Origin of the sequence: Nonomuraea fuscirosea, from assembly GCF_035917475.1 — a bacterium.
Lineage (GTDB): Bacteria > Actinomycetota > Actinomycetes > Streptosporangiales > Streptosporangiaceae > Nonomuraea > Nonomuraea fuscirosea.
In genome coordinates this window covers 3,703,887-3,761,557 of record NZ_CP109074.1, presented here as the reverse complement: position 1 = coordinate 3,761,557, position 57,671 = coordinate 3,703,887, and the positions used below count along the sequence as shown (strand labels likewise).

The 57,671-nt window shown below is 71.6% G+C and carries 48 protein-coding genes (2 of these 48 cut by a window edge); 16 read left to right on the top strand and 32 right to left on the bottom strand.

The window, feature by feature from the left end; genetic code table 11:
* Together OIE67_RS17005 and OIE67_RS17000 are read left to right on the top strand one after the other, a co-directional pair.
* A protein-coding gene (locus OIE67_RS17005; RefSeq protein WP_326641388.1) for an Orn/Lys/Arg family decarboxylase crosses the window boundary here: on the top strand, positions 1–52 show its final stretch. Its footprint begins 2,186 nt before the window's first position; only the last 52 of its 2,238 coding nucleotides appear in the window; the start codon falls outside the window, past its left edge; its stop codon occupies positions 50–52.
* Between the two features lie 92 nt (positions 53–144).
* Complete coding sequence (locus OIE67_RS17000; protein WP_326641386.1) at positions 145–1,698, top strand: PucR family transcriptional regulator; 1,554 nt, start codon at positions 145–147, stop codon at positions 1,696–1,698.
* A 64-nt stretch (positions 1,699–1,762) separates the two neighbouring features.
* On the opposite strand, the gene OIE67_RS16995 is transcribed toward OIE67_RS17000, so the two are convergent.
* The 3 genes from OIE67_RS16995 to OIE67_RS16985 are packed head-to-tail and all read right to left on the bottom strand — an operon-like array spanning position 1,763 to position 4,440.
* A complete protein-coding gene (locus tag OIE67_RS16995) occupies positions 1,763–2,629 on the bottom strand; it encodes a polysaccharide deacetylase family protein (RefSeq protein WP_326641384.1) in 867 nt (288 codons plus the stop codon).
* 21 nt (positions 2,630–2,650) lie between these two features.
* Complete coding sequence (locus tag OIE67_RS16990) at positions 2,651–3,781, bottom strand: NADH:flavin oxidoreductase (protein WP_326641382.1); 1,131 nt, start codon at positions 3,779–3,781, stop codon at positions 2,651–2,653.
* A gap of 35 nt (positions 3,782–3,816) precedes the next feature.
* Positions 3,817–4,440 (bottom strand): urea carboxylase-associated family protein, encoded by a 624-nt coding sequence (locus tag OIE67_RS16985; RefSeq protein WP_326641380.1) that lies wholly within the window; start codon positions 4,438–4,440, stop codon positions 3,817–3,819.
* A gap of 132 nt (positions 4,441–4,572) precedes the next feature.
* Between OIE67_RS16985 and OIE67_RS16980 the strand changes: the two genes are divergently transcribed.
* Positions 4,573–4,947: a hypothetical protein gene (locus tag OIE67_RS16980; protein WP_326641378.1), complete on the top strand. Its 375-nt coding sequence runs from the start codon at positions 4,573–4,575 to the stop codon at positions 4,945–4,947.
* Here the strand turns inward: OIE67_RS16980 and OIE67_RS16975 are convergent.
* From OIE67_RS16975 to OIE67_RS16950, 6 genes are read right to left on the bottom strand one after another with little or no spacing between them, the layout of a single operon-like run.
* On the bottom strand, positions 4,862–5,731 hold the full coding sequence (locus OIE67_RS16975) for a DUF4184 family protein (protein WP_326641375.1): 870 nt from the start codon (positions 5,729–5,731) through the stop codon (positions 4,862–4,864). The genes OIE67_RS16980 and OIE67_RS16975 overlap by 86 nt on opposite strands.
* A 9-nt stretch (positions 5,732–5,740) precedes the next feature.
* Positions 5,741–9,787 carry a sugar-binding domain-containing protein gene (locus tag OIE67_RS16970; protein ID WP_326641373.1) on the bottom strand — a complete coding sequence of 1,349 codons (4,047 nt, stop codon included), beginning with the start codon at positions 9,785–9,787 and terminating at the stop codon, positions 5,741–5,743.
* Positions 9,784–11,601, bottom strand: coding sequence for a glycoside hydrolase family 2 protein (locus OIE67_RS16965; RefSeq protein ID WP_326641371.1), 1,818 nt, complete (start codon positions 11,599–11,601; stop codon positions 9,784–9,786). Before OIE67_RS16965 ends, OIE67_RS16970 begins: the two co-directional genes overlap by 4 nt.
* Positions 11,602–11,649: 48 nt before the next feature.
* Positions 11,650–12,495 carry a carbohydrate ABC transporter permease gene (locus OIE67_RS16960; protein WP_219912129.1) on the bottom strand — a complete coding sequence of 282 codons (846 nt, stop codon included), beginning with the start codon at positions 12,493–12,495 and terminating at the stop codon, positions 11,650–11,652.
* Positions 12,492–13,433 (bottom strand): carbohydrate ABC transporter permease, encoded by a 942-nt coding sequence (locus OIE67_RS16955; protein WP_326641367.1) that lies wholly within the window; start codon positions 13,431–13,433, stop codon positions 12,492–12,494. Before OIE67_RS16955 ends, OIE67_RS16960 begins: the two co-directional genes overlap by 4 nt.
* On the bottom strand, positions 13,430–14,434 hold the full coding sequence (locus tag OIE67_RS16950; RefSeq protein WP_245956188.1) for a LacI family DNA-binding transcriptional regulator: 1,005 nt from the start codon (positions 14,432–14,434) through the stop codon (positions 13,430–13,432). Before OIE67_RS16950 ends, OIE67_RS16955 begins: the two co-directional genes overlap by 4 nt.
* Before the next feature lie 142 nt (positions 14,435–14,576).
* On the opposite strand from OIE67_RS16950, the gene OIE67_RS16945 reads away from it, so the two are divergent.
* Both OIE67_RS16945 and OIE67_RS16940 read left to right on the top strand, forming a co-directional pair.
* On the top strand, positions 14,577–16,031 hold the full coding sequence (locus tag OIE67_RS16945; protein WP_326641365.1) for an extracellular solute-binding protein: 1,455 nt from the start codon (positions 14,577–14,579) through the stop codon (positions 16,029–16,031).
* A 15-nt stretch (positions 16,032–16,046) separates the two neighbouring features.
* Positions 16,047–17,537, top strand: coding sequence for a sulfatase-like hydrolase/transferase (locus OIE67_RS16940; RefSeq protein ID WP_326641363.1), 1,491 nt, complete (start codon positions 16,047–16,049; stop codon positions 17,535–17,537).
* Positions 17,538–17,552: 15 nt separating this feature from the next.
* Here OIE67_RS16940 and OIE67_RS16935 read toward each other — a convergent pair whose 3' ends face one another.
* The 3 genes from OIE67_RS16935 to OIE67_RS16925 form a co-directional block, all read right to left on the bottom strand.
* Positions 17,553–17,843, bottom strand: coding sequence for a hypothetical protein (locus OIE67_RS16935; protein ID WP_326641361.1), 291 nt, complete (start codon positions 17,841–17,843; stop codon positions 17,553–17,555).
* A 186-nt stretch (positions 17,844–18,029) separates the two neighbouring features.
* Positions 18,030–18,539: a cupin domain-containing protein gene (locus OIE67_RS16930; RefSeq protein WP_326641359.1), complete on the bottom strand. Its 510-nt coding sequence runs from the start codon at positions 18,537–18,539 to the stop codon at positions 18,030–18,032.
* Between the two features lie 242 nt (positions 18,540–18,781).
* A complete protein-coding gene (locus tag OIE67_RS16925) occupies positions 18,782–19,609 on the bottom strand; it encodes an NADP-dependent oxidoreductase (RefSeq protein ID WP_326641357.1) in 828 nt (275 codons plus the stop codon).
* A 455-nt stretch (positions 19,610–20,064) separates the two neighbouring features.
* On the opposite strand from OIE67_RS16925, the gene OIE67_RS16920 reads away from it, so the two are divergent.
* Complete coding sequence (locus tag OIE67_RS16920; RefSeq protein ID WP_326641355.1) at positions 20,065–20,484, top strand: RICIN domain-containing protein; 420 nt, start codon at positions 20,065–20,067, stop codon at positions 20,482–20,484.
* A 68-nt stretch (positions 20,485–20,552) separates the two neighbouring features.
* On the opposite strand, the gene OIE67_RS16915 is transcribed toward OIE67_RS16920, so the two are convergent.
* Positions 20,553–22,610 (bottom strand): beta-galactosidase, encoded by a 2,058-nt coding sequence (locus OIE67_RS16915; protein WP_326641353.1) that lies wholly within the window; start codon positions 22,608–22,610, stop codon positions 20,553–20,555.
* Between the two features lie 626 nt (positions 22,611–23,236).
* Here OIE67_RS16915 and OIE67_RS16910 point away from each other — a divergent pair.
* Both OIE67_RS16910 and OIE67_RS16905 read left to right on the top strand, forming a co-directional pair.
* Positions 23,237–25,444 carry a tetratricopeptide repeat protein gene (locus OIE67_RS16910; protein WP_326641351.1) on the top strand — a complete coding sequence of 736 codons (2,208 nt, stop codon included), beginning with the start codon at positions 23,237–23,239 and terminating at the stop codon, positions 25,442–25,444.
* A gap of 129 nt (positions 25,445–25,573) precedes the next feature.
* Positions 25,574–25,843 carry a hypothetical protein gene (locus OIE67_RS16905; RefSeq protein WP_326641349.1) on the top strand — a complete coding sequence of 90 codons (270 nt, stop codon included), beginning with the start codon at positions 25,574–25,576 and terminating at the stop codon, positions 25,841–25,843.
* 99 nt (positions 25,844–25,942) lie between these two features.
* Here OIE67_RS16905 and OIE67_RS16900 read toward each other — a convergent pair whose 3' ends face one another.
* Positions 25,943–26,527 carry a putative glycolipid-binding domain-containing protein gene (locus OIE67_RS16900; protein WP_326641347.1) on the bottom strand — a complete coding sequence of 195 codons (585 nt, stop codon included), beginning with the start codon at positions 26,525–26,527 and terminating at the stop codon, positions 25,943–25,945.
* A 233-nt stretch (positions 26,528–26,760) separates the two neighbouring features.
* On the opposite strand from OIE67_RS16900, the gene OIE67_RS16895 reads away from it, so the two are divergent.
* On the top strand, positions 26,761–27,186 hold the full coding sequence (locus tag OIE67_RS16895; RefSeq protein WP_326641345.1) for a hypothetical protein: 426 nt from the start codon (positions 26,761–26,763) through the stop codon (positions 27,184–27,186).
* Between the two features lie 23 nt (positions 27,187–27,209).
* Here the strand turns inward: OIE67_RS16895 and OIE67_RS16890 are convergent, their stop codons facing one another.
* Positions 27,210–28,277, bottom strand: a complete 1,068-nt coding sequence (locus OIE67_RS16890; RefSeq protein ID WP_326641343.1) for a hypothetical protein — start codon at positions 28,275–28,277, stop codon at positions 27,210–27,212.
* On the bottom strand, positions 28,274–28,822 hold the full coding sequence (locus tag OIE67_RS16885) for an RNA polymerase sigma factor (protein ID WP_326641341.1): 549 nt from the start codon (positions 28,820–28,822) through the stop codon (positions 28,274–28,276). The genes OIE67_RS16890 and OIE67_RS16885 overlap by 4 nt, the downstream gene beginning before the upstream one ends.
* A gap of 237 nt (positions 28,823–29,059) precedes the next feature.
* Here OIE67_RS16885 and OIE67_RS16880 point away from each other — a divergent pair, with 237 nt between their 5' ends.
* Complete coding sequence (locus OIE67_RS16880) at positions 29,060–30,271, top strand: endo-1,4-beta-xylanase (RefSeq protein ID WP_326641339.1); 1,212 nt, start codon at positions 29,060–29,062, stop codon at positions 30,269–30,271.
* 53 nt (positions 30,272–30,324) lie between these two features.
* Here the strand turns inward: OIE67_RS16880 and OIE67_RS16875 are convergent, their stop codons facing one another.
* Positions 30,325–31,473 carry an amidohydrolase family protein gene (locus OIE67_RS16875; RefSeq protein WP_326641337.1) on the bottom strand — a complete coding sequence of 383 codons (1,149 nt, stop codon included), beginning with the start codon at positions 31,471–31,473 and terminating at the stop codon, positions 30,325–30,327.
* A gap of 96 nt (positions 31,474–31,569) precedes the next feature.
* Here OIE67_RS16875 and OIE67_RS16870 point away from each other — a divergent pair, with 96 nt between their 5' ends.
* A complete protein-coding gene (locus OIE67_RS16870) occupies positions 31,570–31,926 on the top strand; it encodes a Rieske (2Fe-2S) protein (RefSeq protein ID WP_326641335.1) in 357 nt (118 codons plus the stop codon).
* 21 nt (positions 31,927–31,947) lie between these two features.
* Here OIE67_RS16870 and OIE67_RS16865 read toward each other — a convergent pair whose 3' ends face one another.
* From OIE67_RS16865 to OIE67_RS16850, 4 genes are read right to left on the bottom strand one after another with little or no spacing between them, the layout of a single operon-like run.
* Positions 31,948–33,168 carry a hypothetical protein gene (locus tag OIE67_RS16865; RefSeq protein ID WP_326641333.1) on the bottom strand — a complete coding sequence of 407 codons (1,221 nt, stop codon included), beginning with the start codon at positions 33,166–33,168 and terminating at the stop codon, positions 31,948–31,950.
* Position 33,169: 1 nt separating this feature from the next.
* Entirely contained in the window at positions 33,170–34,075 is a 906-nt protein-coding gene (locus tag OIE67_RS16860) for a carbohydrate ABC transporter permease (RefSeq protein WP_326641331.1), read from the bottom strand.
* Positions 34,072–34,968 carry a carbohydrate ABC transporter permease gene (locus OIE67_RS16855; protein ID WP_326641329.1) on the bottom strand — a complete coding sequence of 299 codons (897 nt, stop codon included), beginning with the start codon at positions 34,966–34,968 and terminating at the stop codon, positions 34,072–34,074. The genes OIE67_RS16860 and OIE67_RS16855 overlap by 4 nt, the downstream gene beginning before the upstream one ends.
* A gap of 47 nt (positions 34,969–35,015) precedes the next feature.
* Positions 35,016–36,335, bottom strand: a complete 1,320-nt coding sequence (locus OIE67_RS16850) for an ABC transporter substrate-binding protein (RefSeq protein WP_326641327.1) — start codon at positions 36,333–36,335, stop codon at positions 35,016–35,018.
* A gap of 299 nt (positions 36,336–36,634) precedes the next feature.
* Between OIE67_RS16850 and OIE67_RS16845 the strand changes: the two genes are divergently transcribed.
* Entirely contained in the window at positions 36,635–37,618 is a 984-nt protein-coding gene (locus tag OIE67_RS16845) for a LacI family DNA-binding transcriptional regulator (protein WP_326641325.1), read from the top strand.
* Between the two features lie 11 nt (positions 37,619–37,629).
* Here the strand turns inward: OIE67_RS16845 and OIE67_RS16840 are convergent, their stop codons facing one another.
* From OIE67_RS16840 to OIE67_RS16815, 6 genes are all read right to left on the bottom strand, one after another.
* Positions 37,630–38,583, bottom strand: a complete 954-nt coding sequence (locus OIE67_RS16840; protein WP_326641323.1) for a zinc-binding dehydrogenase — start codon at positions 38,581–38,583, stop codon at positions 37,630–37,632.
* The gene (locus OIE67_RS16835; protein WP_326641321.1) at positions 38,580–40,649 is read right to left on the bottom strand and encodes a hypothetical protein; all 2,070 of its coding nucleotides are present in this window, start codon (positions 40,647–40,649) and stop codon (positions 38,580–38,582) included. The genes OIE67_RS16840 and OIE67_RS16835 overlap by 4 nt, the downstream gene beginning before the upstream one ends.
* A gap of 141 nt (positions 40,650–40,790) precedes the next feature.
* On the bottom strand, positions 40,791–41,708 hold the full coding sequence (locus tag OIE67_RS16830) for a sugar phosphate isomerase/epimerase family protein (RefSeq protein WP_326641319.1): 918 nt from the start codon (positions 41,706–41,708) through the stop codon (positions 40,791–40,793).
* Positions 41,705–42,463: a phytanoyl-CoA dioxygenase family protein gene (locus tag OIE67_RS16825; protein WP_326641317.1), complete on the bottom strand. Its 759-nt coding sequence runs from the start codon at positions 42,461–42,463 to the stop codon at positions 41,705–41,707. The genes OIE67_RS16830 and OIE67_RS16825 overlap by 4 nt, the downstream gene beginning before the upstream one ends.
* A 28-nt stretch (positions 42,464–42,491) precedes the next feature.
* The gene (locus OIE67_RS16820) at positions 42,492–43,565 is read right to left on the bottom strand and encodes a Gfo/Idh/MocA family protein (RefSeq protein ID WP_326641314.1); all 1,074 of its coding nucleotides are present in this window, start codon (positions 43,563–43,565) and stop codon (positions 42,492–42,494) included.
* Between the two features lie 267 nt (positions 43,566–43,832).
* Positions 43,833–44,459 (bottom strand): protein kinase family protein, encoded by a 627-nt coding sequence (locus tag OIE67_RS16815; protein ID WP_326641311.1) that lies wholly within the window; start codon positions 44,457–44,459, stop codon positions 43,833–43,835.
* Positions 44,460–44,771: 312 nt separating this feature from the next.
* On the opposite strand from OIE67_RS16815, the gene OIE67_RS16810 reads away from it, so the two are divergent.
* Positions 44,772–45,554, top strand: a complete 783-nt coding sequence (locus tag OIE67_RS16810) for an NAD(P)H-binding protein (protein WP_326641309.1) — start codon at positions 44,772–44,774, stop codon at positions 45,552–45,554.
* On the opposite strand, the gene OIE67_RS16805 is transcribed toward OIE67_RS16810, so the two are convergent.
* The gene (locus tag OIE67_RS16805; RefSeq protein WP_326641307.1) at positions 45,521–46,114 is read right to left on the bottom strand and encodes an MBL fold metallo-hydrolase; all 594 of its coding nucleotides are present in this window, start codon (positions 46,112–46,114) and stop codon (positions 45,521–45,523) included. The genes OIE67_RS16810 and OIE67_RS16805 overlap by 34 nt on opposite strands.
* 283 nt (positions 46,115–46,397) lie before the next feature.
* Between OIE67_RS16805 and OIE67_RS16800 the strand changes: the two genes are divergently transcribed.
* From OIE67_RS16800 to OIE67_RS16790, 3 genes are all read left to right on the top strand, one after another.
* Positions 46,398–47,297, top strand: a complete 900-nt coding sequence (locus OIE67_RS16800; protein WP_326641305.1) for an NACHT domain-containing protein — start codon at positions 46,398–46,400, stop codon at positions 47,295–47,297.
* A gap of 90 nt (positions 47,298–47,387) precedes the next feature.
* On the top strand, positions 47,388–48,521 hold the full coding sequence (locus tag OIE67_RS16795; RefSeq protein WP_326641303.1) for a hypothetical protein: 1,134 nt from the start codon (positions 47,388–47,390) through the stop codon (positions 48,519–48,521).
* Between the two features lie 153 nt (positions 48,522–48,674).
* A complete protein-coding gene (locus tag OIE67_RS16790; protein WP_326641301.1) occupies positions 48,675–51,788 on the top strand; it encodes an AfsR/SARP family transcriptional regulator in 3,114 nt (1,037 codons plus the stop codon).
* Here the strand turns inward: OIE67_RS16790 and OIE67_RS16785 are convergent.
* From OIE67_RS16785 to OIE67_RS16770, 4 genes are all read right to left on the bottom strand, one after another.
* Complete coding sequence (locus tag OIE67_RS16785) at positions 51,766–54,438, bottom strand: lantibiotic dehydratase (protein ID WP_326641299.1); 2,673 nt, start codon at positions 54,436–54,438, stop codon at positions 51,766–51,768. The genes OIE67_RS16790 and OIE67_RS16785 overlap by 23 nt on opposite strands.
* Before the next feature lie 108 nt (positions 54,439–54,546).
* Positions 54,547–54,744: a thiomuracin/GE37468 family thiazolyl RiPP peptide gene (locus OIE67_RS16780; RefSeq protein ID WP_326641297.1), complete on the bottom strand. Its 198-nt coding sequence runs from the start codon at positions 54,742–54,744 to the stop codon at positions 54,547–54,549.
* 81 nt (positions 54,745–54,825) lie between these two features.
* A complete protein-coding gene (locus tag OIE67_RS16775) occupies positions 54,826–56,598 on the bottom strand; it encodes an ABC transporter ATP-binding protein (protein ID WP_326641295.1) in 1,773 nt (590 codons plus the stop codon).
* A 76-nt stretch (positions 56,599–56,674) separates the two neighbouring features.
* A protein-coding gene (locus OIE67_RS16770) for a TOMM precursor leader peptide-binding protein (RefSeq protein ID WP_326641293.1) crosses the window boundary here: on the bottom strand, positions 56,675–57,671 show its 3' portion. It continues 941 nt past the right edge of the window; 997 of the gene's 1,938 nt are visible here — the last part of the coding sequence; its start codon lies beyond the right edge, outside the window — the gene reads right to left on this strand; the stop codon is at positions 56,675–56,677.

Sequence of the window (57,671 nt, the reverse complement as noted above, 5' to 3'; positions counted from 1 at the left end):
CGCGCACCGCGACGGCGAGGGCCGCTATCACGTCGAGGTCGAGGTCCGTTGAACGGCGGCGCCGCTGGGTAAACCTTCGCCTGGCCGCCGTACGGAGTGGAGAAATCTCTAGTCATCGGGCCGTGAGGTGTCTATATTCACACCATGTTCACCCTCGATGCCCTGGTGAGTGACGCGGCGCTCGAACTCACCGTGCTCGTGCCGGGACCGGCGGGCGCGCTGGAGGCGCCGGTGGCGTGGGTGCACAACACCGAGCTGCCCGACCCCTCGGCGTACCTCCAGGAGAAGGAGCTGGTGCTCACCAACGGGCTGTGGCTGGGGCATGTGCCGGCCGGCGAGTTCGTCGCGAACGTCAAGCGCGCCAGGGCGGCCGGGATCGTGTTCGGCCTGCGGGATGAGATGCCGCGCACGCCGGAGGAGCTGATCCTGGCGTGCGCGGAGGCGGGGCTGCCGCTGCTGGAGATCTCCCAGGCGGTGCCGTTCACCGCGATCTCGCACGCGGCCGCCGCGATCTACACCGACCAGCGCCAGCGCGGCCTCATCGGCATGGTGCGCCGCGGCGACGCGCTGGCCACGGCGATCTCGCGCGGGGCGGGCGCGTCCGGCGTGCTGCGGGTGCTGACGAAGGACCACGATCTGCCGCTGGCGGTGGTCGACCGGATGGGCCGGCTGCTCGCGACGACCGGCGCGCAGCTCGACGAGGAGCAGCTGCGCATCGTGGCCGCGGGGCTGTCGCGGCGTCCGCCGGCGCTGGAGCTCGACCTGGGCACCGGCCTCGCGGCGCTGTATCCCGTGGGCGCGGTGGGCGACATCGACGCGGCGCTCGTCTGCCTGCGCCCGCTGTTCGGCCTGACCCCGGCCGAGCACGAGGCGCTGGAGCAGGCGGCCAGGTTCCTCAGCCTGGAGGTGGCCAAGCAGCAGGCCGTCCAGGCCATCGAGATGCGGTTCGCCGGCGAGCTGCTGGAGATGGTGCTGTCCGGCGGGCGCACGACGGAGGTGGCCGAGCGGCTGCGGGCGTTCGGGGTGAACCCGGCGGGGCCGCTGACGGTCTGCGCGGTCGCGCTGGCCGGCGAGGAGGCGGGAACGCCGCACGGGCTCGCGCAGGTCGTCGGCGACTTCCTGGGCGGCGAGGGGGTGCCGGCGGTGGTCGCGGGCGGCACCCAGGACGTCGTCACGGTGCTGGCCTGGAACCGGCCGGAGCCGGAGCTGTCCCTGCTGGCCGAGCGGCTGGTCAAGGCCGTGGACCAGCGGTTTCCCGGCCGGCGTGCCGTCGCCGGGCTGGGCGGCCTGGCGCCGCACTCGGCCGGGCTGCGCCGTCCGTTGATGCGGTCGAGGGAGGCGTGCCGGGTGCTGCGCCGCGCCCCCGGCGGGCCGGCCGTGCGCGGCTTCGCCGAGCTCGGCACGCACCGGCTGCTGCTCGGGCTGGTCGACCAGGACACGCTGCGGGCCTTCTCGCACGATCTGCTGGCGTCGCTGCGCCGGCACGACGCCCGGCGCGGCGGCGATCTCGAACGGACGGTACGCGCCTTCCTCGACCACGACGGGCAGTGGGCGACGACCGCCGCCGCCCTGCACATCCACGTCAACACGCTGCGCAACCGGCTGGCCAAGGCGGCCGAGCTGACCGGCAGGGACGTCAACCGCACCGAGGACCGGGTGGACCTGTTCCTCGCGCTCGCCATCGACGCCATGGAGTGAGCGGTCGTCAGGCACTTTCCCGGGACGCGGCCGTCAGCCGGGAGACCGATGGGACGGCGGGCCGTCAGCCGGGGTAGACGTCCGGGCCGGCGTCCGGCGGGCGGGGCCGGCGGGTGGGCAGGTCCTGGTCCACCGCCGCCGCCTCGGCCACCTCCCGGCAGCGGGCGAAGCGCACGTCCCCGCAGGCGAGCGCGTACTCGATGAACCGGCGCAGCGCCTCGGCCCGGCCGGGTCGCCCCGACAGGAAGGGGTGGGCGCACAGGTTGAACAGGCACCGGTATCGCCGCATCCCGTCCAGCTCGGCCCGCCACAGCTCCAGCACCTTCGCCGGCGACTCGATGACCGAGCCGACGTGCGGCTCCGGCAGGAAGGCGTACTGCTCCCAGTCGTCGAGCGACCAGTGGACGGGCAACTCGACGATGTCGCCGGGACCCGCCGCGATCCGGTAGGGGCGGTCGTCGCCCATCAGCGAGGAGTCGTAGCGCAGGCCGTGCTCGGCGACCAGGTCAGTGGTCCGCCACGACGCCTCCCACATGGCCGCCCGGTGGCCGGCGATCTCGATGCCCTGATCGGCGAAGACCGCCAGCGCGCGCTCGAAGTCGGCGCGTTCCTCGGCCGGGGTCATCGAGGTGGCCGCCCGGTGGCTGTAGGAGTGGTGCGCCACCTCGTGCCCGCGCTCGGCGATGGAGGCGGCCAGTCCTGGCCGGTGCTCGGCCACCCAGCCGGGCACGAAGAACGTCGCGGGGACGCCCAGGTCGTCCAGGATGCCCAGGATGCGGGGCAGGCCAACGTCGGGACCGTACGCCTGGTGCGACATCGTGCTCGCGTGCCCGGCGTAGCGGCGTCCCTGGGCGAGGACCGGGGTCTCGGCGTCCACGTCGAACGTGAGCGTCACGACCGCCGCGGCGTCCTGATGCCAGTGGGTGGTCACACCGACCGCCTGCCTTTCCGCTCAGATCCTCGCCGCCTGCCGCCACAGGCGGGCGTTGCCCAGGGTGGCCATGGGCTGCAGCATCATATGGTCGAACTCGGCCGGCGCCCGCCCCTCACCCAGGCGGCGCGGCAGGTCGGGGTTGGCCAGCGCGCCCCGTCCCACGGACACCAGGTCGGCGTGGCCGTCGGAGAGCACCTGGGCCGCCCTGGCGAGGTCGTGCATGCCGCCGTTGGCGATGACGGGCAGGCCGGTCACCTGGCGGGCCAGGCCGGTGATGGTGGCGCCGCCGTCCAGGCGGGCGGTCTCGATCCAGTCGCGGCCCTCGCTGGCGATGTGCAGGTAGCTCGCGCCGGCCTCGGCCAGCGCGGCGAAGACGATCTTCGCGTCGTGGCTGCCGCCCGGCCAGCGGTGCGTGAAGTCGTTCACCTTGGTCTGCGAGAGCCGGATGCCGACGCAGAAGTCCGCGCCCACCTCGGCCCGGATCGCGGCCACGATCTCCACGGCGAGGCGGACCCGGCCGGAGACCGGGCCTCCGTAGGAGTCGTCGCGCAGGTTGGTGTAGTCGGTGAGGAACTGGTCCACCAGGTAGCCGTTGGCGCCGTGCACCTCGACGCCGTCGAACCCCGCCTGCCTGGCGCGCACCGCCGACCGCACGAAGCCGTCCACCGCCGTCTCGATGTCGGCCGGGGTCATCGCCTTGGGCGCCGGCCAGGTTCCGCTGCCACCGTACTCGGGCATCTTCTCGCCGCGCGGGAGCACGGCCGACGGGCCGGCCGTGTCGTCGCGGTAGCGGTTGCCCTGGGACAGCGCGCCGGCGTGCATCAGCTGCATGACGAACCGCGATCCGGCGGCGTGCACCCGCTCGGTGATCTGCCGCCAGGCTTCTGTGTGCTCGCCGGAGACGATGCCGGGCTGGTTGAGGTAGCCCTGGCTGTAGACGGTGTCGGTGTAGGTGCCCTCGCTGATCAGCAGGCCGAAACCGCCCTCGGCGTACGCGGCGTAGTAGCCGGCCATCTCGGGCGTCGGCGTGCCGTCGGGAGCCGCCGAGACCCGGGTCATGGGTGCGACGGCGAGGCGGTTGGCCAGCGTGAGCCGGCCGATCCGCTCAGGGCGCAGGGCCGGATGGGAGCCGGTGCGGATGTCGTTCATGGAAGCTCGCTCCTTCTGAGGATGGATGCCGGAGGTCAGGACCGCAGGTCGACGGCCAGCGCGGTCGGCCCGCCGCCGTTGATCTCCACGAGGTCCTGCGGGCAGGCGGACACCACGACCACGCAGTCCGTGACCGCCTGGAAGGTGATCGCGTCTCCCGGGCGGCTCGCGGACGGCAGCCAGCGCAGCCGCCCGTCGTGCTCCACGGGGATCCGCATGAACACGTTCACGGGCTGCGGCGTGTACGGGACGGACAGCCCCGTGCCGGCCAGGGCCCGCCGCAGGTTGTCCGCGCACGACGCGTGCCCGCCCGCCGCTCCGAGAGCGGCGTAGCGGGCCGGGTCGCAGGCCGGGATCAGCATGTCGTGAAAGCCCGGAGACGTGTCGGAGACCAGGGTGAGGACGGGGCGGCGGCGGTCGGTGACGAACCGCTGCCCTGCCTCGGGAAAGAGCCGGTTCGTGACAGCGCGGGTGTGCGCGGCGCTCAGGTGCTCGGGCGGCGCCGCGGCCTCGCCGGTCCCCTCTGGTACGGGGACGAAGGCGAAGACGTCGCCGACCTGGCCGCCCTCCAGATCGACGACGCTGAGGCGCTGCCCGGCCGCGACCCGCACGGCGCGGCCTTCGCGGGCGGGCACGATCGTGCGTCCTTCGGTGGTCATGGATCTCATGACCCCCAGAAAACCACCCCCGCCCTCGCCTGGCCATGGAGGTTCGTCCAGCAAATATAGCTTCCGATGGAGCTATCTCCAGCATAGAAGTCGGGCCCCGGCGCACAGCGGAGTGGTGACCGCGTGCCAGGAGTACGCGAACCGACCTCAGCCGGGCCGGACCCGTACCTCGCCCTGTGGATGTTGTCGCGGCCGATCGATCCGGCGACGCTGCCGCGGCGGCGGATCGTGGTCCGGTTCGACCTCACCGACGGGTCCCGGCCGGACCGTTACGGCCAGCCTCCCGGGTTCGACGACGACGGCATCGTCATCGTGGACACCGCCTGGCTGGTGCGCTGGTACTCGGGGACCGTCAGCCTGGCGGCGGCGCAGCGGGCCGGGGGCAACACGGTGGCCGCGCCGCCGTGGCTGGTCAGGGAGCCGGCCGGTTGGGGCCGGCTGAGCCCGTTCGCCGACGTCCTTCCTGCTCGCCGCGCCACCGCGACGGCCGGCGGCTGAACGCCGTCCAGGCGTGCCAGGCGAGCACGTAGCAGGCGAGGGCCGCCGCGGCCCCGTCGGCGCCGCCCAGGATCGTGCTGCGGACGAGGTCGTAGTCGCTGACCGCGGCACGGTCCGAGGCCAGCCCCATGGCGGCGCCGGCGGCCGTGGCCAGCGCGGCCGCCGCCAGCACCAAGCCGCGCACCCGCCCCGCGAGGCCCGGCGCCACGGCGCCGCGCCCCGCGAAAACCGGCGGCACCTCGCCGTGCCTGGGGCCCGCCAGGTCCGGCGGCGGCACGGGGCGGGCAGGCGTCCGCCGGTACCACCGTACGAGCCAGCCGGCCAGGATCAGCAGCCCGCCCGCGGAGCTGACGTACATCAGCACGTTGAACACCCGGTGCGCGCCCGCGACCGGCTGCCGCAGCGCCTCCCAGTGCATCACCGCCGGGCCGCCGACCTGCGTGAAGGCGTCCCAGAGCAGATGCGTGGCCATCCCGGCGAGCAGTCCGGCCACCACCGCCACCGGCGCCGGCCGGACGGCCTCCGGCAGCCGGGCACGCAGCCCCGCCGGAGCCAGCCCGGTCAGCGGCGCCCGCAGCACCTGGTGGAACAGCACCAGCAGCAGCACGCCCGCGGGCAGGCCCAGCAGCGGCGCCCCCCACCAGGCGTGCGTGCTCGCCGAGGAGAACGGCAGCGGCAGGTAGTACGGGACGTCGGGCACCACGGCCCCGACGGCCAGCGCGGACGGCGGTAACCACCGCCGCGCCGGCAGGATCGCGACGACGTGGCTCAGGGTGAAGGGCACCCGCCATTATCAGCCGGGGTCGTGGCGGCCCTCCAATCGGGTGATCGCCTGGGTTCCGGCGTTGCCGCGCAGGCCGGCGGCGTAGTGCCAGCCGTCCAGCGCGCCCGGCCCGGTGAAGTCGATCCGGCCCTGGGTCGAGCTCGACATGATCCGGGCCCAGCCCAGTCCGCGGTCGATCCAGATGCCGATCGCGTTGCCGTCCAGGACGAACGCCCACCGATCACCGGGTTCGAGCGGCGCGGAGGAGCAGCAGGCGTTGGTGAGCCTGCCGTCGATCCTGATGTCGATGCCGTGCTGACCCTTGATCCCGGTCCAGGCCAGGACGTAGTTGCGCTCGTCCTTGATCAGCCCGTTGAACAGGGCGTCCTGCCCCTTCCCCGTGCCGGCCCACTGGCCGTGATCGACGATCACCGCCGCGCGGGGGCTCGGCGGCCCCGACTCGTGGGCGACGATGCCGTAATAGGCGCCCGGCCCCTCCGCCCGCAGGCTCCCGCCGCCGAAGGTGAGCCGGGGCGGCGCCTCGGCCGCCGACGGCTGGAACACCTGGTACGCGGCGCTGGAGTCGGTGTCGAAGGTGTCGTCCACCCCGGCCTCGGCGTAGGCGTCGGGGGCGAAGGTCACCGTGGACGTGCTGATCACCTGGACGGCGTGGCCGCTCCAGCTCGCCGTGGCGGTGAAGTCCGCGGTCTGGCCGGTGCGCACGCCCGACCCGGCCCGTACGGCGAACGCGACGTGCCTGGCCTCCCCTGGCTTCAGCGACCCGATCACGTCCGGCTCGGCCGCGGTCGCGGTCCAGCCCCCGGGCGCCGCCAGTGCCACCTTGACCTTCCTCGCGGTTCTGGCGGTGTCGTTGACGACCGAGACGATCACCGTGCCGGCGCCGGTCTCGGGAGAGATCGCGGCCGGCGCCTGGTAGACCGACAGCCGGGAGTCGACGGCGCGGAACCGTGGCCGCTCGTCGGGCACGGTGATCCGCCCGCCGGCCAGCGTGGGCGGTGTGCCGTGCCGGCCCGAGCGGACGCCGAAGATCGACAGCCCGCCCCCGTCGGAGGCGAACCGCAAGGTGACGGTACGGGCGTCGCCGACGCGCCGCGCCGGGATCGGGACGGCCACGCGGTACCCGTAGCGGTTGCCGAAGTCGCCCGTGAGCGAACCGCGTGATCGGCCGGCCAGCGCCGTCGGGCCGTGGGGATCGTCGGGCAGCTCGATCGCCGGCAGCGGGCTGCCGTCGACGGACACGGTGAGGCGGGTGGGGTTGCGGCGGGCGGTGGTCACGTTGTTGGGGTCGTACCAGCCGCGGGACTGGGCGGAGGCGACCTCCGCGATCAGGGTCGCCCCCGATCGGGCGGCGGTCTTGGGCACCTCGACCTCGTACTCGAAGTAGCCGCGGCCGTGGCCGGTGACCCAGTCCGCCCCGCCGGTGGTCTGGGCCTGCGCCCCGCCGGTCCACTCCTGGGCGCTCACGGCGCCGGGAGAGAAGCCGCCTCCGGGGGCCGGGGTGTCGAAGGTGAGGGTGTTCTCGGCGGCGGTCCGGCCACCGGCGTCGAGCCAGATCCACACGTACCCGGTCAGCAGTTCGCCGGGCACGGTGACCGTCACGACGCCGGCGTCGGTGACGGTGTAGCGGGCCGGGGCGACCGGCCGGGAACCGCCGCCGGCGGCGGCGATCCAGCGGCCCTGAGCGTCGTATCCGCCGATCTTCCACCGGAGCGTGGCCCGGGACAGGTCGGTGTCGCTGAAGTGGCTGATCTTGACCGGGACCTCGATCTCACCGCCGCGGTCGACGGTCCGTGCCGATCTGCCCATCAGCGAGATCGCGTCGTCGCCCTGGAACATCTCGATGCCCCGGCGCCGGCCTCGATGGTCGACGAACTCCGGCTCGTTCGGCTGCCGGTCGAAGGTGACCGGGCTCTGCACCTCCTGCTCGGTCTCGGCCAGCTGGACGCCGACGTAGCCGTTGAGCTTGGGATAGGCGCGGAAGAGGCTCGCCGTGTGCGGGAACTGACCGGACTTGACGGCGAACTCGGAGTTGAGCCACGGCTGCCCGCTCTGGGCGCCGTCGTCGAAGTTCCAGGCGGAGCCGGGCCGGACCTGGGCGGCGAACCCGTCGAGCAGCTTCTTCCACTCGTCGTAGGTGGACAGGTAGTAGTGGAAGTCGTTCAGGTCGGTGTCGAGGTGGCCGTTCTGGCAGCAGGCGGAGTTGTCGACGATCAGCCGTGACGGGTCGAGGTCGCGCGCGACCTCGACCATCCTGCGCACGTACGGGAACGCCCGCGGCGGGATCGGCTGCTGCCACGGCTCCTCGTTGATGCCCCACGACTCGTTGAACATCGTCCAGATCACGATCGACGGGTGGTTGTGGTCACGCGCGAACGTGTTGCGCAGCAGCCCCTCGAACAGCCGCTCCGCCTCCGGGCCCAGGGAGTGCCAGCCCGCGTTGGGCAGGTCGTACCAGATCATCAGCCCGAGCCGGTCCGCCCAGTGGTAGTAGGCGGGCTCGTTGACCTTGAGGTGGTTCCTGATCACGTTGAAGCCGAGCCTCTTGGCGTTCTTCAGGTCGAGCAGGATGGAGCCGCGGCCCGGGTCGGCCTCGGTCCCGGTACGCAGGTCGGGTCCGGCGGTGACTCCGGTGTAGGTGTAGAGGCCCCAGGGGTTGTAGCCCTGGTCGAGGACGCCTCGCAGGTAGATCGGCCGGTTGTTGAGGTGGACGTACTGGTATTCGCCGGTGTGTCCGGGCGCCCACGCGCGTTCGATCTTGCGCAGCCCGAACGTGGTGCGGACTCCCTCGCCGGCGCCCAGCCGGATGTCGGCGGTGTAGAGGGCCGGATCGTCCGGCTCCCACAGGCGTGGGCGCTCGATCGGGATCGTGGCCGTGCCCTCGCCGTCGCTGAGCCGCACCTCGGCGGTGCCGACGACCTTGCCGCGCGGGTCCTTCACGGTGACGCCGGCGGTGCCCGCGCCGACGCCGGCGACGTCGATCCGCGCGCTCGCCGCAGACGGGGTGCGCGCGTCTCCTTCGAACGTCAGCTCGGGTGTCACCCGGGTCCGCGTGAGCCGCGCGCCGGCGTAGGGCTCGATCCACACCGACTGCCAGATGCCGCCGACGTCGCTGAACCAGCCGGTGTCCGCCCCGTTGGGCTCCCCCGTCTGCTTGCCCATCGGGTACGGGGAGTCCGCCGTCGTCGGCGGCGCCACCACCCGGATCGCCACCGTGTGCGACGAGCCCGGCGTGAAAGCGCCGAGCCCGGCGCTGATCTCGGTGTAGCCGTCGCCGGAGTACGGCAGCACGGGCTCGCCGTCCAGCCAGACCGCCGCGCCCCAGTCCGCCGCGCCGATGCGCAGCCGCACCTCCGAGCCGGAGAAGTTCTTCGGAACGGTGAAGGTGCGCCGGTACCAGACCGTGCCGCGATAGCGGGAGAAGGCGCTGCGGAAGATCTCCTTGGTCGCCAGCTCCTCCTCGCCCCATGCGGCGAGCGACTGGTAGCCGAACGGCACCCGGACGGCCTTGCCGAACGCGTGGCGGGGATCGAACCACCGCTCCCGCTCCCCCACGTCGCCGGGATCGAAGTCGAACGACCAGGTGCCGTTCAGCGACAGCCAGTCGCCGCCGGTGAACGGCCGCCGGTCGGCGTCGGGGCGCGGGTACTCCGAGCGGGCCGGATCGGTGTCACGGGCCAGCTTCAGGGTGACCGCCCGGCCGGCGGGAGCGGACGCGAACGCGTACCCCTCCTTGGCGGCTATCACCAGGGCGGCGCTCTCGGGCACACCGGTCAGGACGAAGGCGCCGTCCCGCCCGGTCGTGGCGAAGCCGGTGGTCCGCGAGGCGTGCACGCTCGCCCCTTCGACCGGCGCGCCGCTGCGGGCGTCCACCACCCGGCCGCTGACCTCGGTCGTCGCCTCTGGGACGGCGGTCACCGCCTCGGGAGCGGCGACAGCGGGGACGGTCGCCGGTTGCGGGGCGGCGGCGACCGCGGGCGCGGTCGCCGCCAGCAGCGTCCCGGCGCTGATCAACGCGACGGCGAGCGCCAGGCGCCGCCGTAAGGGCGTACCGCTCACCGCTCGTCCTGCTCGATCGCGGCCGGGCGCAGCTGGGCCGCGCGGATGCGGGAGACGTCCAGCTTGCTCGACCGGTCGAACCGGTAGACGCCGTTCTGCTCCTGGAAGACGTCGGTCAGCTGCGTGTAGCAGTAGCCGAACATCCCCGGGTCGTCCAGCAGGACCGCGACCAGCCCGGCGAAGCGCTCCTGGAGCTCCTCCTCGCTCGTCGGGCGCTCGCCGTATCCCCATGAGCTCTCGTCGGGGCGCACGTCCGGGTTCCACCAGATGCCGCCGAACTCGCTGCAGAAGTACGGCTGCCCCGCGTACGGCACCGACCAGGCGGTCCCGTCGGGGTCGGCGTTGACGTACGGGGTGCCGTCCGCCAGGCCCTTCATCAGCTTGCCGAACCGCTCGGGATCCTGCTCGTAGCAGTGGGAGTCGTAGACGTCGGCGCCGGGCACCCGGTGCGCGTAGCCGGAGGCGTCGACCACGGGCCGGGTCTGGTCGGCCGCCTTCGTGGCCAGGTACATGCCCCAGGTGACGTCGTCGAGCACGGTGATCCGGTCGTGCAGCCGCTGCCAGGTCTCGTTGAGCGGGCACCAGCCGACGATGGACGGGTGGGAGTAGTCGCGCTCGACCGCCTCCACCCACTGGGTGACGAACGACGCGGTCGGCTGCTGGTTGTCGCCCGCGGGGCCCTGCATGTTGGCGCCCCAGTCGCCGAACTCGCCCCAGACCAGGAAGCCGGCCCGGTCGGCGTGGTACAGGTACCGCTCCTCGAACACCTTCTGGTGCAGCCTGGCGCCGTTGAACCCGGCGGCCACGGCGAGGTCGATGTCGTGGCGCAGGGCCTCGTCCGTGGGCGCGGTCATCAGGCCGTCGGGGTAGAAGCCCTGGTCGAGCACGAGCCGCTGGAAGCGCACCTGGCCGTTGAGCAGCACCGCCTTCCCCGCGATGCTGACCGAGCGCAGCCCGGCGTAGCTGTCCGCGGTGTCGACGACGGCGCCGTCGCCGTCGAGCAGGTCGACGCGCAGGTCGTACAGGTGCGGGTCCTCGGGGGACCACAGGCGGACCCGATCGGCCGGCAGCGGCAGCCACAGCTCGGGGGCGAGGTCGACGTCGGCGCGCGCCCGCGCGGTCGCGACCTCGCCGTTCTGGTCCGACACCGTCACCCGCACCTGGTGTCCCGCGCGGCCGGCCGGTGTCGCGACCGTCACCGGCACGGTGATCCGGAACGCGGACGCGGCGACGCTGGGTGTGATCCGCGGCCGGCCGAGGCGCATGGCGGGCACCGGCTCGCACCACACGGTCTGCCAGATGCCGGTGGTGCGGCCGTAGTGCGCGCCGCGGCCCTCGTAGCTGGTGGCCTGCTTGCCCCGCGCCTGGGGACCCCCGCGCGGGTCGCGGGCGCGGACGACCACGGTGTACGTGTGCGCCGGGTCGGCCGCGGCGGCCAGGTCGCAGGAGAACGGGGTGAACCCGCCCCTGTGCCGGCCGGCCTCGACGCCGTCCACCCACACCGTGGCGTCGTGGTCCACCGCCTGGAAGTGCAGCAGGACCCGCTGCCCCGCCCAGTCCTCCGGCACCCGGACGGTGCGGCGGTACCACACGGCGGCGTGGAAGTCCGGATCGCCGACGCCGGACAGCTCGGACTCCGGGCAGAACGGCACGACGATCTCGCCGGTCAGGTCCCGGTCGAGCAGCCCCCGTTCCAGGCCCGAGTCACCGGCGTCGCGCTCGAACTGCCAGGTCCCGTTGAGGCACTGCCAGGCGGCGCGGACGAACTGGGGGCGCGGGTACTCGGGGCGGGGGACGGCGGGATGCACGGACATGGTGCTCACTTTCTGGATGGGGACGGGGAGATGAGAACGGGGAGCGGGTCAGGACTTGACGGCGCCGGCGATGCCTTCGATGAAGTACCGCTGCAGCACGATGAACAGGGCGACGACGGGCAGCAGCGAGATCGTCGCCGCCGCGGCCATGCCCGACCAGTCGGTGGCGTTCTCGCCGATGAACGCGAGCATGCCGACGCTGACGGTGCGCAGGTCGGGCCGCGAGAACGTGAACACCAGCGGCAGGAAGAACGCGTTCCAGGTGGACAGGAAGGTCAGCACGGTGACCGTGGCCGTCACCGGCTTGGCCAGCGGCAGCATGACGCGGAAGAAGACGGTGGCGAACCCGGCGCCGTCGATGAGCGCCGCCTCGGTCAGCTCCTTGGGGATGCCGCGGAAGTAGCCGAAGTAGAGCAGGATCGCCGCCACGTTCGCCGCGCCCGACATCGCCACGATCATGCCGGTCAGCGAGTTGAGCAGGCCGAGCTTCTGGGACAGGTCGACCAGCGGGATGATGGTGTACCCGGCGGGGACGAACAGCGTGGCCACCAGGACGCCCATGATGATCCGGCGCCCGCGGAAGTCGTGGCGGGCCAGGACGTAGCCGGTCATGGCACACCGGACCACCACGACGACGACCGTGCACACCGTGACGATCACGGTGTTGAGCAGATACTTCCCGAACTCCGCCTCGACCCAGGCGCGCTCGTAGTTGCTCCACGCGGGGTCACCGGGCAGCAGATCGAGCCCCTTCGTGAACACCTCGGCCGACGTCTTCAGCGACGCGGAGACCATCCACAGGAAGGGGTAGATCCAGATCAGGCAGCCGATGGCGAGCACGGCGGCGGCGATCCACCAGGGCAGCCGGCGCAGCGCCCGGCGCCGGCGGCTCACGCCATCCCCCTGGTCCTGCGGGTGGCGCGCATCGCGAGCAGTTGCAGCATCCCGACGAGGCAGACGAACAGGCCGAACAGCACGGCCGCCGCGGACGCGTAGCCGAGCCGGGGGACCGTCGCGGCGAAGGCCCACCGGTAGATGTACACCTCGATCACCTCGGTCGAGTAGAACGGGCCGCCGTTGGTCATGGTCAGGACGAGGTCGAAGACCTGCAGCGACGCCTCGATCGAGAGCAGGGTGATGATGACCAGGAAGGGCTTGAGCAGGGGCATGGTGATGTACCGGAGCGTGCCCAGCGCGCCGGCCCCGTCGAGGCGGGCCGCCTCGTACACCTCGTGGGGAACGGTCTGCAGCGCGGCCAGCCAGTAGACCAGCGTGATGCCGAACCACTTCCAGACGTACACGCCGATCGTCGTGCCGAGGGCCGTCGTGGACTGGCCGAGGAAGTCGACCCCGTCCGGCGCCAGGCCGGCCCCGCGCAGCGCGAGGTTCACCGGGCCGCTGGCCGGGTCGAACACGAACTGCATGACCACGCCGACGATCGCCGTCGTGGTGACCACCGGCAGGAACAGGGCGGTCCTGAACAGCTTGCGCAGCGGCATGCGCGGTGAGTTGAGCACGATCGCGATCAGCAGGGTGGCCAGCACCTGGGCCGGCACCGCGAACAGCATGAACGCCAGCGTCAGCCGGAACGAGCTCCAGAACATCGGGTCGGCCAGGACTTCGCGGTAGTTGGCCAGGCCGATGAACGACGGGCTGGCGTCGAACCCGTTCCAGTCGGTGAGCGAGTAGACGTAGCTGCCCACGATCGGGTAGATCGTGAACGCGCCGTACAGCAGCACGGTCGGGGTCAGGAAGAGCCAGATGTACAGGGTGGTGCGGTCGCGGCGGGGACGGGCCCCAGCGGGGATCACGGCGGGGATCACGGCCGTCATCCGCTCGTGCCCACGGTGCTCTCGTCCACCATCAGCCGCCAGGGCGCCTCCAGCTGGACGGGCGGGCTCTGGTCGCCTTCGACGCGCTCCAGCAGGCGGCTCACGGCCAGCTCGGCGATCTTCTCCTTGTCGGGCACGATGGTGGTCAGCGGCGGGGTGGCGAACCGGCCCTCCTCGATGCCGTCGAACCCGACGACGGCCACGTCCTCCGGGACGCGCAGCCCCCGGGCCAGCACCGCCCGCATCGCGCCGAGCGCGAGCAGGTCGTTGTAGCAGAACACCGCGTCCGGCGGCTGCGCCAGGTCGAGCAGCCGCTCCATGGCCTGCCGGCCGTCCTGGCGCTGGTAGCGCAGCACCGGCACGGTGAGCTCGGGCAGCACCGGCAGCCCCGCCTCCTCCAGCGCCTGGCGGTAGCCGGCCGACCGGTGCGCCGCGGTGTTGCCCGTCGGCCGGTCCACCAGGCCGATGGCGGCGATCCTGGTCCGGCCCAGCGCGGCCAGGTGCGCGGTCGCGCTCCTGGCGGCGTCGGTGTCGTCGATCGCGACGTGGTCCACGCCGTCCACCCGCACCTCGCCCAGCGTCACCGCCGGGCAGTTGCCCGCCCAGTCGCGCAGCTCGTCCGCGCTCAGGCCGAGCGGGCTGAAGATGAACCCGTCGAAGAGGGCCGAGCGGTCGCGCCGCATGACGATCTGCCGCTCGCGTTCCGCCACCCCCTCCGTGCGGTCGATCAGCACCGTGTAGCCGCGCTCCTCCGCCACGTCCACCACGTGGGCGGCCAGTTCGGTGAAGTACGGCACGTCCAGCGGCAGCACGAGGGCCAGCAGGTTGGACCGCCCCAGGTTGAGGCTGCGCGCCGCGACGTTGGGCCGGTAGCCCAGCTCGTCCAGGGCTCGCTGCACCTGGGCGCGGGTCTCCTCGGACACGTAGGCGAAATTGTTGACGACGTTGGACACGGTGCGTACGGACACTCCCGCCAGCCGTGCCACGTCTCGTTGGGTCACCACACTCGTTCGCCCTCCCGGCGACATTTTTTGATGAAGACAGTCTTGCCGCGTGGCATGCCGCGTGGCAAGAATGAATTTGCCACGCGGCAACATTACTCACAACCCCCTTCGGCGGGCCGTGTGGTGGAAGGCAGGACCGATGACCGCGATGACTCGGCGAGGGTTCCTCGCCGCGGCGGGTGCTCTGACGGCCGCCGCCGCGACCAGCGCGTGCGGCGGCGGAGGCGGTGGCGGTGGCGCCGCAGGCAAGGGGCTGACCTGGTGGGATCACCAGAACCAGCTCCAGACGGCGAAGAAGGAGATCTTCGCCGCGTTCGCCAAGGACCCCGGCGGCGTTCCCGTGCAGTACACCTACTACAACCCCGCGAAGATGGGCCAGGCGCTGCAACTGGCCAAGCAGAGCGGTCAGCTTCCCGACCTGCGTACCAACGCCGGGCTCACCCTGCCCGCCGCGGCGCTCGTCGCCGCCGGGTGGTCGCAGCCGCTGCAGCTCACCGCGGAGGCCGAGGCCAGGGTCAAGGACTCGCTCATCGAAGGCCTGCACACGTTCGACGGCAAGATCTACGCCTTCCCCATCTTCAGCCACCAGACCTACTCCGCGGTGACGTGGTTCAACAAGGAGCTGGTCGCACGGGCCGGGCTGGACCCGGAGGCGCCGCCGCGGACGTACGACGAATTCCGGGCCGCGGCCAGGAAGGCGCAGAGCGCGGGCGGCGGCCAGTCGTACGGCTGGGTGTGGAACATCGGCATGCCGAACCGCCTCGGCGAGCAGGTCAACGATCTGGCTCAGGCGGCCGGGTTCGCCGGCGCCGGCGGGGTCCGGTACCGCGACGGCGAGTACGCCTTCCACGCCGACGAGTACGTGGACGTGATCGAGTTCCTGGTCTCGCTGCGTCAGGACAAGGTGCTCGTGCCGGGCGCGAACTCCTGGCTGGACGACGTGGCGCGGGCCCGGTGGACCGCCGGGATCGCCGCCTACTACTTCGACGGCCCGTGGTGCCCCGGCGTGGCGCTGAAGGCGGCGCCCGAGTTCGGCGCGAAGCTCGGCGTGGGGCCCATCCTGACCCCCGGGCCGGGCGACGTGGCCACCTACCACGCACCGCAGGCGGGAGACTACTGGCTGTCGGCGACCAGCAAGAACGCCGCTGTGGCGAGCAAGCTGCTGAGCGACCACTTCACCACCGAGGAATACTCCCTCCGCGTCGCCGGGACCATGTCACAACCGCCGCGCGACATCTCCGTCGTCGACCGGTCGGCGGCGCATCCCGCGTACAAGAAGCTGATCACCTGGTTCAAGGAGAGCGTCTTCCTCGCCCCTGAGCCGATCGCCGGCAACGCGGACATCCAGCAGGTGCAGATCGCTTCGAAGCCGGTCACCCCCAACCTCGGGGACATCGTCCAGGGCGCGCTCACCGGCGACGTCACCGACGTCCGCGCGGCGCTGACCAAGCTGTCCAGCGACAGCGCGGCGCAGCGGGACACGGCCATCGCCGCGGCCAAGGCCAAGGGCGCTCAGGTCGGCCTGGACGACTTCGCCTTCCCCAACTGGAAACCGCGCTCGGACTACACCGAGCCGATGTACGCGGACCGCTAGCGGAGGCCCCGACCCGTGAACCGACCGAACATCGTGCTCATCATGACCGACCAGCAGCGGGCCGGCTGGACGGCCGCGAGCGGCTTCCCGCTGGACACCATGCCCTTCCTCGACGGGCTGATGGAGACCGGCGTGCGATTCCAGCGGGCCTACACCACGTCTCCGCTGTGCGTGCCCGCCCGGATCAGCCTGCTCACCGGGCGTTACCCGTCCGCGCACCGGGTCCGGCAGAACAGCGCCGCCCGGCACGTGCTGCGCGGGCCCGACCTGGTGGACGTGCTCCGCGACGCCGGGTACGCGCTGCATCTGGCGGGCAAGACGCACTTCCACCGCGAGGCCGCCGACTTCGACACGTTCGCCGCCCCGTACTGGCACGACCGCGGCCCGGACGGCGCGGCCACGCCCGATCAGGAACGCTTCGAGCGGTGGCTCGCGGGGCTCGACCACTCGGTCGCGCACGAGCCGACGCCGTTCCCGGTGGAGAGCCAGTTTCCGTACCGGATCGTCGACGGGGCGATCGGCGCCGTCGACCGCACGCCCGCCGACCGGCCGTTCTTCACTTGGCTGTCCTTTCCCGAGCCGCACAACCCGTACCAGGTGCCGGAGCCGTACTTCAGCATGTTCGGCCCGGAGGAGATGCCCGAGCGGCTGGCCGGACCCGAGGGCGCCGCGCGCAAAGGCGGCATGTACAGCTGGCTGCGCGAGCTGACGGAGGAGAAACGGCCCGGCTACGACGCCGAGTGGCGGCGCTACCGCGCCAACTACTGCGGCATGCTCAGGCTCATCGACGACCAGCTCCGCCGGTTCTTCGCGCACCTGCGCGCCACCGGGCGGGACGCGGACACGCTGGTGTTCTTCGTCGCCGACCACGGCGACTACACCGGCGACTACGGTCTCCAGCGCAAGGGCGCGGGCATGGCCGAGTGCCTGATGCGCATCCCGTTCGCGGTCACCGGGCCGGGCGTGCGGGCGGTGGCCGACGCGGAGTCCTTCGTCTCGCTCGCCGACCTGCTCCCGACGATCTGCGACGCCCTCGGCGCCGGCATCCCGGCCGGCGTCCAGGGGCGCAGCCTGTGGCCGCTGCTCACCGGGGAGCCGTATCCGGCCGGCGAGTTCGCCAGTGCGTACGGCGAGCTCGGCTTCGGCGGGCTGTCCTACGACCCCGGCGAGCGCCCGCCGCTGCACTTCCCTTACGAGGGCCGCACCTTCGACGAGCTCAACACCGTCACCCAGTCGGGGACGACGGTGATGCTCCGGCGGGGGCGGTGGAAGCTGCTGCTGAACGAACGCGGCGCCGGCGAGCTCTACGACCTGGACGCCGACCCCGCCGAGCTGGACGACCGGTACGACGATCCCGCGCTCGCGGACGTGCGGGCCACCCTCACCGCCGAGCTGGCCGTGTGGATGATCCGCGTCCGCGACGATCTGCCTGAGGCGGCGTACACGCTCAAACAGGCCCCGCACAACTGGCGATCGGCCGGCTCCGGGCTCGATGCCGCACCCTGAGCCGGCGAGGATGATCTACGGGCCCGCGTCCTCCGTGCGGGCGGCGGGCTCGCCCAGGGTCGCCTCCGCAGCGCGCTGGGCGATCTCGTCCGGTCTGGCGCGGATCAGAGTGTTGATGGAGCGCAGGTTGACGGGCCGGCCGGCGTCGCGCTCCGAGCCCATGATGCGCGCGACCGACGGGGCGTTGCCGACGAAGGTGATCTCCAGCCGCCAGGCACGGCGGAGCAGCACTACTCCGGGGTCGGCGCTGAACTGCACGGTCCAGCCGTGCCGGCGCGCGCGGCGGGCGATGGCGTCAGGGTCCATCAGGGTTTCTTCCTCCTGTCAGGAGAGGATCGTGGTGGCGCTGACGGATGCGGTGGACGGAACCGGGGCGGCGCTGCCCTCTCCAATGGGACGCGCCGAGGCCCGGCCCGGGATCCATCTCCTGCGCCGCGCGGACCATGACGCCGGCGCGACGATCGGTTCCGGTTCCCCCGCCAGGCGGCCGGTTCAGTCGTCGACCTTGAGCTTCTCTCCTGTGTTGGAGATGTAGACGACCACCAGTTTCGCCGGTTCCGACTGACTGGCGTTCTCCGTGAGCACGTGGTGCGCGCCCGGCGCCTCGACCCAGAACTCCCCTTGGCGGTACGTGCGCACGGGCTCGCCGCCGAGCTGGCTGCGCATCGTGCCTTCGACGACGTAGGCGTAGACGAAGGCGTTGCCGTGGCGGTGCGGGACCGAGCGTCCGCCGGGCGGGAAGGCCACGGTCTTCGACGTGAACGTCTTGCCCTTGACGCCGGGAAGCGGCTGTTCCAGCAGCGTTTTTACCGTTTCCTCTGGCGGCTGCGTACCCGTGGCTGTGGGCGTCCCCGTGGTGACGGGCGTCTCTGTGCCGGGGGGCGTCTCCGTCACCGGGGCTACGGCGACCGGCGCACGCCCGGCGGCGGCCGGCTCCCCGGCCGCCCGCTCGGCGGTCGCGCGCTCCCCCGAGGGGCCGCAGGCGGCCGTGGCAGCCACCATGCCGGCGGCCAGAAGGGCACAAACTGGCCGTACTCGAATCATGACGGCTCCTCCCGTTCTGCTTCAGCCTCGTGACCGGCGGGCAGGACCGCGGCCACGGACGCCTGGCCGCCGTCCGCGAGGACGCGGGCGGAGGCCGAGCGCCTGGTTCAGCTGTCCGGGCAGTCAGGAGGTTAACCAGGAGCCGGTTCAACTTTCGGCGATGAGCCGCCGTGCTTTCGCCATGCCTCTTTCCTGTTTCGCTATGCCTCTTCCCTGACCTGGATGATCGTCTTGCCGGGGCCCGACCGGGTGAACGCGGCGGGCGCCTCGGCCAGTGGCCGTACGTCGCCGACGAGCAGCCGCAGCCGCCCGTCGCGGACCCGCAGGGCCAGGTCGGCGAGCCGGACGCGGTCGTGCTCGACGACGAAGAAGATCGCCCGCCCGTCGGCGGGCCGGACCGTGGGCGGCGCGGCGATGGTGACCAGCGTGCCGCCGGGGCGCACCAGCGCGGCCGAGCGGTTCAGAATGTCGCCGCCGATCACGTCGAGCACCAGGTCGACCTGGCCCGCGTCCTCCAGGGAGTCGGCCTGCAGATCCAGGAAGGCGTCCGCGCCGAGCCCCAGCACCGTGTCCTTGACGGCGGCCCGCCCCGTGCCGATGACCCGCGCCCCCGCCTCCCGGGCGAGCTGCACGGCGACCGAACCGACGCCGCCCGCCGCGCCGTGGATGAGCACGGTCTGCCCGCTCGTCAGGCGCCCGTGGTCGAACAGCCCCTCCCACGCGGTCAGCCCCGAGATCGGCAGCGCGGCGGCCACCGTGTGGTCGACCCCGGACGGCAGCGGCGCGAGGTCGCGCGCCTCCACGGCCACGTACTCGGCGAGTGTGCCGTTACGGGCCGGGTCGGTGTAGCCGAACACGCGCTGGCCGACAGTAAGCAGGGTGGTCCCGTACCCCACTTCGGCGACCACGCCCGACACCTCGTGCCCGACCACGCTGGGCGTGCGGTCCCGGCCGGCGCGGTCGACCCACGTCCCCGGCCAGTCGAGCTCCCCGGGGGTGAACGCGGCGGCGTGCACCCGTACTATCACGTCGTTCTCGGCGGCGTGCGGGTAGGGCTCCTCCGTCAGGGAGAGCCCGGCCACGCCCGCGGCGCGGTCTCGGATGGTGACGGCTCGCATGACAGGTCCTCGCCGGTGCTGAAGATCACGGACAGCACGAACGTACTCGCGCGGGCGCCGGTTCCGCTCGTTCAGCCGCGGCGCGGCGCGTCGCCCACAGCCGCGGTTGAGTATCGGCTACTCAGGCGGGCGGGCCCGCGCGACCACACGCTGTGTCCATGAAGTCACCTGCTCCGCACGGGACCGCCCGCAGGGCGGCCGCCGTCATCGCACCCTTGCTCGCCGCCGGCACCGTCGCCGGCGCCGCCGCCGTCTCTCCGGCGTCGGCCACCGCATCTGCCACCGGGTCGTCCGCTCGGTCGTCCGCTGTGTCGTCCGCTCGGTCGTACGGGACCGCCGTCTGGGCCGCGTCGAACGTTCAGCTGGTGAACCGTCAGACCGGCAAGTGCCTGACCATCGCCGGCGGCGTCAGCACCGACAACAACGTCCACGCCGTCCAGTACACCTGCGACAGCCACCCGTCCCGCCGGTGGGACATCTGGGGCTATTCCAGCGCGTACCTCCAGGTCAAGAACCGTCAGACCGGCAAGTGCCTGACCATCGCCGGCGGCGTCAGCACCGAGAACAACGTCGTCGCCCTGCAGTACACCTGCGACACGCACCCCTCGCGGTACTGGGCGCTCGGCAACGGCACCGCCCAGTACGTCGAGTTCCGCAACGCGCAGACCGCCAAGTGCCTGACCGTCGCCGGCGGCGTGAGCACCGTGAACAACCTGGAGGCCGTCCAGTACACCTGTGACGGCCACCCCTCCCGCTACTGGGAGATCCGCGACTACTACGGCTGACCCCGCGACCATCCCGGGGCCAGCCGTCCGCGGATCAGCCGGCCCCAACGCTCAGCCGTCCTCGACGCTCAGCCGTTCTCCGTTGCCGGGCGGCGCAGCACGCAGACCTGGCGTGGCCCGAGGTTGAGGTCCTTGGCCAGCGAGGGCGCCAGGATCGGCTCCCCCTCCACCCCGTCCACGGCGACGTCGTCGTCCGTCCGGTTGATCAGGAACCAGTAGTCGGCGTCGGGTCCGGAGCGGATGGCCAGTTCCACCGAGCCCGCCAGGGCGGCCGGGAGTTCGCCGGTCACGCCGGCGGACTCCAGCAGGCGGCCGAGCACGGGCGCGAGGCCGTCGGGGCCGAGACGGGTGGAGACGTAGCCGGCCGAGCCGGCGCCGGTGCGGCGTCTGGTGACGGCGGCGCGCCCCGCCTGGGGTCCGGTCGTGTAGCGGGCGACGATCTCCACGTCCTCGTCGGTGACCTCGACGCGGTCGGTCCACAGCGTGCCGGCCACGCCGAGGTCCAGCTCCACCCGCTCGCCGTCCAAGAGGGGCGCGAACTCCTCGATGCGGATGCCGAGCAGGTCGCGCAGGGCGCCGGGGTGGCCGCCGAGCCAGACCTGGTCGTGTTCGTTCACGATGCCGGAGAAGTACGTGGTGACCAGGTGACCGCCGGAGGTGGCGTACCGGGTCAGGCGGTCGGCGAGGTCCTGCGGCACCACGTGCAGAATCGGGGCCACGAGCAGCGCGTACCGGTCGAACGAGGTGTCGTCCTGCCCGCCGGCCGGGATGACGTCCACGCGGATGCCGGCCGCGGTGAGCGCCGAGTACCAGTCGAGCGCCTCCTGCCGGTAGCGCAGCAGCGAGGTGGGGTGGGAGTCGAGTTCGGCGGCCCACCAGGAGTCCCAGTCGAAGACGATGGCCGCCTGGGCGGGGCGGCGGCGGGTGCCGGCGACCGGCGCGAGCGCCCGGAGGGTCGCGCCGAGCTCGGTGACGTCCCGGAAGACCTCGCTGTCGGTGCCGGCGTGCGGGACCATCGCCGAGTGGTACTTCTCGGCGCCGCCCGCCGACTGCCGCCACTGGAAGAAGCAGACGGCGTCGGCACCGTGGGCGACGTGCGTGAGCGAGTCGCGGGCCAGGCCGCCGGGCGGTTTGGCCAGGTTGATCGGCTGCCAGTTGACGGCGCTGGTCGAGTGCTCCATCAGGAACCAGGGCCGGCCGCCCGCCAGGTTGCCGGTGAGGTTCGCCGAGAACGACAGCTCGTCGCGGGCCTGCGTGCCGGTCAGCAGGTAGTGGTCGTTGGAGACGAAGTCGACCTCGCCGGCCCAGTCGGCGTAGTTCATGTTCCTGGTCTCGCCCATCACCATGAAATTGGTGGTGACCGGGATGCCGGGGGTCAGCTCGGCCAGCAGGTCGCGTTCGGCGCGCAGGTGCTCCTTGAGCGCGTCGGAGGAGAAGCGCCGGAAGTCGAGCTGCTGGGTGGGGTTGGGGAAGGAGGCGGCCAGGCGGGGTGGCAGGATCTCGCTCCAGTCGCCGTACTGCTGCGACCAGAACGACGTGGCCCAGGCCCGGTTGAGCTCCTCGACGGTGCCGTAACGGGCGCGCAGCCAGGTGCGGAAGGCCGCGGCGGCGTCGTCGGAGTAGTCGTGGGCGTTGTGGCAGCCCAGCTCGTTGGAGATGTGCCAGGCGGCCAGCGCCGGGTGGTCACCGTAGCGTTCCGCCATGGCGCGGACCAGGCGCAGCGCGTGCTCGCGGAAGACCGGCGAGGTGGGGCGCCAGTGCTGGCGCCCGCCCGGCCACAGGGTGCGGCCCTCGTGGTCGACGGGCAGGATCTCCGGGTACGCGGCCGTCAGCCACGGGGGCGGGGAGGCCGTGGCGGTGGCCAGATCGACCGCGATGCCGCCCTCGTGCAGCAGGTCCATGACCTCGTCCAGCCATTCGAACGTCCACCGGTCGGCGGCGGGCTGCAACCGGGCCCACGAGAAGATCGCCAGCGACACGATGGTCACACCCGCCCGGCGCATCGCCTCGACGTCCTGCCGCCAGATGTGCGGGGGCCATTGCTCGGGGTTGTAGTCCGCGCCGTAGCTCAGTCCACGGGAGGATGCGGCGGGCCGGCGAAGCCAGCGAAACGGGCGATCAGCCATCACTGTCGATCTCCAGGGGAAGGATTCACAAATGTTTACGTAAACATAGTGACGCACCCCACCATCGACCGCGCCCCCCGGGGCCACCTCCCACCGCTCCGACACTCCTGCCGGCGGTAGATGCCGCATCGGCCTGAGCGGTGCTTGAGCACCCTGGCGCTTTCACCCACTCCGTCGTCTTCCGCCGCTGCATGCGATGCCGCCAGTGCAACATCGTCAAGGACAACGACTTCGTCTGCGTCACCTGCCGCGCGTCCCTGCCTGAAATCTGGAACGTGGCCTAGCCCGAGCCGGACCTCGCCGTCCCGAAAGGCTAGGCCGCGAACCCGTTGGGATGCCCTTGCAGGGCCCCGCCTCGGGACGTTCGGCTGTCCGGAATCTTCGTGGCCCCTCAGCCTGTTCCGGAGAACCCGATCACCTCCATTCGCGGGACTACTCATAGTCAGCCCCGGGCACGCTCTTACACATCTGCATGCGACCGCCGTAAACCGCCGACCCGGGCGACAGCAACATGAGGTGACTCGATGGCAGGTGGATTACGGGGGCAGCGGCGAGGGCGTCTCGTCATCGTGGCGTTGGGCCCGATGGCCGGCGTGGCAGCCGGAGGGCTCACCAACCTTCTCACCATGACATGGAACTGGTGGATGTTCGGGGGCCTGATCCTGATGACCAGCATGGTGAGCGCCGGCACGCTGATCGCACTGCCGAACGGGAATCCGCAATATCCAGCGATGTTCGGGACGGACGACTCGCAGGTCGATTCGATGTTGCAGGTCCCGTCCGGCACCCGGATCTTCGTCGGCCGCAGCAAAGAGCTGCGCCGCTTGACGGCCTCCACGGCTTCGGGAAGCCGATCCGGACCCCTCATGATGATCATCGCCGGTATGCCTGGGACTGGAAAAACCGAGCTAGCCATCTGTGCTGCCCGTGCCCTGACCGCACGCTACCCCGACGGAGTGTTCTGGCTGGGCTTACGCACCTATGCCGCGGCCGAGTCGCGGTTGACCATCACCTCAGCACTACGCACCCTGCTCAACGCCCTCAACGTGCCGCCTGATCCGAACATCACCAGCGTGGCCGCGCTCAGCCGCACTTGGCGCGCCGTCACCGCAGGCAAGAAGATGCTGATCGTCCTGGACGACGCCGACACCGCCGAACAGATCCGTCCCCTGCTACCCGCAGCCGATGGATCGGCGATATTGATCACTACCCGCCATGTGCTGACCGGCCTCGATCCCGATTGCGGCATCACCTTGCAACCCTTCACTCAAAGCCAGGCTGCCCGACTGGCCGGCGCCGTCTTACGACGGGCTGGGCTGCGCGACCCACAAGCCGTTGCCGCGATCGCCGCCGAGTTCCGGCTTCCGCTTGCCATCCGGCAGATGAGCGATCTGAAGGCGGCCAACCCGGCCCTCAGTATCCCCGTTGCCCCGGCTGGGACGATCAGTGACGAGACCTCTGCCGCCTTCGCTCGTTCCCTTGCCGCTCTGACCAAACCCGCACGGCTAGTGCTTCGCCGCGTCGCTCACTACCCCGGCTCATTGATTACCGCTCCCATCGCCGCCGTCCTCGCGGATCAGCAACTCGACAAGGCCAACCAGCAACTCGCCACCCTCTACCAGCGCGGTCTACTCATCGCGGACAACCGCAGCGGCGTCGGCTATCGCATGCACGACGCCGTGCGCGCCACCGCTCTAATCGAATCCGGCAAGCACGACAGCACCCGACAAATGACCAGCACCTTCCAACGGCTTTTCCGGTACGTGAACGGCATCGTCGATGCCTCGGTTCTCTTGCTCGACTCCAGCGACTCTGTGACCTACCTGGATGCGGACAAGGGAGATCCCCGTCTGCCACCTCCCCTACACGAATCAGATGTCGCCGTGCTGCGCTGGCTAGACCAGCAGCACGCGGATCTTCTCGCCGTCGCTCGCCGAAGCCTGTCCGCGCGCTCGCCCTATGCGTGGCGGCTGGCCTACAACCTGGAGTCCTACCAGCGGATGCGCGGCTTTTACTCCGAAATCGTCGAACTGAGCAGCCAGGCGCTGAAGCTGGCCGAACAGGCTGATGACGCGCTCGGCCAGGCAGCCATGCATCAAGGCCTCGGTCTGGTAGACATGCGCACCGGCCGCTACCTCAGCGCGCTCGCGCACTTTAAGATCTCGCTCGCCCTGTACATCCGACTCAGCAACCGAACCGGCCAAGCGATCATCCACCACGAACTCTGCAATGTCCACAAGTGGCTGGGCAACCTGTCCGAAGCCCGGGCACACGCCAATTTCTGCCTTACCGTCGCCCTTTCGGGCGACAACCTCGTGGAGAGGGCGTTCGCCTTTTCCAATCTCGGCATACTCGACCGGCTGGAAGGTAAGTCCACCGCGGCACGCGAACACCTCGTCCGGTCAAAAGACCTGTTCGAGCAGGTCGGCCAACGCCGTGGCATCGGCATCTGCCACCGGCAACTCGGGATGCTGGACGAGCACTTGGGCCACCATCATGACGCGCAGGTTCACCTCGACCAAGCTCTTGCCCTGTTCGAGGATCTGGGAGACCTGATGAACCAGGCCGACACCCACTACAACTTGGCCGTCACCCATCGCGGACTTGGCGATCCCACCACCGCCCTCCATCACGCCACCATCGCCCTCGTTCTTGCCGGACAGATCAGTCATGTTCAAGGACAAGCCGACGCCCACACCGAACTCGCCTGTCTGGCTCGGATCGCCGGCGACCACACGTCAGCACGCGTCCACCTTCGCCAGGCACATGACCTCCGTCGGCGTCTCCGGCTCGCCCACTCAAGCGAACAGCACGACTCCTCACCAACCGCATGATCTGGGTGTGCCGCTGTCCCTCTCGCACGGCCGGTGAGCCGCACAGCCATTCGGGAGAACGCCGCCCTGGCCGGTCATCTGCTGATGGCCGGGACCGGATCGTGCTCATATCGGGCAGGGACCACCTTCATGCGGAGGACGGTCACGGCCTTTGGTGTGCGGCGCTCTGCTGGCGTGCATCGCTCTCGCTCAGGCTGCGCCAGAGATCCTGTCCAGGCACTGAAGGCCGTTCCGGCGTCCGGACGCGGAGGGTACTTCACCGAGCTGGCCACGCTGCTGGAGGACTCTTCCGAACGGGATGAACGCCGACGCGAGGCGGTCTTCAAGCTCGATGCCAAGGGCGGTGTCCAGGCTTTGGACGTCACCGCCACGCAGGTGAGCACGGGCGCGAGCGCGTGATCGGTGACTGTTTGTCGAGGGCATGTGCAAGCTACGCCTTCCGGGCTGACGCGAGGAGTCACTGCCCTGGCGGGGTGACTCGTCCAAGCGAGTGGCGTTTCAGGCGGCCCTGACGGCCAGGCCGGGGTAGTCGAGGACGAGGCCGGACTCGTCGTACGTCAGGCGGCAGGCGACGTCGAAGACCGGCGCGGCGTAGTCGTACCGCTGTCGCCCGCCGTCGTCGGGCAGCCGGGCGTAATGCTGCTCCAGCCGTTCGACGGCCAGGTCGGCGGCTCGGACGAAGGCCGCGGGAGCAGGCGAGGCGGCGCCCACATCGAGGTGCAGCCGGTGTACGGGGAACGCGTTGGTGAGGGCCGAGGACTCCAGGTCGACGTCGAGGCATCCGTCCAGCCAGGGTGCCGGCTTCCCGTCCAGCCGCCAGTGGCCGGCGCCGTCGGTCTCCAGGATGAGGTGACGCTCGCCCCTGGCGGAACGGCTCGTCAGCCGGGCCGAGCGGGTGGCCCAGCCCGGGTCGAGCTCGATGACGTAGTCGAAGACCCAGGCGTCGCCGTCCTCGACCGCGGTCGTGCAGCCCTCGACGCGACAGCCGCCGGGGGTGGAGCGGAGGTAGACGACCTCGAAGCCGGTGCGTACGCCGAGGTGCTGCCAGGCCGCGGTGCCCGGAGGCGGGGTGAAGACCGTCATGGCCGGATCATGCCACCGGCCACCGACAGAAGTGGCCGGCATGTGGACCCCTGCGCGTGCGCCGCCCCCCGCGTCCGGGTCCCGCCGCGTGCGCCACCCTTCCCGGCGTCCGGATCCCGTACCCATGCCGGGAGCACCGCCCTGCTGACGTGCGGAGAAGTCGCGCCGAAGCCCGTTTGTGCACGTCGTCGTGTTCGCTTGGAGATTCCAGTGAACGGCGGAAGGGAATCGGTATGCGTACCTGGCGGAAGCTATCGCGACTCGCGGCCGTGGGCACGGTGGCCGCGTGTCTGGCCGTCAGCGGGGCCTCGGCGGCGGTCGCCGGCCAGAGTGCCTCCGCGCTGACCTGTGGCGGGAACGTGTTCCTCGACGGGCTCCGGGCTCTCGAGATCACCGAGAACGGGCACGACGAGGTGTACATCAACACCAGCACCGGGGTGAGGGTCTGGCCGGTGACCGCGGACTACGTGTCGATCGCCGTGAACCAGCGGGTCGAGGTCGACAAGTGCGTGGCCCCGAACGCGGTCCTCTACCTCTGGGAGGAGGACACCCTCGACGTCGACGACTACCTGGGCGCGGTCGCCATCGACGGCGACAGGACCAAGGACTACTTCTTCGCCGGCGGGCCCGGGCTGTACCGGATCGGCGCCGTCGCTTGAGCAGGCTCCGCCGGCGGATGGGGTCAGGAGGCGGGTGGGGGCGCGCTGCCGTTGTAGAACGGGTTCTCGGGCAGCCGCTCCGGAGTGACCAGCAGCCGGATGACGCCGGCCTTCACCTGCCACGCGTTCCAGACCGTCCAGCCGGATCCGACCTGGCCGGCGGTCATCGGCTCGAAGGACAGGCCGCCCGTACGCTCGTCCGTGCGGATGAGGCTGAACACCGCGGTCAGGTCACGGTCGCGCGCCTCGGCGAGGATGTCGGCCACGGGGCGGCCCTCTCTCAGCTTGACCCCGTCGAACATTTCCCCCGGCGCCATGGCCGAGTCGAAGTTGGCGTACTCCTCTCCGGGCTGCGCCTGGCGTCCCAGCTTGACTTCCACATGGCCGGTGAAGGCGGCGGGGATGCGCATCACCATGGCGCAGCGGCTGTCCTGTCCTGGCCGGCAGTCTTCGGGGGTGGTCTGCACGGAGAGGGAGACGCCGTCGATCACGGGGCCGGAAGGCTCCGGCCTGACCTCCGGGCGGGGGCCGCTCGAACGCTGATCCCAGATCATCGTGCCCAGGATCTTCCCCGCGCTGCCCGGCGAGGCGGGCACCAGGCGTAGTTCGACGTTCAGGCCGACCGCGTGGAACGCCTGGGTGTAGGTGTCGTAGTCGGCGAACGGGTCCTTGATGTGCGCGACGTACTGGTCGCCTTCCAGGTGGATCTCCATCGCGGAGTTGGCGTAGGACACCGCCGCGCCGCGTCCGTCCTCCAGCAGGCTCGGCCCCACGACGATGCCCGTGGCGAGCACGGCCGCGGCGGTTAGGCCCAGCGCGAGCCGCCGGGGACCGCGTGCGGCGAAGCGGCGGGGACGCCCCGGCGCTCTGCCTGCGCCGCCGGGCTCCTGCATGCCGGCGGCGACGTTCGGCTCCCGGATGCCGGCGGCGACGTTCGGCTCCCGGGTTCCGGCGGCGGCGCCCGACTCCTGGGCCACGATCGAGGCCAGCAACGCGCGTGCCCCCGTACCGGACGCGTGGCTGTCCGGCCGTCCAGGCGCGACCCGGGACAGCGGCCTGAGGTGTGCGTTGAGCTCTTCGACGTTCCTCACAACGGCCTCCCCGCCGGAATCATCCGGCTTGACGTGGTGAACCGGACCCCGGCTTCGTCGAGCGCGCGGGAGAAGCGCCTGCGGGCACGGTAGAGCCTGATGCGTACGGCGTTGCGGGACAGCCCCAGCATCACGGCTATCTCCGCGCGCTCCAGCCCCTCCCAGGCGACCAGCGCGAGCAGCTCCCGGTCGTCGTCCGGCAGGCTGCGGAACGCCGCGCCGATCGCGCTCAGCTCGACGCTGCTCCCGGGAGCGTCCTCATAGAAGCCGGTCAGCTCGGCGTCCAGCTCGACGCTGCTCAGCCGCTGCCTGGCCGTGCTCCGGCGGTGATCGGCCAGCACCTTGCGGGCCACCCCGTACAACCAGAGTCTGATCTCCTGCCCCGGCGGCAGATCGGCCCGCCGGCGCCAGGCGATGGTGAAGGTCTCCGCCACGACGTCGGCCGCGTCCTGCGGAGAGTCACAGCGGCGCGCGGCGTAGGCCGCGATCTGGTCGTACGTCTCCCGGTAGACGGCCTCGAATCCGGCCACCCCGTCGTCATCCACGGGCGCTCCCCATGGCTGATCTCCTTGTCAGTACCAAATGCGGACATCTCCTTACATGGCAGGAACCGGCCCATCATTTCGGGTGGATCGCAGAAATTTCCGACTGAGGTGGGACACGACAGTCGGCGGGGCGGGGCGATCTTAGGTCTTCCCAGGACGCGAGCGGCGGGTGTATCTGTAGGGAAATCGATTTGCATGGCGCGTCATTCTTCGAACAGCTCGGCGAAGGAGAAGGCGATGGCAGGTCACGAAGGTCTGCGCCGGAGGTCGTTCATCAAGGCCGGCGGCCTGGGAGCCGCGGCGTTGCTGGGTGGTGGCACGTCGGCGTTCACGGGCGCGGCCTGGGCGGCGCCGTCCGGCCGACCGGACCGGTCGCCTCTCTCCGGCGGGCCGGGGCAGGCGGCTCCGTCCGGACGGCTGCACCGGGCGGCGCTGGCCAAAGGGATCCGGTACGGCTCCTCGGCCGCGACGTGGCAGGTGCAGCCGGACGCCGGCTACGCGGCGCTGTACGCGCGGGAGAGCGGGATGCTGCTCACCGAGGACGACCTGCTGTGGTACCGGCTCAAGCCGACGCCGGACGCACCGCTGGACTTCGGTTACGGCGACCGGATCGTGTCGTTCGCCACCGGTAACGGACAGCCGATGCTCGCCGCCCACCTGGTCTGGGACGAGGGGCTGGGTGAGGGCTGGGAGCCGGATGCCCTGTTCGGCCTCGGCAGGCGGGAGGCGCGCGAGCTGCTCTTCGGGACGATCCGGCGGGAGGTCGCCCACTATGCCGGACGGGTGCGGGCCTGGGTGGTGGCCAACGAGGTGACCGACGGGGAGGACAAGGACGCCAACGGATTCTGGACGGCCGAGCCCTGGTACCAGACGATCGGGCCCGGCTACGTCGAGGAGGCGTTCCGGCTAGCCCACCGGTGCGACCCCGGCGCGCTGCTGCTCATCAACGAGTTCGGGTTCGAGACCGGGCCGGACGCGCCCGCCCGCCGCCGGTCGATGCTCAAGGCCATCGACCATCTGAGGAGCAGGAACGTCCCGGTGCACGCGCTGGGGATCCAGGCGCACCTGAACGCGGACGGGTTCGCCCAGAGCTTCGACGCACCCGCCTACCGGGCCTTCCTGTCGGCCGTCGCGGCGCGTGGCCTGTCCGTCTTCATCACCGAGATGGACGTCCAGGACGACGGGCTGGACGCCGACATCCCCAGCCGGGACGCGGCCGTGGCGGAGGTGTACGCGCGCTACCTGTCCGTGGCCCTTCGCGAGCCCGCGGTGAAGGTGGTGCTCAACTTCGGGCTGAGCGACCGCTACACCTGGCTGCAGGAGGACTATCCGCGCCCGGACGGCGCCGCGCGGCGGCCGCTGCCGTTCGACGAGGACCTCCAGCCGAAGCCCGCCTACACCGCGATCCTGCTCGCCTTCCAGCGAGCCCCCGCCCGCCCGCCGCTCTGACCAGCGACGGACGCCGACGAGCGGGGTGAGCGCCGGGGTCGGTGCGGGGTGCGTCAGAGCCGGTCGCCGTACGTCTCCACCGCGTTTTCGCTGCTCACCCGCTGCCTGATCGCCGCCGGCAGCGTCCCCAGCGCGTGCCGCGGGTCGTCGAAGTCCCAGTGCGGATAGTCGGAGCTGAACATCAGCGTGCGCTCGGCGTGGGCGATCTCGCAGAGCACGTGCAGATGGTGGCGGCGCTTCGGCTCCGGCAGCGGCTGCGTGGTGAACCGGACGTGGTCCAGGATGTACTCGCTGGGCAGCCGCCGCACCCAGGGCACCTCGTCGCGCAGCCCTCTGACGTTCTTGTCCAGCCGCCACATCACGTCGGGGATCCAGCCCAGCCCGCCCTCGGTGACGATCACCTTGAGGTTGGGGAAGCGTTCGAACACCCCGTGGCAGACGAGGCTGATCACGTTCGCCTGGAACACCTGACTCAGCCCGCTGTGCCACTCGACGTAGTACGTCGGCGTCCCGCCCGCCATCGGCGGCGAGGTGCGGAAGATGCCCTCGCCGGAGTTGGGGTGGACGGCGACCGGCAGGCCGAGCTCGTTCGCGGCCTCGTAGATCGGATAGTAGTGCCGCAGCCCCATCAGCGTGTCGGTGAGCGGCAGCAGCACGCCGACGAAGCGCCGGTCCTCGGCCGCGCGCCGGATCTCCCTGGCCGCGAGCAGCGGGTCCCGCGCGCCGACCACGATGTAGCCGCGGTAGCGGTCGTCGGCGTCGAACCAGGTCGTGGCGAGCCACCGGTTGTAGGCCGAGGCGATCATCGCCGCGGCGTCCGGGTCGGGCATGGCCCCGAGTCCCAGCACCTCGCCGCCGATGAGCACCGCGCGGTCGATGCCGTTGCCGTCGAGCAGCTGCCGGGCGGTGAAGGCCGGGTCGGCGCCCGGCGCGGAGCCGTCCGGGGCGCGGGCGTCGTCGCGCAGGACGCCGGCCTGGTTGACGTAGAGCATGTTCCGCGGGATCGACACCGCCTCACGATGCCCGGTCGTGGTCAGGTTCCGCCGCTCGTCCAGGCCCAGGCGGCGCTGCTCGGCCTGGGACAGGAACGGCCTGAGCTCCGCGAGGCCGTGCTTGGTGATCGGGTGGACGTCGCAGTCGACGAGCCGGTAGCGGCTCGGCGCGGACGCCTCGGCGCGGGGCTGGTCACGCGGGTCGGCCATGGGAACTCCTGTCCGGGCGATCGTTGCGGAGGCGGTGCGAAGCCCTCATAGTTATGGATAGCAAATCGATTGGCATGGCGGTAGAGGATCGTGGGGGTGCGCGTGGAGATCCTGGTCGGCAGCGTCGAAGAGGTGCGCGGGGACGGGTGCAGGACGGTCGAGGTGAACGGGCGGCCGGTCGGCGTCATCAGCGTCGGTGAAGAGTTCTTCGCGATCAGCGACCGGTGCCCGCACATGGGCGCGTCGCTGTGCACGGGCTCGCTGAGCGGCACCCTCGTCGCGGCCGGCCCGCACGAGTACGTCTACGGCAGGGCCGGCCGAGTGATCCGCTGCCCCTGGCACGGCTGGGAGTTCGACCTGGAGAGCGGCCGCTCGCTGCTGGAGCCGGAGCGCGTCGGGCTCAAGACCTACCGGGTCACCCAGCGGGACGGCCAGGTCGTGCTGCACACGTGAGCGTCCGAGCCACGTCCGCCGTCACCGCGCCCGGCCCGGGATGGACGGTGTCTCCGTGTGCAGGTCGGGTCCGAAGAACAGGAACACCATCAGATCCTCCTGGCCTGTGTTGACGACCTCGTGCTCCCGAGTCGCCGCGTCGAACGTCACCACCAGCTCGTCCATCCCCGGCTCGCCCCCACGCACCTCCTGCCCGGCGTACCTGCCCTCCCCCGTCCAGGCGAACACGCTGTACACGCCGGGCTCGCGCACCCGGTGCACCCCGCCCGGCGGGACGACGAGGCGCTTGCCCGCGTACTTCCCGGTGTTGTAGAAGACCCAGGTCTCCGCGCCGTCGCCGTCCGCGCCGGCGACCGGCAGCGGGCTGAGGTGGCGGTTCTCGTAGAACCAGGGGTCGCCGTTGACCTCCCAGTCCACGAAGCCGAGCGGGAACCGCTCACCGTGCTCGGCCCGGTCGCCCGGGCGGACGTCCTTGAACAGCAGGTCCTTGGAGATGATCCGGCCGGCGTTGAGCGCCTGGAACATCGCCAGGACGTCGGAGTCCTCCTGCAGTTCGAGGGTGAGGGCGGTGCCGGGGGCGTGCAGCACGCCGGACGGCACGTGGAAGCCCTCGCCGGCGACCTGGAGCTCCGCGCGGGCGTGCCGCAGGATCAGGTCGCTGTCCCAATCGACGAGATAGGGCAGCAGAACGTCGTACGCGGCCCGCTCCGCGATCCACGGGTGCACGCCGAAGAACGTCTCCGGATGCGCGCCCGGCTCGGCGCCCGGCAGGAAGTGGTACGACTCGTCCTTGGCGTTCCGGCCGACCAGGGAGGCGAACTTTTGGGGCGGATGGATGTGGTACGGCAGCCGGTAGGCGTAGTCGAAGATCTTGGCCAGCCGGCCGAGCCCGGCGGGGTGCGTGGCGGCGTACGCCGCGCCGAGGATCGCGGCGGGGTCGGCGGTCACGGCGTCGCGCAGCAGGAGCCGTTCGCCGTGCTCCCCCACGACGTGGCTGAGCCCTTCGTCAGGGGGGCCGACGCGGTTGTCGGCTTTCGTCGTCGAGGCGAGCCACCGCTCGCAGATCGCGCCGCGCTCCCCCGCGTCGTAGGCGTGCTCGGGCAGGCCGAGCCGCCGGCCCGGCGGCAGGAAGTCGCGCGCGACCCAGGCGGGCGCGCACCTCAGCACGCCGTTCCCGGCTTCGAGCAGCCGGGCGAGCACGCCCCGCGCCTCGTTCCGATGTGCCGGATGTGCCGTCGTCATGTCACCCCTTGATCCCGGTGAGGGCGATGCCCTGCACGAACCTGCGCTGGAAGACGAGGAACACGACGATCATAGGCAGCGCGGCGATCACCGAGCCGGCGAACAACAACGTCCACGACGTGCGGTTCTGCACCACGAAGAGCGCGAGGCCCACGGGCGCGGTGATCTTCTCCGGGCTGGACATGATGATCAGCGGCCAGAAGAAGTCCTCCCACGCCCCCTGGAAGGTGAAGATCGCGTTCGCCGCGAGGGCCGGGCCGCACAGCGGCAGCACGACGGAGCGGAAGATGCGGAACTCGCCCGCGCCGTCGATGCGGGCCGCCTCCAGCAGCTGGTCCGGGATCGAGAGCATGTACTGGCGGAGCAGGAAGATGCCGAACGCCGACACGATCCCCGGCATGATCAGGCCCCAGTAGGAGTCGAGCCAGCCGTGCCCGCCGTTCCCCGTCCAGTCGTTGCCGCCGAAGAAGGGGATGTGCTGGATGATGAGGTAGTTCGGGATGAGGGTGACCTGCCCGGGGACCATCATGGTCGCCAGGAAGAGGACGAAGATCCCGTTCCGTCCGGGGAAGCGGCGCTTGGCGAAGCAGTAGGCGCACAGCGCGTTGAAGAACGTCTGCAGCACGGTGATCGTGACCGCGACGACGGCGCTGTTGACGAACCACCGCCAGTCGCCGTGCCCCTGGGCCTGCTGGGCCTTGGTGAGCTGGCCGACGTTCAGAAAGCCCTTGTACCCCTCCAGCGTCGCGTCCTGCGGGATCCAGTGCGGCGTGCTGGAGAAGATCTCCCCCATCGGCTGGAACGAGGCGCTGACCAGCCAGGCGAACGGCGCCAGGAACAGGATGGCGAGCGGGGCGAGCACCAGGTAAGTGAGCGCCTTCTGCCGCAGCCCGAACTGGCCGGTCATGCGACGGCCCCGCGCCGGGCCAGGCGCAGTTGCAACGCCGTGAAGACGAGCAGCATGAGGAAGAGCGCGAACGCCAGCGTGCTGGCGTAACCCATGTCGAAGTACTTGAACGCCCAGAGATACATGTAGTAGACCATCGTCGTCGTCCTGTTGACCGGTCCGCCGTTGGTCATCACGAAGATCTGGGTGAAGACCTGCAGTGAGCTGATGATGCCCATGACGAGCAGGAACAGGGTGGTGGGCCGGAGCATGGGGATCGTGACGTACCGCAGGCGGTGCCAGGCGCCGGCGCCGTCGATCCGGGCCGCCTCGTAGAGCTCCTGGGGAATCGCCTGCAGCCCGGCGAGGTAGACCACCATCGAGAATCCGGCGCCCGCCCAGACGCTCATCAGGATGACGGCCGGCATCGCGATGTTCTTGTCCGACAGCCACAGCAGCGGGTCGTCGATGAGGTGCGCCTGCAGCAGGTAGTAGTTGAACAGTCCGTAGTCACTGTTGTAGAGCCACTTCCAGAGGATGGCGGAGACCACGAACGGGGTGACGACGGGCAGGTAGAACGCGGCCCGGAACAAGCCGCGCATCCGCAGCGGCAGGTTGACCAGCAGCGCGAGCAGCAGTCCCGTCACCATCGAGAGCGGGACCGAGGCGCCGCTGAAGTAGACGGTGTTCAGCACCGACTCGACGAACCGCTCGTCGTGCATCATGTCGCGGTAGTTGTCCAGGCCGACGAACGGCTTGTCCGGCTCGATGATGCTCCACCGGTGGAACGTCAGGTAGACGGCGAAGACCAGGGCGGCCAGCGTGAAGACCGAGAAGATCACCATGCCGGGCAGCAGGAAGACGTACGCCGAACGTTCCTTCCAGACCCGGGCCGGGAGGCCGCGCCTGTTCATGCCTTGTCCTCTCCTCCGTACGCCGCCCGACCTGACCGCTCGCCCGGTCAGCCGCGGGCGAGGATCGCCCGGCCCTGCGTGGCGGCGTTGTCCAGCGCCTCGGCCGGGGTCTGCTCGCCGTAGATGGCCTTGCTGAGCTCCTCGTTGAGCACGGTCTCGATCCGCGGATACTTGGGGTTGGGCGCCGCGCTCGCGACGCCGCAGGCCATCAGGTCGGCGAACGGCTTGAGCACCGGCTTCTCCTTGGCCAGGTCGTCGCTGCCGAGCAGCGCCTTCGTCGGCGGCAGCAGCGTGCCCTCGGTCTTGTACGTCCACGCGGCCAGGTTGTCCGGCTGGGAGAGGAACTCCATCCACAGCCAGGCGGCGTCGGAGACCTTCGTCTTGTTGAACATCACCAGTGAGTCCCCGGCGATGGTGGTCTTGCAGCCGGCGGCCCCGTCGGGCAGGGGCGCCGCGGCCCACTTGCCGGTGATCTTGGGGTATTCGTCCGCGAGGGTGCCGGCGAACCAGGCGCCCGCGACGTACATCGCCACGTCGCCCTTGGCGAAGGCCACCCGGCCGTCGTAGGAGTTGGAGTTGAAGTAGTCGCGCGGGGCGTACTTGGCCAGGTCCACGTAGAAGGCGGCGGCCGTCTTGCCGGCCGCGCTGTCGAAGGCGACGTCCTTGCCGTCCTTGCTCAGGGTCTCGCCGCCGGCCTGGTAGAGCCAGGGGTAGAAGTAGTAGGCCGCCTCCGAGGCGAACACCTCGAAGCCGTACTTGCCGTTCGCGGCGTCGGTGAGCTTGGCGGCGGCGGCCTTGAACTCCTCCCACGTCTTCGGCGGGCCGGCCAGGCCGGCCTCCTTGAAGCGGTCGGTCCGGTAGAACAGGCCGGTCGTCTCGCCGTCGAACGGCAGCCCCCACATCTTGCCGTTCCAGGTGACGAACGTCTTGAAGCCGTCGACGTAGTCGTCCGGCTGCACCACCTGGCTGCGGCTCATGTAGCCGCCGAGGTCGACGAGCGCCCCTCGGGCGGCGTAGTCGTTGGTGTCGCTGGCGTTGATGTAGGCGACGTCGGGGGCGGTGTTGCCGGCGATGCGGGTGCTGAGCACCTGCTGCGCCTGCTCGGCGGGGGCGTTCTCGAACTTGATGGTGATGTTCGGGTGCTTGTCGTGGAACTCGGCGGCCATCTTCTTCATCTGGGGTTCGTTACCGACCCAGGAGAAGAACGTCACCGTCTGCGGCGAGGCCGGGTCCGCCACCGGGCCCGCGCCCTTGCCCACGTCGGTGTTCGGCCGCTCGGCGCCGCCGCCGCACGACGCGAGGCTCAGAGACGCCGCGAGCGCCAACGCGATGACCGCCGGAGCCGACCGGGATCCATGGATTCTCACCACACCCGCTCCCTACTGCCTAGAGGAGATACGGAGTTCCTGACCTGATGCAAATCGATTGGCGTCCTGGCGGGCAGTCTCGCCAAGAGCTGAGCGTTTTGTCAATGGATTCACTTGGCGTCCGCGCAGATTGTGACGGCCCCGAGATCCCCCGGGAGCGAGCCGCTCCAGCCGGTCCGATGCGGCGGCGCCCGACACGTCGATCATGACGACCGACCCGTCAAATCGTTTTGCCGCGGGATTCCCAGTAAGATACCGCCATGTCCAGGAGCGAGAGCGCGTCGAATCAACACTCTCGCGTGACAATCGCGCAGGTCGCCAGCCACGCGGGGGTGAGCCCCACGACCGTCTCCCACGTGTTGTCCGGCAAACGCGCGGTCGGCGCGGCCACCCGGGGCACCGTGCTGGCGGCCATCCGCGAGCTCGGCTACCGGCCCAACATCGTCGCCCGCAACCTGCGGACCAGGCGGTCGCACATGATCGCGGTCGTCGTCCCCGACATCACCAATCCGTTCTACGCCGTGCTCACCCGGGGCCTGGCCGACGCCGTGGACGCCGCCGGCGTCGGCACGTACGTGTGCAACACCGACGGCCAGCACGAACGGGAGCGCAAGTTCTTCCAGGACGCCCTCGACCGCGGCGTCGACGGCATCGTCTTCGCCTCCGGCGAGACCGCCTCGCAGGTCGAGTTCGGGCAGGTCGAGCAGCAGACCCCCATCGTCTGCGTCGGCGGACAGCTCGACCATCCGCTGTGCGACGCGGTCATCCCCGACGACGAGACCGGCTCCCGCGCCGCCGGCGCGCTGCTGGCCGCGCGCGGCTACCGGCGCATCGCGATGATCCAGGGGCCGCCGCACTACGGCATGACGCGCACGGCGGGCTTCCGTTCGGCGATGCAGGCCGCGAAGCTGAAGGTCCCGGGCGAGCGCATGGTGCGCGGCGACTGGACCCGCAAGGGCGGTTACGCGGCCATGCGGACGCTGATGGCGCTCAAGGCCCGGCCCGACGCCGTCTTCTGCGCCAACGACCTGATGGCGATCGGCGCGCTCGACGTGGCCCACGAGCTGGGCCTGTCCGTCCCTGACGACGTGGCCATCGTCGGCTTCGACGACGTCGACGCCGCCACGATCGTGACGCCGCAGCTGACCACCGTGCGCAACCCGGCGTACGAGGCCGGCGGCACGGCGGGCGACCTGCTGATGAGCCGGACGTCCGGCCGCTACACCGGGGCCGGGCGGACGGTCGTGCTGCCCTGTCAGCTGGTCGAACGCGGCACCGCCTGACCCGCCGGCCGTCACGCCTCCGGGAACGTCACCACCGCCTTCACGAACCCCTCGGGCTTGTCGCGCAGGGTGACGAAGGCGGCGTTGATCTCCTCCAGCGGGAAGCGGTGGCTGACCAGGCCGTCCATCGACAGCACGCCGCCGGACAGCAGCCGCATCCCGGTCTCCATGCCGCGCATGATCACCCCGACGTCGCGGAAGTGGGCGTTGACGATCGTGAAGGCCATCCAGTTCCAGTAGGAGAGCGGGACCGTGCGGTCGGCGCCCTGGTGGAAGCCGACGATCGCGATCGTGCCGCTCATCCGGGTGACGTCGCCGCACGCCGTGAGCGCGGGCTGGGTGCCGGTGCACTCGAAGGTGACGTCGGCGCCGCGCCCGCCGGTGAGATGGCGTACGACATCGGGCAGCGACTCCTTCGTCACGTCGACGGTGCGGGTCGCGCCGAGCCGCGCGGCGCGTTCCAGCGCGTCGGCGCGGGCGTCGGCCACGATCAGCTGCCGGGGGCCGCGCAGGGCGGAGAGCCGCTGCACCAGGTTGCCCATGAACCCGGCCCCGATGACGACCACGTCGTCGCCGAGGCGGGCACCGGCGGTCTCGACGGCGTTGAGCGAGCAGGCGATCGGCTCGGCGAGCGCCTCGTCGAGGGGGCCGTCGCCGGCCGGGAAGCAGTACGCCGCGCGCACCGCGACGTACTCCGCGAAGCCGCGTTCGGTGACCCAGACGCCGACGCGCTCGCCGACCGCCGGCTCGGTGACCTCCGCGCCGGCCGCGGCGACCACGCCGCTGACCTCGTGGCCCGGGTAGCGGGCCTCCCCTGGTGGCGGCCCCGTCTGCCAGGTCTCCAGCTCCGACGCGCACACGCCCGAGGTCACGACGCGGATCAGCACCTCGCCGGGACCGATCGCCGGGACCGGAGCGTGCTCGATCTCGAAGGTCTCGCGCCCGCGCAGCGCGGCGATCCTCACGGCAGCTCCCCGTCGTGGAAGACCACGATCGTGTACACGCCCAGCGAGTCAAGCCGTACGACGTGCGCGTCGTCCTCGCGGGCCGGCGTCAGCGGTGTCCGCGTGCCGTCGCTCGCGACCATGGTCGCCTGTCTCCTGGCCTCGGGCAGCCGCACGCGGAGCGGCACCCCGGTGAGGGCTCGTACAGCGTCGGCGTCGCGGTCGTAGTCGTAGTTGACCAGGTGCAGCGCGTAGGAGCCGTCGGCGAGGTGCTGGAGGTTCGCGGCGACCTGCGCGGTGGTCCCGACCTGCCGGCCGTGCGGGAGCAGTTCGCCGAGCACGTCGTGGCGGGCGGTGCGGACGCCCGGGTGCGGCGGGAGTGAGCGGGCCGCCCGGTCGGTGACGACGACCGTCCCGCCGGCCGCGAGGTACCCCTCGACGGCGGCGGCCTGGCTCGCGGTCAGCGCGTGCACGTCCGGCAGGATCACGGTCGAGTAGCGCAGCAGCGCCTCGGCGCCGGACCGGTCGGGCGCGGTGACGCCGTCCGGCCAGATGACCACGTCGTACGGCACCGCGGCGTCCGACAGCGTCCTCGTCACGACGCGGTACGGCACCACCACCGACTCGTCGCGGGCGTTGCTGGTGTTGTCGCTGACGTCCGCCTTGCCGATCAGCTCGCGCGTGCTCTCGACGCTGAAGACGACCGCGACCTCGTTGGCGGTCCTGCGCGCGAACAGCCATTCGTGGCCGGCCAGGAACGCCTGGATCTCGCTCGCCAGCTCGTGGGGGGCGTAGAAGGAGTCCTCGATGACGCTGCCCATCCAGGAGCCGTAGGGCACCGACATGTTCGCGCCCATCGCCGCCGCCTCGAACGACGACAGCCGGAACAGGTCGTGGCCCCTGCCCTTCCCGAGCAGGCCGATCAGCTCGGGGACGACGCCGCCGTACGGGTTCTCGACCACGACGACGTCCTTGTCGCCGGCGAACGCGGCGACGTACCGGTACCACTCCGGCTGGCGGTAGGTCGTGTTCCGCATCTCCGTGATGATCAGGTCCACGTCGTCGGCGAGGGCGAGGTACATCGGTTCGAGGTTGAAGAAGTTGCCCGAGACGATGATCTCGCGGCCGCGCGACCTGCCGTACGCGCGGGCGAAATCGGCGAGCTCGGCGAAGTACTTCTTGATCGACCGGCACTGGAAGGCGTAGTAGTCGCCGAACAGCGGCGCCGACGCGCGGTCGGTCTTGAAGTCGTGGCCCTGGGCGAGCAGCCAGTCGCCGTAGTGGAACGTCTCCAGGTCGACGCCGTCGAGCAGCGCGTTCGCGGGCCTGCGCTCCTGGAGGTAGGCGCGGAAGCCCTTCATGCAGTCCTTGCAGAAGCAGGCGCCGTACTGGAACGCGCCCATCGGCAGCTCGGCCTCGTCCAGCTGGATGCCGTCGACGCCGGCGTCGATCTGGATCCTGATCACGGCCTTGAGGTACTCGCGCCAGACGGGGTTGTTGCGGTCCATGTAGAAGCACTGGTGCTCGCGATCGGGGCATTCCACCCAGTGCGCGTGGCAGGGCCGGCCGTGGATGTCGCGGGCCACGCACTCCTCGATCAGGTCGGTGACCGGCTCGCCGTCGGAGTTGACCAGCCCGCCGGGGAAGTAGTGCTCCACCGGCTTCCAGAGCTTCGGGTAGCGGTTGGCGGAGAACTCGCGCAGCCCCATCCAGTCGCGCTTGCCCGCGCCGCGCAGCTCGTTCAGGGCGAGGACGGCGTCCTCCGCGTCGGTCAGCTCGACCGGGAACTCCCAGCCCTGGGCCTCGAACACGATGCCGAGCACCTTGATGCCGCGCTCGTGGCAGGCGGCGATGAACTCGCTGTCGTTGACGAAGCCGTAGAAGCGGGAGCGGGCGTCGACCGGGCCGAACGCCTCCTGTTCGAGGTACGGCAGGGCCAGCGAGCCGCCGCCCATGGCCGCCCACACCAGCACGGTGGCGTGGTAGTCGACCAGGTCGTCCACCATGCGCAGGCGGCGCGGCGGAAGGCTCGGGTGGTAGCAGTGCTGGCGGGGGAACCAGGCGTCGAAGTAGACACCGCGGTGCATGGACGAGCCTCCTGGCGGGTCGATCAGGTGCGGGCCGATCAGGTGGGTCGAGCAGGTGCGGGCGTGCGAGGCGATCAGGTGCGGACGTGCGGCGCGGTCAGGCGCGGATGTGCGGGCGGTCAGGCGCGGATGTGCGGGCGGTCAGGTGTGGATGTGCGGGGCGAGGGTGGCCTGGGCGATGGCCAGGCCCTGGCGGACGCGGCCGGGGTCGCCGCTCCAGACCGGGTCCTCGTGTTCTACGGAGACGACGCCGTCGTACCCGTTCCCGCGCAGCGCGTCGATCAGCCGCGGCCAGTCGACCTCGCCGTGGCCGGGGACGCGGTAACGCCACCAGCCGCTCTCCCAGGGCCGCCGGCCGAGCACCTGCCCGAAGATCCCGTACCGGTTGCGCGCGTCGGGGTGCACCTCGACGTCCTTGGCCTGGACGTGCAGGATCCGTTCCGCGTGCGCCTCGATCGCCGCGACCGGGTCGATGCCGAGCCAGACCAGGTGCGAGGGGTCGTAGTTGAGCCACAGCCCGAGCTCGGCCATCCAGCCCCACAGCTCGGGCGAGTAGGCGAGGTTGGCCGGGTAGCCGTCGGGATGCCAGCCCTCCATCGGGCAGTTCTCGATCACGAGGCGGACGCCGCGGGCGGCGGCGTACTCGGCCAGCGGCGGCAGCACCCGTTCGGCCAGCCGCAGGTTCTCCGCCGTCGTGAGCGTCACGTCGCGGCCGACGAACGTGCCGACCAGGCCGACGCCGAGCAGCTGGGCGGCGTCGACGCACCGGCGCAGGTGCTCGTGCGTCGCCGCGCGCACCTCGGGGTCCTGGTGCAGGTTGTTCTCGTAGTACGCGACCGCCGACATGCTCAGGCCGTGCCGGGCGAGCAGCGCGTTGACCCTTTCGGCCTCAGCCGGCCCGAAGTCCTCGACGTCCAGATGCCCGGCCTCCCAGTCGCGTCCCGGCCGCCTGGGCCAGGCCGCGACCTCCAGGGCGGCGTACCCGTGCGCGCCGGCCCAGCGGGCGATCTCCTCCAGCGGCTCGCCCGGCAGGCAGGCGGTCAGCAGTCCCAGCCTCATGCGCCGGCCGGCGCGTTCGCGTAGTCGTTGCCGGCCAGGTCACGTCCCCGGGCCAGCCAGATCCTCCAGCCCTCGTTCTGCGGGACGTCGCGCATCTTCACCGAGCTCGGGAAGTACCGCATGGTGTAGCCGGTGCGGCGCCTGGCGCTGGTGTTGGCCCTGGCGCCGTGCACGATCCGGCCGTCGTGCATCGAGAACTCGCCGCGGCGCAGCTCGAAGGAGACGGCCTTCGACTCGTCCACCCCGGCGAGCTCGGCGTGGAAGGTCTGCTCGGTCATGTCGGTCGGCCGGTAGCCGTCGGAGAAGCCGCCGTTCAGGTGGGAGCCGGGGATGACCCTCATGCAGCCGTTCTCCTCGGACGAGCCGTCCTCCAAGGCGAGCCAGATCGTGACGATGTGGTCGTAGTCGTCGAACCGTCCCTCCCAGAACGCGCTGTCCTCGTGCCACGGCGTGGCCCGGCCGGTGAAGGGGTCCTTCGAGATGAAGTGACTCGACCAGAGGGCGATGTCGGGGCCGATCAGGGGCTCGATCCAGTCGAGCACCTCGCCGGAGAGCAGCAGGTCCAGCAGCCGTTCGTCGCGGTAGTGCGGCGTGTCGAGCTCGTCGGAGAGTTTGTCGCCCTTGTCCCTGAGATGCTCGTTGAAGATCTGCTCCAGCCAGGAGAGGCGGGCCTCCGGCAGCAACGGGCGGCCCGGCAGCAGGTAGCCGTGCTCGCGGAAGAACGCCACGTCGGCGTCGGTCAGGGTCTCGGTCATCGCGGTGGCGCCTTTCTGGGGTGGTCGGTCAGCGTTTGTCCAGGGCCCGGATGATGTCGACGAAGAGCTCCATGTCCTGCAGGTAGTCCTCCGGGGTCGTCTTGGGCGTGCCGCCCGTGGTGACGACGTCGTGGAAGTGCTCCAGCTCGTAGGTGTAGGGGTCCTTGAGGTGGGGCCGCCGCACGGAACGCACGTAGGAGTCGCCGTCGGTGAGCTCCAGGTGCAGTGTGGTCGGGAAGTGGCGGACGTACGGCGTGTCGTACTCGACCTTCATGGTGCCGCTGGCGCCGTACACCTCGATGTAGGTGTCGTAGCGCAACTGCTGGTCCACGCCGGTCTCGTAGGTGACGACGAAGTCGCCGTAGTCGAGCAGGGCGACGACGTAGCCGCCGGCGCGCCACATCTTCGCCGCCGAGACCTCCTTCGGGCGTCCGAGCAGCTCCCGCATGGCGGACAGGTCGTGGCTGCCGAGGCCGCAGAGCAGCCCGTACGTCCACTCCAGCTCCTGGGGGACGTCGCCCAGCGCCTCCTTCACCAGCGCCGACCTGCGCGCCCACTTCTCGTCCACGGCCTGCTGGGGGACGTCGTCCGGGCGGTCGACGTAGGACGTCTGGTCGACGATCAGCCGGTTCTCGCCGATCACGTCGTGGACGCGGGCGTAGCGGATCGGGCCGAGTTCGGGCAGCTTCGCGACCGCCTCGGTGAACGCCGGCGCGAAACGCCGCATGTAGGCGACCATCACCGTCCTGCCGGACCGGTCGCGGGCCGCGATGATATCCCGGGCCTCGCGGGGGCTGAGGCACATCGGCTTCTCGACCAGCACATCGAGGCCCGCGTCGAGTGCCGCGATCGTACAGTCGGCGTGGTATTCGTCGCTGTTGAGCACGATCACACAGTCGAGCCCGCCGTCGGCGATCATCTCGCGGTGGCCGGAGTAGCGGCGCCCGACGCGGTGACGGTCGCCGACGCGCTCCAGCAGGCCCGGCGAGAGGTCGCAGATCGCGGCGATCTCGTAGCGGCCGGGCAGCGACTCGAGCACGGGCAGGTGGATGACCTGGGCGACCTCGCCCAGCCCGATGACGCCGACGCGCAGCTTGCTCAACTGGGCACCTTTCGGTAGTTGGGGGTCCGGGGAGCGCTCGGATCGCCGGGCATGGTGGGCGCTCAGGCCCTCTCTCGGAGGCTGTGCAAATCGGTTTGCTAGACGCCACGGTAAGCCGCTCCGCGCCTTCCGGTCAACGCCGCTCGGGCGCGCCAGGGCTGTGCGCGGAGAATGCGGGCCGGAGCACCTGGAGCGGCCCTACTTCGACTTCGGCGAGCGGGACCCGCTCCGGGTCGCGGCCCGGTACGCGAGCGACGTGGCGGCCGTCTACGGCATTCCCGGCTCGATGCTCACCGACCTCTGGACGCCCGTGGGAGACGGGCCCGTTCCTGAACCGGCCCTGCTTCGCTTCGCCGAGGAGAAGTCGATCACCCAGGTGACGACCGTCTCGTTCGTGCAGACGGTTCTGTCGCTGCCGATCTGGGAGGCCGGTCTGAGCGTGTCGCTGCTTCCGGATCCGTTACGGGTGGTCGCCTCGCGGAGCAGCGTCCACCTGGAGGTGGACGTCGAGAGCCCGCGGCCGGGTCGGGCCGCATCGCCGCCTCGACCAGGTACCGGATCGTCCCGTCCAGTACGGAGAAGTCCGGTGGACGGGTCAGCACCAGGTGGTAGACCGCCTGCGCCGTCTCCGCCACGAACGGCGGCCGGCCGGTCGCCGCGAACAGCAGCACCGCGCCCCAGGCCCAGGTCGCGGTGCACGACCTCGGCCATGTGGATGGCGGTGAGCGCGGTCGCGATCCCGGTGCCGAACCGGTGCGGCTGCGCCTGGTCGAGAGGGCCGCGCTCGGCGATCGCCCGGCGCAGGCTGGGGCCGTCGACGTACTCGCTGACGATGTACGGCTCGGCGGCGGCGACGTCGGCCGCGATCACCCGGGCGGTGCAGAAACCCGCCACCCGCTCCCCCGCGGCGTCGTACGCCTCATAGACGACGCCCTGCCCGCCCGCACCGAGGCGCCGGCCAGCCAGAAGCCACCGAACTGCCGGATCTCCCCCGCCGGCGATGCCGGGTACCCCATCGAGACCTCCCTCGCCTCGACACCCCGTCATCGATGGTGAGGCCGCCACCAGGCTTTGCCAAGAACCCGGCGGGCCACCTCATCGGCCTCCGGGCTCCGGGAGGCTCACCGCCGGACCGGGCGGAAAACGAGTGGCCTCCGGCCGCCCGCGGGCGCTTCACTATGAGCCGTCTGCCACCGAAGGAGTTCCATGATCGTTGTCTCGGCCGCGTCAGGTGCGCTCGGCCACCTCGTCATCGACCGGCTGCGCACCCGGGCGGAGGTGGTGGCCGCGGTGCGTGACCCCGGCCGGGCGCCCGCGGGCGTCGCGATCAGGCGGGGCGACTACGACGACCCGGCGAGTCTCCTCGAAGCCTTCGACGGCGCCACGCGCCTGCTCCTGATCTCCTCCCCGGAGCTCGACACCGCCCGCCGGATCGGCCACCACCTGGCCGCGCTCTCCGCCGCCGCGCAGGTGGGCGTCGGCGCCGTCGTCTACACCAGTTTCCTGAACGCCGGCACGGTGGCCACCGGGATGACGGAGGCCCACCACGCCACGGAGCAGGCCATCCTGCGCAGCGGGCTGCCGTACACGATCCTGCGTCACCCCTTCTACGGCGACGCGTTCATCCCGGAGATCTCCGGCGGCGAGCTGACCGGCAGCGCCGGGGGCCGGGGCCTGAACACCGCCTTCCGCTCCGACCTGGCCGAGGCGGCGGCCAACGTCCTGACCGGCGAGGGCCATCTGGGCCGGGCCTACGGCTTCACCGGCCCGCTGTGGAGCCATCCGGAGGTGGCCGAGGCGCTCGGCGTGCCGTACCGCGAAGTGCCGGACACCGCTCCCGGCCCCATGAGCCGGCTCAACGCGCAGGTGCGAGCCGGCGCCCTGGAGCAGCAGACGCCGGACCTGGAGCAGGTGCTCGGCAGACCCGCCGAGACCATGCTCTCCCGCCTGCGGCGTCACCCGCTCTCCAGCGGAGCCAGCCACCGGTAGCGGTGCCGCGTCTCCTGGCCGAGCCAGCCGTTCACACTGGCCAGGCCGCGCTCGTTGATCTGCCCGTCGTGGATGCCGAAGGCCCGCTCGGGGGCGACCGCGCGGACGAAGTCGATCACCTCCGCGGTCTTCAGCCACGAGGCCTGCAAGGGGACCAGCAGCGTCTCCACCGGCTCTTCGGGGACGTGCAGGGAGTCGCCGGGATGGTAGAGCGTGCCGTCCACGAGATAGCCGAGGTTCGCGCAGTCGGGCCGGCCGCCGTAGATCGGCGCATGCCGCCCGCCGACCGCCCGCACCCGGAACCCGGCCGCCGTGAACGTCTCGTCCACCTGCACGGCGGTGTACGGCAGTGCCAGCTCGGCGCCGAGCGGCGCGTACACCTCGACACCGGCGCCCAGCAGCCGCAGCACGTCGGCGTGGTCGGTGTGCTCATGGGTGATCAGCACCGCGTCCGCGCCGGCCAGCGCGCTCGGCTCACTCCAGGTCCCGGGGTCGACGACCAGGACGCGATCCTCGTGCTCCAGCCGTACACAAGCATGGGTATATTTCGTGATTTTCACGATGATGATCGTCGCCGAGTGAAGGGCAAGACGGCTAGCCGACTGCTGGGATGCCCGATGTGTCGGCTCGGCGTCCGTTCTCCTGCCGCCGAAACTTCCGCAAAGACTGGCGCAGGGAAGACCCGAGGTGCGGGCGCGCCGTGGAGGCGCGGGAGAACCTGGACGTCGACCCAGGCCGGCCCAAGCAGCGAACCCACACTCGCCTCGCCCAAACCTCCAGGCCCCGCCGTGACGACCGGAGGGAGTGACCGGCGTGCCCCTCACTGAGGAGCGTCGGCGACGCTTGCGGATCACCGCGGTCGTCGTCCTCGTGATCGCGTTGCTCATCTTTGTCCTGATCACGTGGCCTGACCAGGGAAAATTCGACCCGTCCCGGCTGCTGGGCCTGCTGGTGTCCGCGACCATGCTGATCGGGAGCGCCATCGGGCTGACCACGTGGGCGCTGCGACGGCGACCCCCGCCCGCCGCCCCGACCGACGCGATGGTCGCCGAAGCCAAGACGGCGCTGGCGAACCTGGTGCGGCGGCAGTGGAAGGACGAGGCCCGCCTCCGCGCGCTGGGCGACCCGCACCCGATGCCGGTCGCCTGGCAGCTGACCGCCAAACGCGCCATGATGGACCACCCGCAGCGGATCGCCGAACAGGAACTGACCTTCGCCGGCAACGCCGTGAACCTGCGCGCGCTGACCGTGCAGTTCCGCGCCCTGCGCAGCCGCCGCCTGGTCATCACCGGCGGCGCCGGCACCGGCAAGACCACGCTGGCCGTGCAACTGCTGTTGGACCTCCTGGCCACCCGCACCAGCGCCGAACCGGTGCCGGTGATGCTGTCGATCGCCGGCTGGGACACCACCCGCCACCGCCACCTGGGCGAATGGCTGACCGCCCAGCTCGCCACCATCTACCCGACGCTGCGCGCCGGCGAGTACGGCGGCGAGGCAACCCCTGCGGCACTCACCGAAGGCGGCCACATTCTGCCCGTTCTCGACGGCCTCGACGAACTGCCCGCTCCGGCCCGCGCGCAGGTCATCACGGCGCTGAACGCCTCACTAGCCGAGACCGACCAGCTGATCCTCACCAGCCGTACCGTCGAGTTCGCCGCCGCCGTACGGAGCGCGGGAGACACTGTGACCGGTGCGGCCGTCATCGCCCCTGCCGCGCTCACCCCACCTGTCGCCGCCGCCTAACTGCGTACCTGCCTGCCGCCCATACCCGGCCACGATTGGCGACCCGTCCTGGCCGCCATCAGCTCAGGAGCCGCCCCCGCGCTGGCCGCGGTGACCGCCACCCCGCTCGGCCTGTGGCTGCTCCGCATGGTCTACATCCTGTCCAACGCCGACCCCGCACCACTGCTCGGCCCGCTCGGCCACGACTCCAAGGCCCTGCGCCACCACCTGCTCGACCACCTCGTCGGCGCTCTCATTCATGCCCGCCTACCCACCACCGATCCCAGCGACCCGTTCCTGCCCCGCCGCGCCTGGGATCCCGGCGAGGTCCGCGCCTGGCTCGGCCACCTAGCCCAAGCCCTGACCCGCCACCGCACCCGGGACCTGGCGTGGTGGCACGTCGCCCGCTACACCACCTCTCCCGTACGGCGCCGTCTGTTGCAGGTGGCCGTCGGGTTCCTGGTGGGACTCGGGGTGGCCATGGCGGTGGCCATTTCCCTCACTGGCACCAGCGATCCCGTGGATGAGATCGCCGGCGCTGCGCTGGGACTCATCGCCTGGATTCGGGTCGGTGACCGCGTCGGCAACTGGTTCGAGGAGGCCCCGGGCTACACCAACCGGAGACTCATTCTGCGTCGCTTCGGAGGAGTCGGGCTCGGGCTCGCAGTCGCAGTGGTGGGGCTTCCCATCTCAGCCGTCCCCATGGCGCTCTCGCTACCGCACCAGTACAGGTACATGGTCGGAGTGGTTGCTCTGCTCTGCATCGTGTTGGGCCTCATCGGCGGATCTATGATCATTAGGTCGGCGTGGTCGAGAGAGATGGAACTGCCCACCCCGCTCACCTCCTCAGCCAGTGCCGCGTCGACATGGCGAGCCGACCGGACTCTCACCGTTGCCCGTGTCGCCGCGCCCACATGCACGTTCGGTGTCATGGTGTTCTTGTTGTTCGCCGTGATCGGAATCCTCGATGGTGATCCTGTGACCTGGATACAAAACGGCCTCGTCTACGGACTCACTCCCGCATTCATCGGCGGATTCGTGTACGGCCTGGTGTCCGGCCATCATCACGCATGGCTCGCGTGCGAGCTCACCCTCCTGACCCAGCGCCGCCTGCCGCGCAAGCTGATCCCGTTCCTGGACGACATGCACCGTCTCGGACTGCTCCGCAGCGTGGGCCCGCTCTACCAGTTCCGCCACGCCGAGCTGCACAATCACCTCGCCCGTACCGCCCGGCCCGGCGGATGACCCGTGGGACGGCCTGACCGTGAACATCGGGGCGGTGTGAGCTGACCGCTGGGGTCGACCCGGAGTGAAAGAAGTTTGCAATCGTTTCTTCACCGCCTGGATCACCCAAACTGGCCGCCTAGGTTTTACAGTGCGTCCAGCCGAGGGAGCGCGATGGAGTTCGGAATACTGGGTCCCGTGACCGTGTGGCGCGAGGGTGAGCAGCTCGATCTCGGCACGCCCAAGGCGCGGGTGCTGCTGGCGGTGCTGCTGTGCCGGGCGGGCACGGTCGTCTCCGAGGATCAGCTGGCCGGGGCGCTGTGGGGGGACGACCCGCCGAGGAGCGCCACCAAGAACGTGCAGACGTACGTGCACCGGCTGCGGCGGCGGCTGGGTGACCCGGCGCGGATCGTACGGCAGGGCTCCGGCTATCTGGTGCCGCCGGTCCGGGACGAGCTGGACGCGGCGAGGTTCGAGGCCCTGGCCGGGTCCGGGCGGGCGGCGGAGGACGCCGGTGAGCCGGAGCAGGCGACCCACCGCCTGCGCCAGGCGCTGGAGCTCTGGCGCGGGCCCGCGTTCTCCGGCCTGACCGATGTCCCGATGCTGGCCGCGGAGGCGGCGCGGCTGGACGAGGTCCGCCTGTCGGCGCTGCAGTCGCGGATCGCCGTGGATCTGCGGCTGGGCCGCCACGCCGAGCTGCTGGGCGAGCTGACCGCGCTCATCGACGCGTACCCGCTGCGGGAGCGGCTGCGCGCGCAGCTGATGCTGGCGCTGTACCGCTGCGGCCGGCGGGCGGACGCGCTCGCCGAGTACGCGCGCGCCCGCAGGACGCTGATCGCGGAGACCGGCCTGGATCCCGTCGAGGAGCTGCACGAGCTGCACCAGCGGATCCTCACCCAGGACCCCTCGCTCGACCTCGTGCCCCGCGCCGCGGCGACGGCCGGGGAGGCCCGGCGCCCGCCGGCGAAGCCGGATCACCGTTACCTCGCCGCACACCCGGCGGACGACCCGGGGGCGCCCGTGCCCGCCGAGTTACCCCCGGACATCGCGGACTTCACCGGCAGAGACCGCGAGGTGGCCGACCTCACCGCGGCCCTCACCAGGCCGCGGCCCGGCACCGTCGCCATGGCGAGCATCGCGGGCCTGGGCGGCCTGGGCAAGACCACGCTGGCCGTGCACGTCGCGCACCGGATCGTGGGCCGTTTCCCGCACGGCCAGCTCTACGCCGACCTGCGCGGTGCCTCCGCCGATCCCGCCCGCCCCGAGGACGTGCTCAGCCGGTTCCTGTTCGCCCTGGGCGTCAGCACCACCTCCATCCCCGACTCGCTGGAAGAGCGCGTGGCGCTCTACCGGAGCAGCCTGGCCGGGCGCAGGATCCTCGTCCTGCTCGACAACGTCGCCGGTGAGGAGCAGGTGCGGCCGCTCCTGCCCGGAGCTCCCGGCACGGCCGTGCTGCTCACCGGGCGGGTCCGGCTGGTCGGCCTGGAGGGCGCGAGCCTGCTGGAGCTGGACGTCCTGCCGTCGGCGCAGGCCATGGCGCTGCTGGGCCGGATCGTCGGCGACGAACGCGTCCAGGACGACCCCGACGCGGCGCTGGAGATCACCCGGCTGTGCGGGCGGGTCCCGCTGGCGGTGCGCATCTCGGCGGCCAGGCTGCTCGGCAGGAGGCAGTGGAGCCTGTCCCATCTCGCCGGCGTCCTGGGCGAGGAACGGCACCGGCTGGACGAGCTCGTGGCGGGCGACCTCGACATCCGGGCCGGATTCGAGATGAGCTACCAGACGCTTCGGCCCGGCGCGCAGCGCGCCTTCCGGCTGGCGGGCCTGCTCGACGCGCCCGACTTCGCCTCCTGGACGGTGGCGGCTCTGCTGGACGTGCCGGTACGGCAGGCGGAACGCGAGATCGAGATCCTGGTCGACGCCCACCTGCTCACCCTCACCGGCCCGGACGAGACCGGCGGGCTCCGCTACCGCTTCCACGACCTGATCCGGTTGTACGCGCGCGAACGGGCACAACGCGAGGACCCGGAGACCGAGCGCCTGGCCGCGCTCCGGCGGGCCCTGGGCGCGTGGCTGGCGCTGGCGGAGTCCGCGGCGGAGCACGTTCCCGGCCCGTGTCACGCGCTCATGCACGGTCCCGCGCCGCGCTGGCGGCTGCCCGCCGGGGTCGCCGGGCCGCTGCTGGCCGATCCGATGGCCTGGTTCGGCGCGGAGCACGCCGCGCTGATGACGGCGGTCGCGCAGGCGTGCGAGGCGGGCCTGCCGGAGTTCGCCTGGGATCTCGCCGGTTCCACCGAGACGTACCTGAACGTGCGCGGCCTGTACGACGGCTGGCAGCGCATGCACGAGCAGGCGCTCGCGCTCTGCCGGCGCACCGGCGACCAGCGCGGCGAGGCCGTGCTGATGCGCGGCCTGCTGGAGGTCACGACCTGGAACTCCCCGGCGGGCCCAGGTCCGGCGATGCGGCGGATGCGGGCCGGCGCGACGGAGCTGCTCGACCTGTTCACCCGGCTGAACGATCCGGTCGGCATGGCCGACGCCCTGGCGACCCTGGCGTGGAGCATGACGGCCGACGGGAACGGCGGCGCGGAGGCGCTCGCCCTGGCCGGGCGTGCCCTGCGCACGGCCGCCGACGCCGGCTACCTCGGCGGCCAGGCGCGGGCCTACCACGTGATGGCGATCATCCACGGCGAGGACGACCCGCAGGCGGCGCACGCGGTCCTGCAGGAGGCGGCGAAGGTCGCCGAGGCGCTGGGCAACCCGCACTACACCACGACGGTCACCCAGTTCCTCGGCGCGGCGAAGGCGTTCTGCGGCGACGCCGAGGGCGGCCGCGCACTGCTGGAGAGCTCCCTGGCCATGGCGCGCCGGCTGAACTACCGCTATCTGGAGACGTTCTCGCTGCTCTATCTCGCCAAGCTGCTCGCCGCGATCGGGGACCCGCGGGCCAGGGCGACCGCCGAGCTCACGCTGTCCTACAGCGAGGACGGCAACTTCGGCCACTACCTCGCCGACGCGCTCAGCGTGCTCGGGCAGCTCGACCTGGCCGAAGGGGACGTGCCCGCCGCCATCGCCACCCTCGAACGCTCGGTGCGGGTGTGGCGGACCCGCGGCTCCATCCCCTACCTGGCGCGCACGCTGCGCTCCCTCGGCGACGCCCACGCCGCCGCCGGTGACCACCGCGCGGCCGGGGCCGTCTGGGAGGAGGCGCGCGAGCTGTTCCGCGCGATCGCGCACGAGAGCGGCGTGGAGACGCTGGACGACCGGCTCAGAGCGGCGAACCGGCCGTGACGTCCAGGACCAGCTCGGCGACGTGGTGATCGCCGCTCTGCGCGGCGGACGGGTCGGGCAGCGCCTCCTCGAACGTCACCAGCGCGGTGCCGGGCCGGCGCAGGGCCGCGGCGAAACCGCGTACGAGCAGCCAGCTGCCGAAGTCGAGATACATGGGTTTGTGCCACTTCTCCTGGGTCTGGGTCCACGACGCCGGGGACGTGGTCAGGCGCTCGTCCACGCTCTCCGGTTCTGGACGGGTACGGAAGAAGCACCGGCGGGGGATCCCCTCGGCCCGCCGCCACTCCGCGAGCCGGAGCAGGAACCGGCTCTCCTCCTCCCCCTGCCTGGGCAGCGGCACGTCGCCGGCGGGGAACCTGGTCTGCGCCCGTCCGGCCACGAGCGAGCCGACGACCAGGCGGGGCCAGTCGCGGCGCCGATCGCGCGGCGCGGCGCGGGAGGGGTGCGGCGGCGGCAGGATCGTGAGCGGCGGCACGTCACCTGACAGCACCGTCAGCAGCAGCGAGAACGGCGGCAGGAACTCCCGCGCGGCCACCCCGGTGTGCACGACGCGCACCTCGCGCCCGCCGGTCGTGGCCAGTCCGAGCAGGCCGCTCTCCTCGTCGAGCCGGACGACGAGATCCTCGATCCGCAGCCGGGCGGCGCCGTCGCGCCCGATCAGGCCGGGGGTGCCGCCGAGCTGGTACGGGAGGCACCGGCGGTGGTCGTTGAGCGAGATGCCGAACCGGCTGCCGAACGCCGCGTAGACCGGCCCTGCGCCCGGGTCCGCCACGCCGGTCCCCCGCCAGCCGGTCAGATGGTCGAGGCGGGCGCGTACGGAACCGAAGCCGGTGCCCAGCGCGTTGACCACGCCGAAACCGCCGGCGGGCTGGACGTAGGCGCTGATGGACCGCATTTCGGGCACCCAGGGCGGGTAGGCCATGATGGCCGTTCGCAGGGCTTCGGCGGGCACGGTGACGGGTCCGCTCGCGCCAGGTTCGCCGGCGTTGAGTGGGTAGGGCGACAAGGCTGCGAGGGCGTCGGCCATCACGTCGCTCAGCCGGCGCACCCGGTCCAGCACGCTGTCCTCGGGATGCAGCGCCGACGGTGCGACGACGCTGCCGCGCAGCTCGGCGCCGATCTCGTCCTCCGCCGTCACGGCCCGCTGGTACTCACGGTAGAACGCGATCACGGGAAGGGGGCCGCGTTCGCGCAGCCGGTCGCCGAAGAGCTCGGTCAGGGCCAGTCTGGCCGGCAGGTGCGGCGCGAAGGGAGCGATCCAGCGGCGGATCAGGTCCAGGTCGTCGGCGACCGGCCGCCACGCGCGTGCCGAGCAGACGGCCGGCGGCTCCGCGGCCACCGCCGTGTCGCGGACGTTGACGGTCGTCAGCGTGGTGAACATGGCGTGCTGCGGATCACCCGGCACGGCGAACCCGGCCAGCTCGCGCAGCCCGCTCACCACCGCCTCGCGGCGAGCCCGGTAGGAGACGAGATCGCCGACCGCAGGACGCACCGCCAGCGCGGCGGCCGCCCGCTCCAAAGCGACCGGCAACGCCCGGGCCTCGCTTTCCATCCCTTGCCGTGCCCATGCGGCGGCTCCGACGAGCACCTCGTGCGGGTACGCGACCGGCAGCCCGGGCACGAGGAGGCCGGCGTCGAGCAGGTGGTCGAGGAAGGCGTCGACCTCCTCGTCCAAGGACGCGTCCCCCGCGGTGAGGCGTTGCCTGAGCACGTGGCGGGGCAATCCCCCGGGCTCTCCACCCAGCAGCTCCACCAATGCGAGAACGGACGGCCGCGCGGGGACGGCGCAGTAGCGCTCGCCGCCGAGCAGTCCGAGCATCCCGAAGCCGCGCAGGAACACCACCTGCTCCCCCAGACGCTGGGCGGAGGCGTTGAGCGCGATCGGCGCCCGGCCGGACAGGGCCGGACGGCCGAGCACGAAGGCGGCGATGTTCTCGCGGATGTGGTAGTAGGACAGCTCGAACGCGCCGGACCGATCCACCGGGCGCGTCTCGACGGCGGGACCACCGGCTCGCCACAGCACGGGGCCGCTGGTGGTGAACGTGCTGAGCGGGCTCGTCTTCGTCACGGCGCGGGCCAGGTAGCGCGCGAGCGTCGTCGTGGTCCCGGTCCTGGGCGTGCGTCTCGGGCCGGCGATCCATTTCTCCAGTTCGGCCGCGAGTACGGGGCTCGTACCGCCGAGCGCGATCCGGAACCCCGGGTCCGTCGCGGCCTTCAGCAGCGCGTTCAGGCCGGACTCCCGCTCGGCGGAGAGTACCCGGGGCAGGCGCTCCTCGGCGGCGGCGAGGGCGGCGGCGCCGGCCAGCCAGCCCGCGATCCCGCGCGACACCTCAGCCGGCAGCCGCCCGGCGATCTCCGGCGTCCACTCCCCCGCACCCGGCCGCCGCCCGGCGTGCAGGGCCCGGCGCAGGCCGATGACGCGCGGGCGTACACCGTCCCTGGGCAGGTCGCCGATCACGGCGTGCAGCGCGCCGGCGAGCGCGCGCCCCTCCGCGCGGTGCCCGTCCCGGCGGGCCAGCACGTCGTCGAGGGCGGCGGCCAGGCGCGGCGAACGGAGCCCGTCGAGAGCCGCCGCCGCCAGCCCCGCGACGCGGACCACCGCGTCTCCCGTCACGCCCGCCATCCGCGCGGACGCCTGCGCTGAGCTCATCGATCTCCTTCGTGCTCCGGGCTGCGGTCCGGATGGGTGAGCCCGGCCCGGTGTGCGTGCCGGGCCGGGCCCCTCACCGATGCCGGGGTGTCAGCCGTCCGGCCCGGATCACCTCGGTGACTTGGGCGATCCGCTGCAGCAGCTGCAGCCGATGATCTGGCAGGAGCAGCCGCAGTTCCTGGAGGCGCCGTGCTCCAGCATCCCGTGGCCGCCGGTCAGCGACTCGATCTCGAGGTCGCCGGTCTCCAGTTCGAAGACGTCGACCGGCAGGTCGGCGACCGAGAACTTCGATTTCGCGGAGCTCATCGCGTTCCTTTCTCTCACCCGGTTCCCCCAGCGGGAGCCGGACACTTTCGGGAACCGCCCCCGGCCGGTTCCTGGCCTGGTTCAGCTCGCCGGCACACCGGGAGCGACGGGCGCGGCGCCGCCCAGCTGGCTGGACAGGAGGTCGGCGTACAGGCGGTCGCTCCTCCTGAGCTCGTCGTGCGTGCCGACGGCGCGGGCGACGCCCCGGTCGAGGACGACGATGCGGTCGGCGTCCATGACCGTCGAGAGGCGGTGCGCCACCACGATGACGGTGACCGAACGCGCGATGGCCCGGACGGTGTCGCGCAGGGCCGCCTCGTTGACGGCGTCGAGGTGCGAGGTGGCCTCGTCCAGCAGCAGCAGGCGCGGCCGGCGGAGCAGGGCGCGGGCGATGGCCAGGCGCTGCCGCTCGCCTCCCGACAGGGTGCCGCCGCGGTGCCCGACGGTCGTGTCGAGCCCGTCGGGCAGGCCGGCCACGAACCGGTCGAGCCGGGCCATCCGCAGCACCTCGGCCAGCTCCGCGTCGGTGGCGCCGGGGGCGGCGAAGGTCAGGTTGTCGCGGATGGTGCCGGCCAGCACGGGAGCGTCCTGCTCGACGTACCCGATCGCCTGGCGCAGCCTCGCGAGCGGCCAGTCCCTGATGTCGCGGTCGCCGACCAGGATGCGGCCGTCCTCGTGCTCGTAGAACCGTTCGATCAGGCCGAACACCGTGGACTTGCCCGCCCCCGAGGCCCCGGCCAGCGCGGTCACGGTCCCCGGGGCGGCGGTGAAGGTGAGGCCCCTCAGCACCGGGCGGGCGGCGTAGCCGAAGTGCACGAAGTCGAAGCGCACGCTCAAGGGTGAGCGGTCCGTCTGCGGCGGCGGGGGCTCGTAGCCGGGCTCGGCGGGATAGTCCAGGGCCTCGGCGATCCTCGTCGCCCCGGCACTGGCCGACTGGTACGAGGCGAGCGCCTGGATCACGTTCTGCATCGGCCCGATCAGGTAGAACACGTACAGCAGGAATGCCACCAGCACGCCGACCCCGATGGTCCCGGTCGCGACCCTGGCCGCGCCGGCCGTCAGCACCGTCAGGAGCGCGAGCTGGTAGGTCAGGCCGGTGACGTTCGCGGAGACCACCTCCCACAGCGACGCCCTGGTCCTGGCCCGGCGTACGGCCTCCGCCGCCGCGTGCAGGCGGGCCTCCTCCGCCCCCTCCGCGCCGAACGCCCGGATGGTGCGCAGGGCGCCGAGAGCACGTTCCAGGTCGGCGGTGAGCGTGCCGACGGCCTCGGCCGTGGCCATGCTCGCGCTCCGGATCCTGGGGGCGACCAGCCGGAAGGCCAGGAACGCGACGACGACCACGGCCAGCGTCAGCCCCAGCAGGACGAGGTCGAGGAATGCCATGAAGACGATCACCGTGATGATCACGGGGATGTGCACGCCCAGGCCGACGAGCACATAGCCGGCCAGGTCGTCCGCGCTCGCCGCGTCGGCGGTGGCGCGGGCGAGCAGGTCGCCCGGCCGGAGCCGGTCGAACTCCGGGATGCCCACCCGCACGAAGCGCGAGGCGAGCAGGCGGCGGACGTCCCTGGTCAGGATGACGCCCGTCCGGTCGAGCAGGAACCAGCTGCCCGCGTTGAGCACGACGTTGACCACGACCAGCCCGCCGATCAGCAGCATCCAGCCGAGTGCCGGGTCTCCGGCGGCGACCTGCCCGACGAGCCGCTGGGTGGCCAGGGGCAGCGCCAGGACGCTCGCCGCGGACAGCAGCGCCAGCACGAGGCCCAGGGCCAGCCGGGCGCGGTACGGCCGCGCCCAGCCCAGGAAGATCCGCCACACGGCCACCGTCCGGGCGGCCGCCGCCTGTTCAGTCATCGATCCTTCTCTCCGCAGTCTCGGACGGGTTTGTGACGTCTCGGGGTACGAGTGCGGTCCGGTGGTCTCGGGCGCTTCATGGGAACGGGTGCGGTTCGGTGTTGAGCTCGTCCTCGGTCAGGGGGCGCGGGGTGTGGCCGAGCCGGTGGGGGACCTCCAGCAGCCGGGGCAGCCCGGTGGTGCGCCGGTGGCGGTGCCCGAACGTCATCGGCAGCGTGCCGGGGATGAGCACCTTGACCGCGTGCAGGTCCATGGCGCGCAGTTCGTCCGGCGTCTGGTCGACGACCACGACGTCCAGCCCCGACCCGGTGTAACGGCGGACGACGGCGCGCATCAGCTCCCCCAGGTCGCCGGAGGCGAACTCCTCCGTGCCCGCGCCGATCTCGCCGGCCGCGCGGGAGGGCGTGCCCGCGGTGAGGAAGTCCAGCCTGGCCGCGGCGCGCGGATCGTGGAACAGGAGCGGGTGGTCCTCCATCTCCTCGACGGCGGACGAGTCCTCGGCCATGGCCGCCGCCCTGGCCCGCGCCTCGGGGGTGAGGCCGTACCGGATGCCGCTGGTGAGCATGTCGCCCAGCTCGGCCACCGCGCCCATGACCGCGCGGCGGCCGGACAGGTGCGCGCCGGCGGTGCAGAACGCGGCGGGCAGGCCGGTGCCGGGGGCGGCGGTGGCCAGGGCCCACACGGCGGGGATGCCGTGCTCGGTGGTGATGTCGAAGAGGCGCAGGTCATAGCCGGTCTCGGCGCGCAGGGCGGCGAGGTGGAGCGCGTCGCGCCCGTCGAGGGTGGCCGGATCGATCTCCGGTACGGGCATGCGCGCGTACCAGGTCAGCAGGAAGCCGTCGCGTTCGGCGATCTCCAGCATCCCGTACAGGACCGCCTCCTCCAGGCTGGAGCCGAGCGCGCACCCGTTGGAGACCTCGTAGACGAAGGGGCGGTTGTCCGGTTCGTGGGAGTGGGTCCCGTAGTAGGCGAGCGTCTCGGGCACCAAAATCGGCTCGCCGCGCAGGAACGACCAGCCCCACACCCAGCGGTAGTCGCGGTCCGGGTCGAACGGCTCGTACCCGAAACCGGGC

Excerpts from the sequence above, each read along its gene's own strand:
- OIE67_RS16965 (WP_326641371.1), bottom strand. The coding sequence starts at position 11,601 with ATGTCCGTGCATCCCGCCGTCCCCCGCCCCGAGTACCCGCGCCCCCAG.
- OIE67_RS16910 (WP_326641351.1), top strand. The coding sequence starts at position 23,237 with ATGACATGGAACTGGTGGATGTTCGGGGGCCTGATCCTGATGACCAGC.
- OIE67_RS16835 (WP_326641321.1), bottom strand. The coding sequence starts at position 40,649 with ATGCACCGCGGTGTCTACTTCGACGCCTGGTTCCCCCGCCAGCACTGC.
- OIE67_RS16990 (WP_326641382.1), bottom strand. The coding sequence starts at position 3,781 with ATGAACGACATCCGCACCGGCTCCCATCCGGCCCTGCGCCCTGAGCGG.
- OIE67_RS16895 (WP_326641345.1), top strand. The coding sequence starts at position 26,761 with ATGCGTACCTGGCGGAAGCTATCGCGACTCGCGGCCGTGGGCACGGTG.
- OIE67_RS16865 (WP_326641333.1), bottom strand. The coding sequence starts at position 33,168 with ATGACGACGGCACATCCGGCACATCGGAACGAGGCGCGGGGCGTGCTC.
- OIE67_RS16860 (WP_326641331.1), bottom strand. The coding sequence starts at position 34,075 with ATGACCGGCCAGTTCGGGCTGCGGCAGAAGGCGCTCACTTACCTGGTG.
- OIE67_RS16945 (WP_326641365.1), top strand. The coding sequence starts at position 14,577 with ATGACCGCGATGACTCGGCGAGGGTTCCTCGCCGCGGCGGGTGCTCTG.
- OIE67_RS16810 (WP_326641309.1), top strand. The coding sequence starts at position 44,772 with ATGATCGTTGTCTCGGCCGCGTCAGGTGCGCTCGGCCACCTCGTCATC.
- OIE67_RS16880 (WP_326641339.1), top strand. The coding sequence starts at position 29,060 with ATGGCAGGTCACGAAGGTCTGCGCCGGAGGTCGTTCATCAAGGCCGGC.
- OIE67_RS17000 (WP_326641386.1), top strand. The coding sequence starts at position 145 with ATGTTCACCCTCGATGCCCTGGTGAGTGACGCGGCGCTCGAACTCACC.
- OIE67_RS16790 (WP_326641301.1), top strand. The coding sequence starts at position 48,675 with ATGGAGTTCGGAATACTGGGTCCCGTGACCGTGTGGCGCGAGGGTGAG.
- OIE67_RS16785 (WP_326641299.1), bottom strand. The coding sequence starts at position 54,438 with ATGAGCTCAGCGCAGGCGTCCGCGCGGATGGCGGGCGTGACGGGAGAC.
- OIE67_RS16930 (WP_326641359.1), bottom strand. The coding sequence starts at position 18,539 with ATGGTGGCTGCCACGGCCGCCTGCGGCCCCTCGGGGGAGCGCGCGACC.
- OIE67_RS16775 (WP_326641295.1), bottom strand. The coding sequence starts at position 56,598 with ATGACTGAACAGGCGGCGGCCGCCCGGACGGTGGCCGTGTGGCGGATC.
- OIE67_RS16935 (WP_326641361.1), bottom strand. The coding sequence starts at position 17,843 with ATGGACCCTGACGCCATCGCCCGCCGCGCGCGCCGGCACGGCTGGACC.
- OIE67_RS16825 (WP_326641317.1), bottom strand. The coding sequence starts at position 42,463 with ATGACCGAGACCCTGACCGACGCCGACGTGGCGTTCTTCCGCGAGCAC.
- OIE67_RS16830 (WP_326641319.1), bottom strand. The coding sequence starts at position 41,708 with ATGAGGCTGGGACTGCTGACCGCCTGCCTGCCGGGCGAGCCGCTGGAG.
- OIE67_RS16915 (WP_326641353.1), bottom strand. The coding sequence starts at position 22,610 with ATGGCTGATCGCCCGTTTCGCTGGCTTCGCCGGCCCGCCGCATCCTCC.
- OIE67_RS16905 (WP_326641349.1), top strand. The coding sequence starts at position 25,574 with ATGCGGAGGACGGTCACGGCCTTTGGTGTGCGGCGCTCTGCTGGCGTG.
- OIE67_RS16900 (WP_326641347.1), bottom strand. The coding sequence starts at position 26,527 with ATGACGGTCTTCACCCCGCCTCCGGGCACCGCGGCCTGGCAGCACCTC.
- OIE67_RS16955 (WP_326641367.1), bottom strand. The coding sequence starts at position 13,433 with ATGACGGCCGTGATCCCCGCCGTGATCCCCGCTGGGGCCCGTCCCCGC.
- OIE67_RS16875 (WP_326641337.1), bottom strand. The coding sequence starts at position 31,473 with ATGGCCGACCCGCGTGACCAGCCCCGCGCCGAGGCGTCCGCGCCGAGC.
- OIE67_RS16855 (WP_326641329.1), bottom strand. The coding sequence starts at position 34,968 with ATGAACAGGCGCGGCCTCCCGGCCCGGGTCTGGAAGGAACGTTCGGCG.
- OIE67_RS16780 (WP_326641297.1), bottom strand. The coding sequence starts at position 54,744 with ATGAGCTCCGCGAAATCGAAGTTCTCGGTCGCCGACCTGCCGGTCGAC.
- OIE67_RS16985 (WP_326641380.1), bottom strand. The coding sequence starts at position 4,440 with ATGACCACCGAAGGACGCACGATCGTGCCCGCCCGCGAAGGCCGCGCC.